Genomic DNA, 57,671 nt, shown 5'->3' on the forward strand with positions numbered 1-57,671 from the left:
CTCAACGACTTCCCAGGGCGCCGCGGCAACGTCAAACGACCGACTGGTTTGCCGCAACCGTTCACCAAAGCTCGATCTGAATTTGCCATTTGCCTCGAGAGCATATTGGGCTCCTTCAATCAGGCCATCAAAACGGACGGCCCCCTCTTGGTCGGTTTGCTTGGTCCGTATGGTCGTCGACATGTTGCTCCCGCGATTTGAGCGCGATGACACCTGAATTTTCAGCGAAGCCGGAACATCCACCAAAGCGTTGCCGTCCGAGTCGATGACAACGCCCTTCAAGCTTCCTTCGGGTGCCAGCACCATATCGAGATGTTTCGCCTCGTTTGGCAAAATCGTCACACGAGACAGTTTTTTAGTCGGATGAATCACATAGACCACCTGATTCCCTCGCGAACCACGAACGACAGCAAACTTTCCGTCGGCATCAGTCAGGATGGGCTTTTGCCGAAAACCCTGAAGGACGATGGCATTCGCAACGGGCTCGCCTGACTCAAGTAACACTCGCCCCTGAATCGGAGCAGACCGGTTCGCAGTGAACGTTTTCATTTGAACCGTCTCGTTCGCCCCAACATGGATTTCCCGCCTATCGTCCTCCGTCGCTTTCCACTGCCCCTGAATATCTTCGATTTTCACCGAGTACTCGCCTTCCGCAACCTCACCCTCGTAGTAGCCATCCTTATCGGTGCGTAGGAGGTGCAGCTGCCGATGATTGCCGCCAAAAGTGACTGTCATTTGTCCAACTCCATCGCCCGTCTCCGTATCAACCACTCGTCCTCGAACCGACCCCGTGCGATGAAGCGAGAACTCCATCGTTGGCTGGCTCGTGCGGTAAAAATACCAGGACCGGCTGACGAGCGTTGGGTGCTTGATCGAGATGTTCGAGTTGGCATCACGCAGTCGTGTCTCAACGATCCCGTCTTCGGGGACATCACAAACGACCATGAATACGCCACCGATCTCATTGACCACCACTTCGATCTTCGCCTGATCGATTTTGTCTGAGTCCGTAGGACTCGTGACGACGAACTTGACCGGATTCCCCTTCTCAATCACGGCGGTCAAAGGTGTTTCCGAAAGAGGAGTTTCCCAAACCGGCGTTTTGGCAAATTCGGGATGCACCAGCTGAACGTCATAAATCCTGGCTTGCGAGATAGAAGGGATCTCCATACGGCCATTTTCGTCTGACGTTGGCACAGGCAAACCAAGTTGCTCCCAGACATCACGGTACAGATACAGACTGGTCAATGTTTCGCCTTTCGACTGCAATTGATTCAGGACAGCCCCAGCCACCGGTTGCCCGTCTTCGTCGACCACATCAACAATTCCGATTGCTTCTGGCTGCAGTTCGAAATCCAGGTCGAGCAAATCAGCGTTCAACGGTGCCGAAAGGGAATTGCGATGAACACGTCGCGCTTGAATTGCATAGCCGCTCGCGTAGGAATAAATGGCCAGTGATTTCAAATCTGGGTTGGTGAGTGGAATGTCAGTGAATTCGAAACGCCCCTCCGCATCCGACGCATCCACCAAGCTCGCCACCTCACGTTGCTCGCTCAGTTGGTAGAAGGCAACCACCTTCGCTCTCTCAATTGGCCGGCCGAACTCATCTTTGACGAATCCCGAAAAGGCCGAAGTTTGCAACGGCTCTTCCACATCCTCGGTCGACTGGGTCGCGACCGATGCCTTGGCGGGAGATTCGCTGGAGCCCGTGACTTGAGGCTCAACCGCCTCAACCGGGATCGCCAATTGGCTCCCCATAGCCAACACCAATAGAACTCCAAGCCCGATTAGCGAACGACCTTTCCAAGTCATTGCTGTTGCCCGGATTCGATTCGCGTTCAGCAGCGATTGGATTCGTTGTTCGAGCTTCCATCGCGAGGTGAACAAGCCAACCGCTCCAAAGGGAACCATCGTTTGACGTTGGCGCTGGGTGATCTGCAATAGCGTCCGGCAATAGCTCGGCGCATCGCAATTCACGAGCACATGGTTGTCGCAAATCTCTTCACGAGCTTCTGCGAGACATCGGTTCAAACGATGAACCAACGGGTTCCACCAATGGATCGCCGATGCGAGGTGCTGAAGAAGCACGATCCACTGGTCGCGGCGTTTCACATGAGCCAGTTCATGAATCAGAACTTGGCTCAAATCCGATGGCGAATCGTCCTGAACCATCTCACGAGGTAATACGACGACCGACTGGATCAACCGAGCGGCGATGGGAATCTCGACTTGATCAGAAACCACCAAACGAACGGAATCGGGTCGGAGCCCAATACGTCCGCAGGCTTCGACGAAGCTTTCACGCACGCGATGGCTGGAGACAGGAGTGGATTTTCTCAGGATTTGACGCAATCGAACCAAGCCGACTAACACGCGAATCAATACGACGAGCGTGCCAAGCAACGACGCCGCGACCAGTGACGGAAACACCGACCGCGCCGCACGCATGATCCGATCTTTAAGTGGGTTTGCTTGGACTGCAGACTCCGCAGACGTTCCGGTCGCGATCGCGGGCTGGATCGCCAGTGAAGTCGCGGGCAAATTGCTTTGCAACGTTATCGCATTTTCCTCCCACGAAACCTCGTCGTTCGGCGACCACTCCGCGTGACGCTCCATCGAATCAGGCACTTCCGTTTTGGCCGGCGTTTCCAACCGCAACGGCAAAAGCATGTTGATTTCGCCGCCCATCATCGTGTCGCGTTCGCTGACCAACAGCCCCGACAACGGGTTGCGAGAAGCGACTTGAGGCGTTCGCAACAGAGCGATCCAGGCTGGGCTGGCAAGGATCACCACCAATGCGGAAAGAAGCATCCCGTGCCGAGCGGTTGCAAACCGATGCATCAATCGATTGACGGTCAAAGCCGCAATCGAAACGAGACTGGCGAATACCACGCAACTGAGACCATAAGATGGAAGGTTCATCTTCACCGACCTCGCTTTTGGGTGGATTTTGACTTGGTCTTCTTCGGAGCACTCTCCTTCGCTTTTCCTGCTGCTTCGTCAATCATCGCCGTGATTCGCGTCGCCTCTTCCTCCGTGAGCCCGCGGTATTCGATCAACGCCGTCACCATGTCCTCCGGTGACCCCGCGAAGAATCGGTCCACCATTTGAGCGACCTTGACGCCCAAAGATCGCGTTTGGGGTTGAGCGGCGGAGTAAACAAACGTCCTTCCGCATTCCCGATGCTTTGCCCAACCCTTGGCCTCCAAACGCACGATTGTTGTTTGGACTGTGTTGCGTGCGACGTGACGCCCGAGACCAGCAAGGTACTCTCGCACTTCACTGACGGTCGCTTCGCCGTGCTTCCAGAATATTTCCATGACCTCCCGCTGGGATTCAGTCAGCGGCGGCGGTGTGGACTTCGTCATTCGTTTCTCCTGGACCGAGGTTCTGCAGAACTTTTCTTCGACGACACCCTGTAGGCAGGGTGCCGACAAGCCGTAGGCAATACAAGCCGTTTTTATCCAGAAGGTCACAGCGTGCTATCTTGGGGGGGAATCAACTCGTCACGGGATTGTCGACGGACGTTCAGACTCAACGAGGAATTTGAAATGACTTCATGGACACTCGCTGCGAAACGCTGGTCGTTCGCTGTTTTTCTGATGCTGGCCGTGGTCAGTTTGGATTCCGTCGGAGCAGACGAAAACGCGAACGAGCCCGGAACCGAAGTGCAGGTGTTCGAACTGCGAGTCGTCGACTTGGATGGCAATGTCGTCACCAACGCCAGCATTGAAATCCGGTGCCGCCCCAGAATGGCAGCCACCGACATCGTCGTGGGTGCGTTTGAAAAGAAGGGCACTTACGGCGTCATGGTCAACGCGGATTCCGCTGGGGTTCTGCGTCTGCAGAGGAAGCAGTTCCCAAAGAACATTTCCTTTTCGATCGTGACGGAGGGTTTCGCTCCATATTGGCTCGAGTTGGATCAAAACAAAAATGCCATGCCCGATTCGGCGACCGCCAAAATTGAGCCTGCTTGGGCGGTGGGTGGAGTGGTGCTCGACCCAGGAGGTCGCCCCATCGAGGGTGCGGAAGTTCATCCGAGTCTGCCGTTTCGCACGCCACCAACAGCGACGAGATCGTTGCATGTTGGCACCTCGATCAAAACAGACGCGAACGGGCGATGGCGGTATGGACATGTCCCCACCTCCAAACGTGACGTGACGGTTGCGATCAACCATCCCCAATTTGGCCCATTGAGAACCAATCTCTCTCGCAGTGAGTTTGAATCGACTGCGGAACAACCATCTGCGGGCAGTGTCACCTTGACCCAAGGGTTGACATTGGCCGGCTTTGTTCGCGATCCGGAAGGCAACCCGATTGAAGATGCGACGGTCCGAACCAAGTTCCTCAATGAGCTCCGCGAGGTGAAGACGGACGAGTTCGGTCGCTATCAACTGACGGGATGTGAAGAGAGGCACTGCCGAGTCGTCGTGTTTGCCAAGGAACGTGCCTTGGAAATGAAAGAGGTGCATGTCCGTCCCGGAATGAAACCGGTCGACTTTGTCTTGCCTCCGGGTGGGCGTGTCAAAGTCCGCGTCGTGGATGCCGATGGAAACGGGTTGCCGAAGACCAGGATCTTCCTGCAACGTTGGCGCGGCCGAGTCGACTACTTTGAATTTGACCACGTCGATTGCTACACCGACGAAAACGGCATCTGGGAGTGGAACGAAGCTCCACTCGATGTTTTCGAAGCGGACATCTGCCCACCAGGAGGCATGCAGTTGGTTCAGCAACCGATCGTTGCCGGTGATGCGGAACACCTGTTTCAACCTCCACCGCTGTTGGTGATCACCGGCCGGGTACTCGACGCAGAATCGGGCGAACCGATCACCGGATTTCGAGTGACTCCGGGGCATCGCAATGACAACCCCAGCATTGGCTTCGACTGGTACAAGCGTGAGGCTTACACATCCAACTCGGCTGACTACCGAGTGGAATTCAATCGATCGGGCAGTGGCTACGTTGTTCGCATGGAAGCGGATGGGTACCGCGTGGCTCAATCACGCGATTTCCAGTTTGACGAAGGCGACGTGACGTTTGACTTTCAAATGCAACCGGCTGAGAGCATCACCGGACAGATTGTTGACGCGAACGGGCAGCCCGCGGCTCATGCCGGCCTGGCAATTTCCAACCATGGAGCACAAATCTCGATCCAAGATGGCATGTTTCGAGATTCTTCCACTTACGCCACCCGATTGGCAGCCGATATCGATGGCCGATTCAGCCTGCCTGTCCGAGATGATCCCTTTCACGTGGTCGTGATTCATGATCAAGGCAACGCGTTCCTGTATTCGGAATCAATCCAAGCAGACGAACCAATTGAATTACGGCCTTGGTCATCCGTGCAAGGCACTTATCGAATCGGTGCAACGCCAGCAGTCAACACGCGACTGACCCTTTCCGGCGGCGAGTTTCGTTCGGATCACCGGAACACGGGTCGAGTCTACGCGACCGCGACCACGGTGACGGATGGACAGGGCCGGTATCGCCACGACCGCCTGTTTGACGGGCGTGGGTCTATCGGTCGCGAAATCATCATGATGGTCGACGACGGAGCCGAGGAAATCACCTCGACTCCACGCGTGCCATTCACCATCGAGGCCGGAGAGAACTTGGAACTGGATTTGGGTGGTTCCGGCCGTTCCGCGATCGGGCAATTGCAGGCTCCCCCAAACCATCGCGAACCGATCATTTGGAGCCTCGCCACGGTCCATGTCAACGTGCGTCTGACGCCACCGACTCCGACCGTCAACCGCGCGAAGTTGCAGCAAAACCCAGCACAATGGGAAGCTTGGTTGCAGACAACACCGGGGTTGGACTATCTCGCCGCAGCGGAAGCGTATAACCGCGAAAGATCGAACGCGACTCGGTTTTTCGCAACGGTCGGCGCAGACGGTCTGTTCCGGATCGACGACATTCCTGCCGGCGAGTATGAACTGAGAGCGGATCTCGGGCAGAACCAAAACGGTTCCATCCGCGGCCATGCATTGTCGATTCCTTTGTCGGGTGAATCAGAATCCAGTGAACTGGTTGATTTAGGAATCATTCAACTCGAGTGAGGGAAGCGATCGCAACTCAGCGCACGCTCGACCAAAGTCTCATCACCTCCCGTCACGCTTCACCGTTCCGCGACCATGAACTTGTTCGACAACGTTCCAACCAATCTGCCATCGGAACTCGTCGAGGTGTTGGCCGAGGGGCAATCGGTTCGCATTGAACGGATCGTCTCCACCGGACACACCACGGAACCGGGCACTTGGTACGACCAAGAACAAGACGAGTGGGTGGTGGTGCTCAAGGGCGAAGCCAAACTCAGCTTCGACGACGGCGAACCCGTCACGATGAAGCCCGGCGATCACCTCCTCATCCCCGCCCACCGACGCCACCGAGTCGAGTGGACCACCAAGAAAGAACCCACCCTCTGGCTCGCCGTCTTCTTCGAAAAGGTGTCAGGTACCTTTTTGGCAGAATAGGTAAGATGCTGATCACCTTGATCGATTTGACAGTCGCCCACTCACGACCGGTCTGCCAGTGACATCGCCGCAAGATCATCAGGAGCTCCGTCGCCTGGACCGGTTCACGAAGTGCGAAGGCCAAAGTTGCGATCGTTTGAACCTGCTCGATGAATTCGTCCAAGATCGCCACGAAACTACCTAAACTACCAAAAAGGTACCTGACACCTTTTTCGGTTAGATTGGCGTGGTACGTGTTGAAACCCTTTGGATGGCAGGATCAGAGATGCAGACGATTCGAATGATGAGAAGTTGTGGGCAGGCTTGGTTGGCCGTGTTGGCCGCGTTGGCCATGTTGATTGGTGTGGCCACGTTGGAAGCTGCGGAACCGGTGCAGGTGCGAGTGCTCTGCTACAACATCCATCACGGTGAAGGGGTGGACGGGAAACTGGATTTGGAACGCATCGCGAAGGTGATTCAATCAGTCCATCCAGATGTGGTGACGCTCCAGGAAGTCGACCAAAACGCGTCTCGCAGCGGCAGCGTCGATCAACCGGCCGAACTATCGCGGCTGACGGGAATGCAGGTCGCGTTTGGCGCCAACATCCCGCTTCAAGGTGGCCATTACGGGAACGCGGTGCTGTCGAAGTATCCGATCGTCGATCATCGCAACCAGCACCTGCCAAATTTTGACAACGGTGAACAGCGCGGCGTGCTTTCGGCGGAACTGGAGATTCCTGGACTCGACGAACCTCTGTTGCTGCTGGCCACTCACTTGGATTCCCGCCGGAAAGACGGCGAACGAATTGCATCGGCCAAGGCCATCAATCAAATCGTCAGCCAAACGCTGTCGCGTCCCGCACTGCTGGCTGGCGACATGAACGATGTCCTCAACAGCCCAACGCTGAACGAGCTCGATGCCAGCTGGACGCGAGCGAACGAGCAGGCTTTGCCAACCATCCCGGTGGCGAATCCCCAGCGTCAGATCGATTTCATCCTGTTTCGCCCCAGCAATCACTGGAAGGTGATCCAAGTCAAAGTCTTGGACGAAGCGGTTGCCTCGGACCACCGACCAATCTTCGCCGTGCTGGAGCTGATCCAGTAGCGTCGACTCCTTCTCGAACCAAGTGAGCGGAAAACCAAACGACCGGGAGGAGAACCGAACAAAACCGCGGCCAAGCACCGAAGTCTATATACCATTGAGACTTACGGTCCGCTGCCGTGCAAACAACCCCGTGGCCGAGACGGGCTGAATGAGTCATATTGCTGGCCCAACATCTCCTTCACCCCACCTGTTTCGAGAGCCTTCCCTTGCTAACGATTGAGAAATACTCCTTCGGCGTCGGTGACCGCTTCGCCCACCAAGCGGCCGCTCAACTGCGTTCCTTCACTCGTTTGGCCGAAAAGGGCATCCAAGTCGCTCCGGTTTGGAACAAATCCAACCGCGAACACACGTTTGTCGGCTCAGAACCGCAAAGTGTTCACGACGCTGCCGCGGCCGCCGTCGAAAAGCTCGGCTTCGATCGTCCTTGGCACGTCGACGCGGACCACATCGGTTTGAAAACCGTGGAACCGTTCCTGCCTTGTTCCGACTTCTTCACGCTCGACGTCGCCGATTCGATCGGCAAACCCGCTGATCCAGCCGACATCGATGCTTTCGTTGCCAAGCACAGCGAACTGATCGGCACGTTGGAACTGGACGGTCTCTCCGCTCCTCTGACGATCACGGAAGAAGACGTTCGCCGCGTTGCTGGACAGTACATGTTGGCAACCAAAGAAGCCGGCGAGATCGATCGGCACATTGCGTCCGTCAAAGGCGAAGGCAACTACATCGCCGAAGTCTCCATGGACGAGACCGATGAACCGCAAACGCCACCGGAATTGCTGATCATCCTGGCCATGCTGGCGGATGAAAACATTCGCGTGCAAACGATCGCACCGAAGTTCACCGGTCGCTTCAACAAAGGCGTCGACTACGTCGGCGATTTGGCTCAATTCGAACGTGAGTTCAATGACGATGTCGCTGTGCTGGCTCACGCCGTCAAAGCGTACGGGCTGCCCGAAGTTTTGAAGCTCAGCGTTCACAGCGGCAGCGACAAGTTCAGCCTGTACCCGATCATTCGCGATTGCCTGAAGCGAACCGGCGCGGGCGTCCACTTGAAAACCGCTGGCACCACTTGGTTGGAAGAAATCATCGGGCTGGCCGAAGCCGGTGGCGATGGATTGGCACTGGCCAAAGAGATCTACGTCTACGCGTTGGAACACGTCGACGAACTGTGTGCTCCTTACGCCAGCGTCATCGACATCGATCGTTCGCAATTGCCCGATTCGGCTGCCGTGGAAAAGCTTGATGGCCCGGCCTTCGCGGAACTGATTCGCCACATCCCTTCGAACCCCAACTTCAACGCCAACGTGCGTCAGTTGTTGCACGTCTCGTTCAAGGTCGCGGCGAAAGCAGGCGCTCGATACACCGACCTGCTGGAATCCAACGAAGAAATCGTCGGACAACAAGTCACCCAGAACATCTACGACCGGCACTTGCTGGCGTTGTTCATCGACGAAGATGGCCAAGCCATTGGGACGGGAGCCTGAGCATGAAAGCCTTGCAACTGAGTGCTCCTAAACAATGGGAGCAGATTGAGATCGACGAACCATCGCCACCGGGGCCGGGCGAAGCCTTGGTTCGGATTCACCGTGTCGGTGTTTGTGGCACGGACTTGGGCGGCTACCTCGGCAAGTTCCCTTTCTTTTCGTACCCTCGAATTCCGGGGCACGAACTGGGCGTGGAAGTCCTCGCGGTAGGCGAAGACGTTGAAAACGTAAAGGTCGGTGATCGCTGCAGCGTGGAACCATACATCAATTGCCAAACGTGTTACTCGTGCCAGCGTGGTTTGACGAACTGCTGCGAGTCACACCAAACACTCGGCGTGATGTGCGACGGGGGCCTGACCGAAAAGATGATCTTGCCCGCCCGCAAGCTGCATCCCGCCAACAACCTCTCGTACGAGCAATCGGCCCTGGTGGAAACGCTGGCGATCGGCTGTCACGCGATTGATCGAGCTCAAGTCACCGACAAAGACACCGTGTTGGTGATTGGCTCGGGACCGATTGGATTGTCCGCAATCGAGTTCGCTCGCGTCGCCGGTGCCAAGGTCATCGTCGCGGACCTCAGCCAAACGCGGCTGGATTTCGTCACAGAGAAGATGGGTGTCACGAACACCATCCGGTTTGATGGTTCCGAAGTTGACATCGAGAAACTGGAAGCGATGACCCAAGGCCGCCGCGCCGATGTGGTCGTCGACGCCACCGGCAATCATCACTCAATGCGACGTGCGATGGAAATGGCCGCGTTTGGCGGACGAGTCGTCTACGTTGGGATCACCCAGCAAGACCTGCAGTTCCCGCACGCACCGTTCTTGCATCGCCGTGAGTTGACGATTCTGGCCAGCCGCAACGCGTTGACACGCGACTTTTCTCGCATCATTGATCTGATCGAAACCGGTGTCATCGACACCGATCCTTGGATCACCCACCATGCGAAATTTGAAGATGTCATTGAGTCGTTCCCCTCGTGGACCGATCCCGAGACAGGTGTCGTCAAAGCGGTGATCCACGTGTCTTGAGCACGTGGAGATGCATCCGCACGGCGGTCTTCCGAGACCGTCGGGAAAAAACGTCGCGCTCGTACGATGGTCTTCCGAGACCGTCGAAGGAAACAAGACGGCCTTGGAGCGCCATCGTACGGAAAAGAAACACGGGCAATTCTTCTCCCCTGCGTGAATTGTGTCGCTGGTCTCCGAGCCTGGATTGCCAGTGCCGCCATCGTTTGACCTTGAAAAACGGGCAAAACATCGCATTTTTGCCATTCACCCAAGATCACCAACGGTTGCACCGGTGAGACGCCCAATCAACCTTGACCCATCTTGCCTGAACTGTATGATTTGCCTCAGTGGCAAGCCAGGGAAGTGCGGTCGCTTGTGACCCTTGCGAGTTCGGCGGATTTTAAGTGCGTTTGTGACTCTAGTGGGTTGAAGTGCTAGTGCATCACCCCCGCGGTTTTGCTAATTGGAGTGACGGAGTGAAGCTGGGTGCTTCGGTGAGAGTTTTCTCTGCCCCCCAACCGGCTTCGCGCTTTCCTCATTTCGGTATTGGGCTACCCCACAGGGAGGACGGTTCCCGCCATGACCACAAAAACGGTATTCACGACTGGCGAAGCAGCCAAGATCTGCAAAGTCAGTCAACAGACGATTATCCGTTGTTTCGACAACGGTTCGCTGAAGGGTTTCCGAGTCCCAGGAAGCAAATTCCGCCGGATCCCTCGCGAGCAATTGTTCTTGTTCATGAAGGACAATGGGATTCCGACCGATGCGTTGGAAAGCGGCAAGAAGAAGCTGTTGATTGTTGACGACGATCAAGATCTGGTCGATTTGATGCAGGACGGCTTCCAACGAGACAATCGCTTCGAAATCCGGACCGCCAACAACGGCTTTGACGCCGGGATGGGCGTGAAAGAATTTCGCCCCGACCTCGTGATCCTCGACGTGATGCTTCCCGATATCAACGGGAAAGAGGTCTGCCAACGAGTCCGCAGTGATCCTTCCATGGACACCGTGAAGATTCTTTGCATCTCGGGGATGGTCGAGCACAGCAAGGTCGACGGTTTGAAAGCCGCCGGCGCCAACGACTTCATGCAGAAGCCGTTCTCGATCGACGATTTGGTTGGCCGCGCCTGCACTTTGCTCGAAATGGATCGCGGTGTCATCGGCTGATTTGTTTGCCGGTTGGCTGCCTCCCATCGTCATCCAGGATGACGATGGAACCGCGAATCCAACGCACGAAGAACGCATTTGGTTGCCAATGCGTTCGAGTTCGTCGGCGACGTTGCTGCACGCGTTGGTCTCTCGCGACACCAGCGCGACGTTTCGTCGAAAGCTCCGCAACACGCTTCATCATGACCCCGCGTTGTGCCTGTTCACCGCTGCCAAGTTGGTACAAGAACATGAGCGTGGGTGGCGCCCGATCGCGGGCCGATGGACCACCAAACAACTGGCCGATTGGTGGATTCGGCATGGCACCGAGGTCTGGGAAGGGGCGGCGTTCCTCTCTTGCCCGGACACGGAAACCGGTGAGCAGCAGCTCCAGCGATTCATGCGACTGGACCAACACTTCCAAACGCTGCCGTTTTCGCGTTGGCTGATGGAATCGGACCTGTGGTGGAAAGCCGCCGGCCTTCATCGCAGGGCCAGCATTTGCCAATCGATGCATTCGATTCGCCTGATCGATTCAGATCGAGCGGACTCGACTTCGGTTCCCAACAAACACCCGTCCAACCAAGATGCTCACGAAGCGTTCGGCAAAGTCACTGGGATGGTGATGGAACGCCAGCGTTTGCAGAGCGAGTTTTCAGATTCGCTCGAAATAGTCCGTCGCGATTTGGCGAAGCAATTGGCCTACGGTTTGTCTCATGAGATCAACAACCCGCTGGCCAACATTGCGACTCGCGCGCAAGGGCTGATCGCCTCGGCGTCGGGCCCTCAGCAAGCGGAATCCTTGCAGCGAATCGTCGATCAGTCCTACCGGGCCCATGCGATGATCGCTGACCTGATGTTCTACGCTCATCCGCCGGAACCACAGATGGTTTCGAGCTTCCCTGCAAAACAGGTGGTGAACGATGTGCTCGACCCCATGCGTTCGACGCTGCAACGCGATGAGATCGTCGTGGACGTCCACATTCCGTCGTCGTTGAAATGCGACGGCGACCCGGACATGTTGAGCGAAGCGATCCGGGCGTTGATTCACAATGCGGTGGAATCGATTGGCGTCGATGGCAAAATCGTTCTCTCGATGGAAGCTGACACGGACGCCAAGCAATGCTTGCTCCGAATCTCGGACAGTGGGCAAGGACTGACGCCGGAAGACGCCGCCCGTGCGTTTGATCCCTACTTCAGTGGCCGGGAAGCTGGACGCGGACTTGGGTTGTCGCTCTGCCGAGTGCACCGGATCGCGGAACTGCACGGGGGCTCAATCCAGTTGCATCCTGCCCTGATTGGCTGCGTCGCCGAATTGACTTGGCCGCTGCACCTCGGCTGAACCAATTGTCTCGCGTGACTAACCAACGGCGATGCTCAGGCGACGCAAAAAGCGGGCTTTTCCACGCCAATCGAATCGTCCGATCGCCTGCGGTGACGCCGGAATCCAGTCGCATTCCAATCTGGCGGCGGATCGCCGATACTGCCGCTTCGCAAACCATTCAAGCTCCTTTCCACGCGACCAAGACGGTTCGTTCATGTTGCATTCGGCCTCGCAAATTTTGAAACAACTCGAGTCGGGCGAAGTCACCGCCGTCGAGGTCATTGAACAATCACTCGCGGCCATTCGAGCCACTCAGCCAACGATCAACGCGTTCGCCCACGTTGCGGAAGAAACCGCAATGCAAGCCGCTGAGACCGTCGACGCGGATCGCAAGGCTGGCAAAACACTCGGTCCATTGGCAGGGCTTCCCGTTGCGATCAAGGACGTTCTGTGCACGTCCGACATGCCGACGACATGCTCGTCCAAGATGCTCAAGGACTTCACCCCGCCCTACGACGCAACCGTGGTCGCTCGGTTGAAACACGCGGGCGCGATCGTTGTTGGCAAAACCAACATGGACGAATTCGCCATGGGTGCCAGCACTGAAACCAGTGCGATGGGTGTGACCGGCAACCCCTGGGACACCACCAAAACCCCCGGTGGCAGCAGCGGTGGAGCGGCCGCCGCAATCGCGGCTGGCGTCGTGCCCCTGAGCATTGGAACTGACACCGGCGGATCGATCCGGCAACCATCGGCGTTTTGCGGCATCACCGGATTGAAACCCACCTACGGCCGAGTCAGCCGGTACGGTTTGGTCGCCTTCGCCAGCAGCCTGGACCAAGCCGGTCCGATGGGATGGTCGGTTGACGACGTGGCGATTGGACTGCAAGCGATGGCGGGTTACGACCCACGCGACAGCACTTCCGTCGACGCCGAGGTCCCTGACTACACGCCAGCCATGGCGGCGGAAGATGTTCGCGGCATGCGAATTGGCGTGCTGCGAGAAGGGCTGGATCAAGAAGGCATTTCTCCCGCCGTCCGTGACGCGCTCGCAACCGCCGAATCAGTGTTTCGCGAACAGGGTGCCGAAATCGTCGAAGTTGAACTGCCACACAGCAAGTACTGGGTGCCGACGTATTACGTGATCGCACCCTGCGAAGCCAGCAGCAATCTTTCGCGGTTCGACGGGGCTCATTACGGGTTCCGCGTCAGCGACGCCGAAATCGCCGCGGCCGACTCCGGACCGCTGGAGGCCATGTATTCCCTCAGCCGTGCTGGAGGATTCGGCAGCGAAGTCAAACGTCGGATCATGGTCGGGACCTACGCGCTCAGCGAGGGATACTACGACGCTTACTACAACCAAGCCCTCAAGGTTCGGCGCCTGATCCGGAATGATTACGACGCCGCGTTCCAGCAAGTTGACTTGATGCTCGGCCCGGTGACGCCTTCACCCGCGTTCGCATTGAACGAGAAAACCGACGACCCGATCGCGATGTACCTGTGTGACTTGTTCACCGTTGGAGCCAACCTGGCGGGAGTGCCCGCGATTTCGTTGCCCGGTGGTTTCGACGCCTCTGGATTGCCGGTTGGCGTGCAGCTTCAGGCCCCGGTGATGGAAGAGACTCGTCTGCTGCGGGCGGGCAATGTGTTCCAAATGGCCAGTGATTTTCACACTCAGCGGCCACCTGCTTATAATGCAAATCATTCGCAATAAGGCCTTGTCTCGACAATCCCGTCGACTTAGATTGGTCACATGACCGATTCAAAACCTTCCCAGGCGACCGATTCCAACTTGGCAGAAATGCCATCGGGTTCGGTGGTGGAGGGAGCTCCGGTCGCGAAACCGGCGGTTGAATCGGTTCCATCGGAAACGACGATGTCGACCGGTGGGATGCCCAAAATCATCCGATTCGAGGCCTTGGCACGTTGCGGTGGTGAAATCTGGATCGAAAACGAAGGCCAGATTTACCGACTTCGCAAGACCCGCCAGGGCAAACTGATTCTGACGAAATGACCTTGGAATTCACCTGTGCACACCAGTGAAACGATTCTCGCAGTGATCCCCGGCGCGACCGAGCATGAACGCTTGGTGGTCGCGACGCGCTTCATTGAAATCGCCGAACGCCTGAAATTGCATTCGGAGGAAAGCGTCGAGCCATCTGAACGAGCCGACGACAGTCGGCCGTTCTGCGAGCAATTGACCAGCGTTCAGTCGCAACCGCTTGTGTTGCGACAAGAATCGTTCAGCGAAGCCGTGGGCTGGTTCACGCAAAGCTGCGTGGAAATGAGCCGCGAGCAGTGGGACATGATGCGTCGCACTCTGGTCCCCGAAACGATGCCGACCGTTCGTCGCCTACGCCATGTTCGGAAACTGAATGTGATGGACGTCGACACACCCTCGGTCATCCCCTTCAAACCCTCTCGAGCCGTCTCGGCTTAGTTCGCCAACGGGCGCCGGATCAAGGGCCGCGAGGCTCAGGGGGGGGATGCCTCGCTGACGCGTTTTGATGTTGCGTTTTATCCGTTGTTGGCCAACGGCCTTTTTCAACATAGCCAGGGGCATCGCCCCTGGAGCAGTAAAACACGGCTCCATTTTGGCCAACGGCCAAATTCAATTCAAAACGTGTGGGTTGATGTTGGCCGTTGGCCAACCAAACCGAATGCAAAAGCGCAACTTCAAAACTGACGCGTCGGGTTACCAGTTGTTGTGAATCGAAGGGCTTGGAAGCCCATCGTACGGGAAGGTGGCTGACACCTTCCCCCGGCTCGACCGAATGACGTGGCGGTACGCGCCCCGCCGATGCCGCGTTCAATCTTCCAGCAACAACGCTTGCAGACGCGTGACCGCTTTTTGAATTTGATGGTTGGTTCGAAGCGGTGGGATTCGCTGCAGAAACTTGGGGCTGACGCCCTTGGATTGCAGGAATCGCTTCAATAGCTTTGGATCGCCATCTCGATACGCTTCCGCGGTGTGATGAACGCGAGGCCCGTAGGTTGCGTCCAGCAAACGTTCGATCACCGTCGACCAATAGGTCAGCCAATCGCTTTTGCGTTTCCCAACCGAGCCTTGAATCGAGTTGGGATCTTGGATCGAATTGGAATTCAGATCGCCTTCCGATGCGGTCGTCTGCTCGAGCTGGCGAATCTGTTGTTCGATCTCACGGGGCAAACACGGATCCAACGTGGTCGCTTCGAAATGAGTTGCCTCCAGAAAACTATCGCGGGGGCAGCGTTGAACGTAGGCATCCAGCAAGGACTGACGCCAGGACCCGGGTTCGATCGGTCGTCCCTCGGTGATCTCCAGCACGATCAGGTTGCCCGTTTCGACATAGACCGCTTCCACGGTGGCTTCGAACATCGCAGCCATCGCAGGTGCCGGACGGGAAGTCAGCAGCGACGTGGCAACCCGTTCGAGCAACCAAATCTTTTGCTCGGGTTCCCACATCTCGTACCAGTGGGGCGGGTCGAATCCGACCATCGGCCCGGAAATTGTGAACTGCGGGTCGCTCTCGACCTTGTGCTCCACTTCGGCCGCCGGGTTCAACTCGTCAACCAACTGATCCACCATCATCGCCACCGTGCCGCGGAACAACTCCGCTTCCGGGCCGACGAGGCATCGATTTCCGTTGGTCAGGGGCCACATAGAAAGTTGCCGGTGGAAGGAAAAAGTTTCTGCAATCGGCCCATGTCATTTTCGGACGCCAACGCGGATCGACGCACGTCATCGATTTCGATGCTGCGACATTCCGATCGGGAGAGGCCGTTCTGATGAATCAACAGGTTAATCTGTTCGGCGAGCAAGTGGCCAATTTGTCCCCAAGCCCGCAGCCGCAAAATGGCAGAAACCGGATCGCGGGCGTGAACCACAGCGAAAACCCGCTGCCCCTGCAGCACGGCGTGCAAACAAACTTCCGCAGAAGTACGATTGTTGAGGTCCGGAATGATGACCACCGAAGGATCCAATTCCTCCGATTCACGCTGCAACGGGTTCCAGCGACACGCCGGTTGACCGTGTGTTTGCGCGGACCACACGCCCCACAATCGTGCCAGGGGACTCTTGTCGAGCGATTTTCGGCCGCAATAGATCGTCAATCCACTTTCCGCGACCAGCTGTCTCTGCCATGCGGATCGCTCGGCATCTTTGAGGTCATACGCGGTCAGATTCATCGGCGAGGCAACGACCACGTTGGGCTGCGACTTCTTTGAGACGGGAGGCGGCTGAGGAGATCGCTCACGAGGAACATTCTCCGCCGCGGAATCGCTGGCCCCCTCGGTTTCGACCACCGGCGGTTGTGGAACGCCATACAATTTTTGGCGTGCACTTCGGACCACGGTGGTGCGAGCGAACAAGGGACGCATTTGCAGTCCACTGAGTCGCCGGACGTCGTCGGCCAGCAACAACGCGGCGGGGGATGCAATCGCGACTTCCAGGCTGTGGTCCTGGACTGCCAACGGCACCATCTCGTGCTGCTCACAAAACTCAGCTGGCAGGCAGCGTTTCAGCCGATGATCCACCGGGATTGTCAAACCGGCGGGCGGTTCAAACAAAGGAAGTAAATAGTGGGAAGCGTACACCGAGGCCAACTTTGACTCGTCAGTCAGACCGCATTGGTCCGCCAACTGTTCCTCGGTTGATTGCTCCTCCCTGGATTGTTCCTCGTGGCTGGAGACTTCCAGTTGCCCCCACATTTCGTCCAACCAACCGACTGTCGGCTGGCTGACATCGACGGAAGTTAAATTCATGGTGCTGTTTCGTGTTGCTGAATGAGTGCCTTATCGAAACAGATAGGTCGATTCGCTCCTCCGGGCTTGACGAATCGCGGGGTTCGCCGGAGAACCTCGCCGTCCCGCTTGGCTGTGAAACCGATTGTTCGGATTCTGCATGCTGTACTGACGTCATCCCCCGTCTGACTCGTTTCTGCTTGACCGCCCGACATGCTGACACCGATCGAATTGCCATCCGGTTTGGACACAACGGAAATTCCGACGGAAATTCACGCGATGGTCCACGGTGCCAAACAACGCATCGAAGCCTTCCAGGATCGCTGGGACCGGCCCCAAATCGAACTGTTCGTGGCCGCCGACTACTTGCACGTTTATCAGACCATGCGGTGGGTCGCTGAATCACAGATGCTGAACAATTCGCGGTTCGTGGAATGGGGCTGTGGCTTTGCGGCCATCACTTGGTTGGCCGCCGCCGTCGGTTGGGATTCCATCGGGATCGAGTCCGAACCGGAATTGATCCGCCAAGGCGAGACGACACTGAGTGATTGGCAAGAAACGTTGGCAGCCATCCCTGGAGCCGGCCCGACCCCCGAATTGGTCCGGGGAAATTTCTTGCCCGAAGGATCCGAAACGCTCGCGGAAGATCCGACACTCCCCAGTCTGGGGCATTCCATCGAATCGGCTTACGCTTCGATCGGGTTGGACGTGGACGACTTTGGCATCATCTACAGTTACCCCTGGCCGGGCGAAGACGATTTCCACGAGTACGTTTTCCATCGCTACGCTGCCTACGGAGCCGTGATGGTGCTCTTCAAAGGCCCCAACGAAATGCGAGTTTGGCGAAAAACCCGCGGCCGAAGCTGAACCGGGTTGCCGGCCTCCGTTCGCCGCGGTTATCACCACAAGGCCAAGTCCTTCCAGCAAACCACGCCAATCGTACGATGGTCTTCCCAGACCGTCGCAGTTAGAGACGACGCCCCTGGAATACCATCGAAGTTACATCGACGGCCTTGGAAGGCCATCGTACGAGCTCCTCCAACCCTGCCACCACCATGCTCCGCCTCGGCGCCGTTTCTTACCTGAACACGAAGCCATTGATCGAAACGTTGCCCGAGCATTTGGGACAGCTCGGTGAATTGCGGTTGGACCTGCCCTCTCGGCTGGCTCGTGATCTGGCGGCCGGTGAATTGGACATCGCCCTGATCCCCAGCGTCGAGTACTTTCGCGGCGGAGACGACTACGAAATCATTTCCGATGCCGCGATTGCTTGCCGTGGCCCGGTATGGAGCGTGCGGGTGCTCAGTCGCGTTCCAATGCAGGACATTCGAACGTTGGCGTTGGACGAAGGCAGCCGGACCAGCGCTGCGATGTCCCAAGTCTTGCTGGCGGAAATGCACGGGCTGCGCCCTCAAACCGTGCCCTTCCCCATCGGATCCTCGCCCGACGACATCGACGCCGACGCGTTGTTGATGATCGGCGACCGAGCCATGCATCCGGCTCCGGCGACGTACCAGGAGATCTGGGACCTCGGCGACCGCTGGTGCCGCTGGACGGAACTGCCATTCGTGTTCGCGATGTGGGTGGCTCGTCGATCCGCGGTTGCCGATCCCAAGATTCGCGAGCAGATCGAAACCGCACTGAACGTGTCGCGAGACGAAGGATTGCAGCGATTCGAGTCCATTGCCAAACGAGAAGCTGGCGGTCACGGGCTGACGATCGAAGACCTGCATCGCTACTTTGCCGAGAACCTGCACTTCCAACTCGGCAAGGGCGAACGACTGGGGCTGGCAGCCTTTCGCGAAAAAGCCGAACATTTGGGGCTGGTCCCCGCATCGATCTAGTGGTCTGTCAGGACTTGTTTTTAGGGGAGTGGACGAGGCCACGAGTCCTGAACTGCCGTAAAATCCAAGGCCTCGTGGCCTCGTCCACTACGATCAACCGTAACTTTTAGCTGTGACAGACCACTCGCTCGGTCGCTCGCTGGATCACACACGCATCGGGTTGGGATTGGTTCCGACTCGAAATTTCAAGACTCTCCTTTCACCTCTGCAAGATTGATGAACGCACCCGCCAACTCATCTGCCGTCCACGACATTCTCGCCAAAGCCGTCGCTGGCGATCGGCTGACAACCGCCGAAGGTCTGACGTTGTTGCAGAGTCACGATTTGGCCGCCCTCGGTGCCGCCGCCGAAAAGGTTTCGCGAGCCAAGCATCCCGAGCCCTATCGCACGTACAACATCGATCGGAACATCAACTACACCAACGTTTGCACCGCGGTGTGTGATTTCTGTGCGTTCTACCGAGGGCCCAAAAGCGATGAAGGGTACGTGCTGTCGCGGGAAGTCTTGCTAAAGAAAATCCAAGAGACCGTTGACCTGGGCGGCAACCAAATCTTGCTGCAAGGCGGCCTGCATCCGAAGTACAAACTCGATTGGTACGAGGAGATGTTGCGGGACATCAAAACTCGCTTTCCCGAAGTCAACGTCCACGGGTTCTCACCGCCCGAACTGCATCACTTCACCAAACTCAACAACCTGCCACTTCGCGATGTCCTGTCACGTCTGAAGGACGCGGGACTGGGAAGTGTGCCTGGTGGCGGGGCCGAGATTCTGACCGATCGCGTTCGCAACGAGATCACGCGGGGCAAAGTCATGACGGACGATTGGTTGAATGTCATGCGTGTCTGGCATGAACTCGGCGGCATCAGTTCCAGCACCATGATGTTCGGGCATGTCGAAACCCTCGCTGAGCGAATCGAACACCTTGATCGCTTGCGAAGCCTCCAAGATGAAACGGGTGGCTTCACCGCGTTCATTTGTTGGACTTTCCAACCTGACAACACCGAGATGTCCGATGTTCGACCGACTGGTTCGTTCGAATATTTAAAAATGTTGGCCGTCTCGCGATTGTTCCTCGACAACATCCCCAACATTCAAAGCAGTTGGGTCACGCAAGGTTTGAAGATTGGGCAAATGGCGTTGATGTTTGGTGCCAATGACATGGGCAGCCTGATGATCGAAGAAAACGTCGTTGCCGAGGCTGGAACGGTGCACTATCTGTCGTTGCAGCAAATTCGCGAAGCGATTGAGGAACTCGGGTTCATCCCTCGCCAGCGTGACGTGCACTACCACTTGGTCGACGAGCAATTGGAAGCCAAAGCCATTGCGGTAAATGGGGCACAATCGGCAAGAGAGTTGGTCCAATTGGCGGTTTGACCGAAGTCCGGTAGTCTTTTCCAAAGTGGTGCGGAAGTTGCCCTGCAACGGTGCAACGTCTGACTGAAACGACCGACTATCGCCAACCAGATCTCACGCATGCGTTTCCCGCGATCCTCCGGCATCCTTTGTCACATCACCAGTTTGCCATCGGAACTGGGCATCGGTGACTTAGGTGCTGCGGCGTACGAGATGGTTGATTTCTTGCATGCGGCTGGCCAATCGATCTGGCAGATTCTGCCGCTCAGTCCGCCTGCTTATGGCAACTCGCCCTACAGTGCGTACTCCGCCTTTGGGGGCAACGCGTTGTTGATCAGCTTGGAAGCGTTGGTCGACGAAGGTTTGTTGGAAGCATCTGACTTGGAAGGTTTCGCTGCCGGCGACCCAACCTTTGTGGACTACGACGCGGCAGGCAAGTTCAAACACCCGCGACTCAAACTGGCGTACGAACGTTTCCTCGCCAATCCGCCCCGCGAGTTAAAAATCGCGTTTGAACTTTTTTTGGACACCAACAATTGGTGGCTCGACGAGTTCTCCCTGTTCGAAGTCCTGTTGAACAAATACCAAGAGTCGCATTGGTCGAAGTGGCCTGATCCGATCAGCCACCGCGAGCCCGATGCGCTTGGACAAGTCCGTCAGGAAATGGCTCGCGAGATCGACTACTCGCGGTTCCAACAATTCTTGTTCGATCGGCAATGGAACCGCTTGAAGGCGTACGCGAACGAGCGACAAGTTCAACTGTGTGGCGACATGCCTATCTTCGTCGCTTACGAGAGCGCCGACGTCTGGGGCAACCAAGACATGTTCGCACTCAACGATGACGGCACCCCCAAATTCGTCGCGGGTGTGCCACCGGATTACTTCAGCGAAACCGGACAACTGTGGGGCAACCCACAATACGACTGGGATGCACTCGAGAAGACCAACTACGCGTGGTGGACCGCTCGCTTCCGTCGCGCGTTGGAACAATTCGATCTCTTACGCGTCGACCACTTCCGCGGCTTTGAAGCGTACTGGGAAATTCCCCACGGGGCGGCAACCGCGATCGAAGGTCAGTGGCGAACGGGTCCCGGTGCCAAACCGTTTCACGCCGCCGCCAAAGAACTGGGTGAACTCCCCTTCATCGCGGAAGACTTGGGGATGATCACCGAGGCGGTTCATGAACTGCGGAAGGAACTCGGTTTTCCCGGCATGCGAGTTTTGCAGTTCGGATTCGCCAGCATGGAAGATGACTTCCATCGACCATCGACCTACCCCGAATCATGCGTGGCCTACACAGGCACCCATGACAACGACACCGTGATGGGCTGGTATCACTTGCGGAAACCACCAGAAAACGGCCCCGACCCGCTCGACGAAGTCGTGACCAGCGACGTCGACGTGAACTGGCAATTGATCGACGCCGTGATCTCGTCCGACGCTGAAATCGCGATCGTTCCGATCCAAGACGTCTTGGGCTTGGGCAACGAAGCCCGCATGAACATGCCGGGTGTGGCCAGCGGCAATTGGGCGTGGCGATTGTCCCCGCAAGCCCTGACGCAAGCTCATGCCGATCGTCTCGCATCGCTGTGTCACGAACGAGGCCGGCTGACCCACGACATCGTTGGGTAGCCAAGCAAGCTTGCGAAAACAGTCGCGAAGCGACGCCATTCAAAAGCCTTTGGTTTCAACCCAAGGTTGGGATGGTAGACATGCAGCGCCAAGTCGCGAGGGACGTCGAATTGATTGCCGACGTTTTTGGACGCGTCCTTCGTCGAGCGTGTGAACCGTAGTGGACGAGGCAACGAGTCCTTCCCCACGCAAGGGACTCGTTGCCTCGTCCACTACCAAATGCGGCACTGATTCAAGCGCCGCCCCGAGCGACAACAGTTGTTTTCTAGCGAAATTCACATTTTTCGCGCGCCGTGTGGGCTTCAGCCCCCACTGTCTTCCTGAACACGCGATGATCAGGAGTGGCGAAATCCGCTTCCCAGCGTGTTCGCCGCGGCACCTCGGCTCACCCTGAGACGCCGCTGCCTTGCTTCTCAGTCGGAAAGGAACGGGATCACGATGCCCAGCGGGAACTCCACCATTGAAGCAGCGGAACCACTGCCTCCGCCAATCGAACCCGATGTCCGACCGGTTCATTCATGCGATCGTCCCGCGGACAATGCCACCGCAGCCCGTTGGGATGACCTCCATCCGACCGACGCGGATCTGCTCGACGCCTGGGTCACGGACGATTGCCTGGAAGCGCTCGACACCTTGGTCCGGCGTTACGCCCAAATGGTTCTCAGCGTTTGCATCCGACGCTGCCACGATCGGACCGACGCCGACGACGCCATGCAAACCACATTCTTGTACCTCGCCCAATCCGCGAAAAAGATCCGACACCCCGAGCGGTTGGCCGGATGGCTGCACCGAGTCGCCCAACGTGCCAGCATCGCGACCATGATGTCACCCGAACGCGCTCATCAGGATTTGTCTGACGTTCCCTCGACGCCCATCGACCCGCTGGAACGACTGACACTTCGTCACCAAGCCATCGTGTTGGACGAAGAACTCTCGGAACTGCCTGAAAAGTACCGCTCCGCGATTGTGCTGCACCTTCAGCAAGGTGTCTCGGTCACTGATACCGCCAAGCGAATGGGCACGACGGAAGGTTCCGTGCGTGGCTGGATCGCGCGCGGCAAGCAACGCCTCGCCCGACAGCTTCGACTGCGAGGCGTCGTCCCGATGGCCGCATGGGCCGCGGCGCAAGCCTGGAGCGTTTCCGAGACGATGGCCGCGCAGTCCGCGTTCGAACTGACTCGTCCGCCCACCACGGGATCCTCCTGCAATTCTGACTCGCCCCCCGGCGCAGACGTTGGCAATTCCAATTGGACCGGATCCACCTCGACTTCCAACTTCTCGGCTCTTGAATCTCATCTGACACAAGGAATCGCCACCATGCCTGTCGTCACCATTCTTGGATCCACCGCCGCCGTCGGATTGGCTTTGCTGGTCGCGTTCGCGGTCCCCGCAGGCGATGACGAAACGGGACGCACCGCCAGCGTCCTGACCTTCGCTACCGCGGACGAAGACTCGCCGCCGGTGCTCGCACAATTCGCGCAGGGCACCGTCGCCGGCAACCCAAATCCCCCTGTTCCAAACGCACCTCCTCAAGGATCGGCACCATCCGGCATTCCCGCGCAACTTCCAGTTGTTTCCCCTGCACCCGCCACTCCATATCCCCCAGCCACTCCACCAACGCCACCTGAACCGCCAAAGGCAGCCAGCCAAGTTGCGAAGCGAGTGGCAGAAACGTTGGATCAGCCAACGACACTGTCATTGGAATCGAACATTCGCTCGCTTCCTGAAACCTTGCAAAGGTCGATTCACATTCCCGTCCTGCTCGACAGTCAGGGAATGACACTCGGGGAAGTCGACATGGACAGCGTGCACGTCCAATTTGATTCCCAAGGCGATCAACCGCTTCGCACCTTGCTGCGGAAAGCGTTGGAACCTGCGGGATTGAAAGCGGTTGTTGATGACGATGGCCTGTTGATCACCACCGACATGACCATGTTGGCTCGGAGAGGAATTTCGACGGACCGCTGGTTGGATGTGACGCCCGAACAAGCCAAGACAATCGATGAAGTCATGGGCAAAGAAGTTTCCTACAACTTTCTGGAGACACCGCTGGAGGATGCTGTTCGAGTGATTTCCGAAGACCTCAATTTCCCCATCCTGATTGACAAGCTCACCCTGGAAGAAATCGGTCTCACAAACGACACCCCGGTAAATCTTTCGGTCCAGTCCATTTCTTGCCGTTCTTTTCTACGCTTGATGCTTCACCCCATGGGGCTCACCTATCAATACAAGGATGAGGTCTTGCAGATCACCACCCAGGAAGCGGGCGGCGAGAGACTTCGACAGCGGTTGTACTTCCTCGAAGGCACCGGTCTGCCACGCGGAGGCGACCCTGGAACGATTGAGATGATCACCTCGACCATCCAGCCCGATGCTTGGGAAGCACTCGGAGGCTACTCCACCATCAGCTCCGTCAACCATTCGCGAGAAGGCCGTCCCGCTTTGCTTGTCAGTACAACCGACGATCTCCACAAAGAGATCGAAGACCTGATGCTTGCGCTTCGCGAAACGCACACCGGTGAGGACCCCCGTCTATCCGACGAAGAATTTGAGCAGCAACAGAAGAATAGAATCCAAGCAATCGGCGGTGGAATGGGCGGAGGAGGAGGCGGCGGAATGTTCTGAGCAACGCAAACGCTGTCGACACATCAACAGAAGCACCTGCACGAGTGCAGAACGATCGTCCTCCTTTGTTCCGTCGACCAGTTCCCATCACCATCGCCAGACACGGTCACGACGCACTGCATTTTCTAACCACCCCGCCGACAACGATCCCCCTGTTCGACTGAGGTCGTGCAGTTTATCGAGGCCGCATTTTGGCGGGTTTCGGCATTTGAGAACCTCTCCCGAAACGAAGTTTGGGGGGAGGTCGAGCGACGCCGTTCAGGCGTACGCGAGGGAGGGGGCCGAGCATGGGAAGCGGCGCGCACTGCCCTCCCCCGGAAATCTCGCTGAACGCTCGCTTTCCGACCCCTCCCGCTGCACGGGCGGGGTTCTCAAGGCAGTGCAAGCACAGCACTATAAAACTGCGCGACCTCGACTCTCTCAGGCAGACCATCCCTCACCACCGGAAGCGCGAGCGAGGGACACCCCCAACTCCTACAACGGTTTCACTCAACGCATCAATCCGCAACCGGCAACTCGCCGGCTTCGTTGGTTTGCATCAGAAATTCGAGCAGGTCCGCGACCTCCTGCGGAGTCATTGCAGATAGCAATCCGGCCGGCATCAAGGATTGTTGGTTGGGCTTTCTGACTTCGATGTCCTCGGAGTGCAGCGTCGTTTGAGTTCCATCGGCTTGCTGGACAACGACGACGTCATTGTCTTCACGAAGGATTCGGCCGGCGACCAAATCGCCGTCGACGGTCAACAACGTGTGACTCTGCCATTCAGGTTCGATCTTCGCACTCGGGTCAATGATTCCTCGCAAGATTTCAGCGCGCGTTCGACGCTTGCTGATTCCCGCCAGCGACGGCCCGAGCTCTTTGCCAAGACCGCCGATGCGGTGGCATTGCCGACACTGGGACGCAGCGGATTCATAGAACCACTGCAAACCTCGTTGAGCGTTTCCCTCCAATGCCAACAACGCGTCCGCGTCAGGTGAATCGCCCACCAACAACGTTCGTTGGCTGGGATCGATCCAAGGTTGCAGCAGTCCTAGCACCACCGGCGAATGAGAAAACGCTGCCTGGTTCAACACGTCTGCGACAACGTCCTTCGCCTTCTCGGGTGACACCCGCGAAAGCTTCTGCCACAACAACATTGCCTGCAATGTCTGGTTGGTCTCTTCATCTGAAACGGCAACTGCTTTCACCTCCTGATGGGGCGACATCGATTCCACCCAATCCCACAGCAACTTTGCACCTTCCAAGTCCACCGCGGAGCATCCCACGCGAGGCATCTTGCCCGGACCACCGGTTGCAACCCGGTAAACCAAGGCCGATCGTTCGGGGTGCCCAGGATCAACCACAAGCGTGTCGGCTCCCAAACCAAAATCACCCTGGACCGCAGGCACATTGATCAAGGCAGTTTGCTTCAACGGTTTGATGTGTCTCAGATCCATTTTCGATGTCGCGCCGCCGGCGGGGCGATGGCAATGCGCGCAGTTGGAATGCAGATACGAGCGAGCCCGTTGTTCAAGTGACTGGTCTTCGTCAGCCGGATCCACCATCTCGTGGCCCGCTTTCACTTTGGCAGCAACCAAGTGACCTGCTTCGGCGAGCTCCGACCAAGATCCTGGACCGGTCGCGTCCCGCAAATTCTCCGGCACCAGCGACGCGGCCCCCGGGTTGGCGACGTTGTGACAGGTGATGCAAACATCGCGAGGATAGAAGCGGTGTTCCCAATCACGCGGTCCCCAGATCGGGTCGTCCACGCGAAACTTCTTCGTGGCTCCCATCGCAGGAACCAACGTCGCGTCGGTTTGTGCTTCGTTCCAGGCAAACGTGGTTGGGTTCCAGTTCAAACCATCATACGACAGGACTTGGGTTTCCAAGCGAATCGTCTTCGGAGTGCCCTTCGAATCCAAAACGTCGCGGACCAACGTGTTCGCAAACACGGTCCCGGGCAGGTAGCGGTTTCGGACCGGATTGATCGGCTCTTGGCTGGGGACACCGAAAACTCGAAGCGTCCGAATGCCATCGCGAAACATGGTTGCGACCGGTTGGTAGGCAACCACACCTGGGTTTGGAACCAAGCTGGTTGTGTCAGCAAACAACCCGGTTTCGCTGAGATGTTGTGGGAAGGCCAGGGAATCATCCACTGATTCATTGACAACCAACCGATACAACCCACCGGCGTAGTCCACCAGCAGCACTTCCGGGATCGGCCCCTGCTCGCTGACAAAGAAATCAATGATTTTCAAACCGGTGCTGGCAATCTTTCGCGGCACCGGTGGCTGGCCGGTCTTGGATTTCGACTGCGTGTCGATCGACCACACGTTGCCGTTCATGAAGCACCCGCAGAGGTACTGTTCCGACAGCGCCAAGTTATCGCTTGAATCAAAGGCGGCCGGCGGAACAAACACGCCTCCCGTGATCGACTGCGATTCACTGCGAGGGAACACGACCTCGGGCAGGATCACGGTTCCGGGGCCCGGGGTTTGTTCCAGATCCACCGGATGGGGACCTTCGTACAGACTCCAACCATGATTTCCACCCGGGACAATCCGGTGCACCATCTCGCATTTTTCCCAGCCCACATCGGCCACCCACAGATCATCGGTCGCAGGATCAAACGCGGCGCGGAAACCATTGCGCAATCCGATCGCGTAGATCTCCCTGCGTGCTCCCTCGACATCGACGAACGGGTTGTCATCAGGGATGCGATAGGGCAACTTCGTTCCGTCCGCTGCTTGGCTGGTTTGATTCACATCAATCCGCAGCACACTGCCGCGAAGGTCGCCGATGTTCTGTGCCGTTTTATTGACATCCGGGGGAAACGGCAGAGAACCGTCGCCGGTGGTGATGTAGAGAAACCCGTCGGGTCCAAAGTTCAACGACGCCCCAATGTGATCTCCCGAGGGATAGGACAACAAATCCAATCGCGAATCCGGATCGATCCGCGGTAGAGCAAGATCTGGTGAGTCGCTGCTCCCTGCATTTGCGATCTCTCGTTTGCTTGGCAACTCCATTTGGAATCGCGAGACGCGGGTGCCGCCTTCCACGTCATGCGGGCGGATTGACCACACGACATACAGGTAGCCGTTGCTTTCAAAATTGGGATGCAGCGTCAGGTCTCGGGCAGCGGCGAACAGTTCGTCGGGGTTCTTCGTCTGGTTGACTTCGTTGATGTCCAATGCCAGGTCCATGGCCTCGACATCGTCTCGATTGTCGAATGTGGACACATGCCCGTTCACTTGCAGCACCAACCGCCGCTCGGTGCCCGGCAAATCCATTGCGGTGATTGGCGATTGAAGGCTCAGTTTTGGGTGAACGCGTTCGACCTTCATCGGCAGCGGCGGCTCGGGGGTGCCCTGCAGTCGGGAATCCGTCCATTCAGGGCGATCCGCCCTGGCGTTTGCTGCGAAGGCCAACAGAAGCAGAAGAACGACCGGGAACGGCCGCAGGTGAGCGTTCGGCAGAGACATGGGGATGACGAACCGTGAGATAAGAAGAGGGGGATGCGGCCCATCTTAACCGAAGCGGTGCACGAACCATGGCCTCGATGGACTTCCCCGGGTGGTGGATTTCATCGCATTGCGACACAATTCCAGGGGCCGCCTTGTTTTCGACGCGGTCCCGTTTTGTTCCCCACACGCTCCATTCCCAAACGTGCATTGATCGATGGCTTTCTGGCGATCCAAAAAGAACGACTCGAGCGACGACTCCTCCACCTCTTTTTCGCCATCGGCCGGTGAAGAAGCCTCCGGCGGCCTGTTTGGCAAGATGAAAAACGGCCTGCAGAAAACTCGCCGGGTCCTGGGAACCGACATCCGTGACCTCTTCAAAGCAGAGGGCCGTCTGGTCGACGAAGAATTCCTGGGTGAGCTGTTCGCACGGTTGGTTCGCACGGACATGGGGGCGGGTCCCGCCGGCCGAATTCGCGATCGCGTCGCGAAAGATTTCCGAGGCCGTGTGGTGCACTTGGAAGAAGTCGTCGAGACCATCACCGAAGACATTCGCGAACAACTCAAGCAAGATCACGGTGACCTTGCCAAAGCCGACTCGCCCCCGACCGTGATCTTGGTCGTCGGCGTGAACGGAAGTGGCAAAACGACATCGATCGGCAAACTCTCGCATCACCTTGTCTCGCAAGGCCACAAGATTGTCCTGGGTGCAGGCGACACCTTCCGTGCTGCCGCGGTCGAACAGCTGACCATTTGGGCGGAGCGAATCGGTTGCGAAATTGTGACCGGCCCCAGCGGTGTCGACCCCGCCAGCGTCGCGTATCAAACGACCGAAAAAGCAATCGAGATCGGTGCGGACTACGCAATCATCGACACGGCTGGCCGCTTGCAAACGCAAGGCAAGTTGATGCTGGAACTGGAAAAGATCCGTCGCGTCATCGACAAAAAACTGCCGGGTGCACCTCACGAAGTCCTGTTGGTTCTGGACGCGACCGCCGGTCAAAACGCGATCAGTCAGGCAAAGGGATTCAGCAACGCGGCCGGTTGCACGGGGATCATCCTGTCCAAACTGGACGGGTCCGCCAAAGGTGGCGTTGTCCTGCCGATTCGCGAACAGTTCGAATTGCCAGTCAAGTTCGTGGGGCTGGGCGAAGGCATCGAGGACATGACCAAGTTCGACCCGGACACGTTTGCCGCGGCGTTGTTGGAGGCATAATCGCAATGCTTCATTTGCAATCTGAATCAACGAAGCGTTGGCTCGAACAAGTCGACAATCATCTCGACGAGTTGTTGCTCGATCATGCGCACTGCGAACGCAAAGCCGCGTCGACCGCGATGAACCTGATGAACGCCTACACCGAGAACCTCGACATCTGCCGCGAGATGGCAACGATCGTGGAAGAGGAACTCGAACACTTCTTCATGGTCGTCGACATTCTGAAACAACGTGACATCCCGTTCCGGCGAATCGGTCCCGGTCCCTATGGTCGAAAATTGAACGGGTTGATCCGCCAGAACGATCCCAACCGGGCGGTCGATCGACTGCTGGTCGCCTCGTTGATCGAAGCTCGCAGTTGTGAGCGGTTCCGCTTGCTGGCCGAACATGTCGCCGAGCGAGACCCCGAATTGTCCGCGTTTTACGCAGGGTTGTTTGAAAGCGAAGCCCGCCACCACACGACTTACGTGAAGCTCGCCGAACACTTCGCGGACCGCGAATCGGTTCGCGATCGTCTCACGGAACTGTCCAAGTTGGAAAGTGAGATCATCGCCGAGGGCAGTGACCTGCCCCGCATGCATTCCTGACCGGATTGTTTCACGGCTTCCCGTTCGCAAACCTGCCGTGCTGCATGTGCAACGAAAACCGGCTGGCAAGTTTCACACTCAAGGTCTGCGTTCGCCTGAAAAATGGCGATCATTCTGGCATCGAGTTTGCGTTGCTTGCCCATCGCGGGAACGATGAAACACTCTCCTTGCTGCCGAGAGTCAGCCCGCATCCATGATGGAACGGAATTGAGTCGGATGACCCGACTGACACCGTCAATCAATTGTCTGGTCGCGGAGACACAGTGATGAACTTCTTACAAACTCGAGTCACGTCTTACACGGTTGCGTTCGCTCTGGCTTGGTTGGCCACCGACATCGCCGCAGAGGAAAACGCTCAAGCCCTCTCGTTCGATTTGCCACCGACCGCGGTCGCCCGCCCAGTCGACCTTTCGAATCGCATGACCCCAACCGCTCAAGCCGGCGAGTCCATGCAAATCGAATTGCATTTGTCGTCCATGGTTTCAGGCACCAAGCTTCCAACGATTGACCGCTGGATGGTTCAAGTCGTTCCTCGTGCCGCGTCCTGGCGAGTGCTGGACTATTCACCACGCACCGAAACGGGAACCGACTACGCCACGCCCATCCAAGTCAAACGTTCTGATGAATCCACTCGTTCCATCGGGATCGCCGCGGATGGTGGCTACGGTCACTTGGCCTCCGCTCACTTGGGTGCCGACAACGGCGACAAGCAATCCGAAGCGATCCAGTTTGACAAACACGCTCCGTTGCATGCCGTCTCCGCCGCCGGAACCATCGAACGTGGCCGAGGTGTTTACTACAAACTCCGCTGGACGTCGCAACAGATCTTGGAAGGTGAAAAGTCCTTCCAAGTCGCCTTTGATGTGCCGCCTGGGTTCCGTGCTGGAATGCTCGATGTCGTCGTGATGGCCTACGGCAAACCCGCGAAAACCAATCCGATCAGTGGCGTGTGGGCTGAGATGCCCCTGTTGGAAACCAGTTCCTCCTCCACGATGCTTGGCAAAGCCCACTTCACCGTTGCCGTTCACCGCGAAGGCGACGACGCGGCCTGGAGCTTGGCTCGCCAGTTGGCTTCCGCTGAAGTTCGGCTGCGACAGGCTGCTTCCGGGTATCGCGCCGACACGCCGATTCGTTCGCTTCCAACCTTGATTCGGCACATGGCCGCGAAAATCGATGTGGACTCGGTCGACATCCATGGCGACTGGGCTGATCGATTGATCGCCGGCCAAGCGGACCCCTACATCGATCCCGTGATCCGAAAATTGCCCACCGACTTGCGAGTCGTCGCCCTGGACTACAACGACAGTCGCCGAGCGTTGCTGGCACTCAGTGAAAAACGATAGCGAGTAGGCCGGATCAAGCCGCTGCGGCGCCGCTCCGGCAGACTCAGCTAGTCTTTCTGGGCCTTCTTCAACTTGCGATCCAGTGTGCTGCGTTCGATTCCTAAGATCATCGAAGCGCGACTCTTGTTCCCGCCGGTCGATTCCAACACCCGGCGGATGTGACGCATTTCCAGCTCCGCCAAGGAAAGCTCCAGGTCATCGGAGTCATCCGCCTCCGACACCTTCCCTGAACTTGCCTTCGAGGCGTTCCCTTTCGATGGCCCGGCGACCAAAGTGATCAACAGATCGTCGGCGTCCAGTTCGATCACGTTGCCGTCGCCGCCAGCATCCATCGGCGACATCACAACGGCTCGCTCAATCACGTTTCGGAGTTCACGCACATTGCCGGGCCAGCGATGGCGTTGCAACTTTTTCTCAGCCAGCGACGTGAACTTCAATCGCCCGCGAGCCATCGACTCAGCGAACGAATGCAAAAAGTGATTCGCCAGCAAAATCACATCGCGGCCACGTTCTCGGAGTGGCGGCACCAAGATTTCGACCACGTTGAGCCGGTAAAACAGATCCTCTCGAAAGGTCTTCTGCTCGACCATCGCGCGCAGATCACGATGCGTCGCTGCCACCACGCGCACATCGGTTTGAATCGGTGACTGCCCACCGACACGTTCAAAGGGATGACCTTCGAGGACGCGAAGCAGTTTGGCTTGCAGGTCCAAGCTCATCTCGCCGATTTCGTCCAGCATCAAGGTGCCGCCAGAGGCGACTTCGAACTTGCCTCGCTTTTGTTGGGTCGCGCCCGTGAAGGCACCTTCTTCGTGGCCGAACAATTCCGACTCCAACAGATCCTTGGACAACGCCGCGCAGTTCAAACACACCAGCGGCCCATCGCGACGTGGACCGGCGTGATGAATCGCCGACGCCACCAACTCCTTGCCCACCCCGGATTCGCCTCGCACCAAAACAACTGATGGCGTCGGGGCGACCTGGGCAATCTGTTGTTGAACGAGCCGAATCGGCTCACTGTTTCCCAAGATCTGAATTCGCCCGGCCAACTGCCGACGCAAGCGACTGATCACCGCCTCGGACTTCTTCAGCGAACGCGTCAACGATGCCTCTCGGTGAATCGAGCGGATCGCCTGGCAGAAGATTTCTCCCGCCGCGACCACGTTTCGCAACTGGTTCGCGGTCAAGGCGGGCTTCCCCGCTGGAGTGGTCACATGGACCAAACCGACCGGCAGCGATTTCTCACGAAGCAAAGCGTTTCGTTCCGCCGGGGCCTCGTCACCTCTTTCAGAAACCACAGGCCGAAGTGGCGCTAAAATGATCGATTCGACATCGATCTCGCCTGCTGTGTTTTCGGTTGCCAATCGGCGGTCGCCCAGAACGTTGCGAGCCAAAATCGCAGCGGACTGAGGTTGCAAGATAGGTTGAATCAGCGGCGTTGGCGGACGGCGGTAACGTGTGCCAGCCGGTTGACGAACCAAACGTGGAGGAGCCAGCCCAGCCCCCTCAAGCAAAGCCGCTTTTTGTTCGGCGTCGAACAGGTACAACCCAATCGTCGAACCCGGCATCAAATCTTCGAGCGTTTGCATCAATGTTTCGCCACACTCCTCGATCGATTCCGCTCGCCCCAGCGCGAACGCCATCGCCAGCAACGGATCCACCGCGTCTGAATCGGACGAATTTTCGACTCGCGTCGGATTCGGTTCACGATTGATTCGGCCGGCCAAACCGCTGGACATGATCTGGGAGACAACATCGACCTCACTCTCGCCGTTGTCACCGTCATCATCGGAACAATCGCTCTGCCAATCGCCGCCCAGGTTGTCCTGCGTTGCCCCGTCGTCGACCGCCCCGGAGCCGTTGGGGGACGCCGCACCGGGGACGGAGGGCAGCCGAACGGGGGGACGCGTCAGCGTGGCAGGGTTGCGAGTGAAGGTCAGTTCGAAGCCTGCAATCTGGAGCTGGTCAGCTTCCTTCAGCACCGTTGGGGCCTTGATTCGCCGGGAATTGACCTGCACCCCGTTTCGCGAATTCAGGTCCACAATCGCCCAAACAGGGCCATCCGGAGTGATTGCCGGTCGAATCTCTGCGTGCTGCCGGCTGGATTGCGCACTGCGAAGCACGATGGGATTGGACGAAGAGCGGCCGATTGTCCAACGCATATCGCCCGACAACCGAATCACATCCGTCCAGCGCATGCCGCGGTGAACCACCAAATAGGCGTCTGGGGGCGATTTCGCTGGAGCAGCGTCGGGTTCAGTTGTGTTAGATTTGCTTGTCACTGGTAGAGCCTGCAATTATTCTAATCATAGACTGCGGGTTCCCCCCACCGCCGGTCGACTTTCACCATCCCTTCTCTCCGCCAGCCGGATACACGTCTCGATGTGCTCTTCTCTTCTTGGTCGCCCTGTTTCCGGTCGACCCATCCAACGCGGCTTTGGGTCTTGGGTTCGTGCCATGCAATTGCCAGCGTTGGTGTTGCCCGCAGCCATGTTGACAGCTCTCTGTGTGGCCATGACGGCTTCCACGGCAGACGCCGGCATTGGGCTGGGGAATCAACAGACGGTCGGTGGAGTGATGATCGCTCCGGATGGCAGCGTCCGCGCCGCCACCATCGAAGAACAGAAGGAAATGGCCCAAGTCGTCCGCAACGCCATGCAGGTCCCCGCGGGCGAGTTGGCGGAAGCCACCGATCGCCGGGTCATTTCGCTAAACGGTTTGCAAGCTGCCCTCCAAGAAGCTCACGAATCCGGCAAACACCTCGACACCGAAACCATGTTCCTCGCTGGCATGCAGCGGATTGAATATGTGATCGTTGACGAAGAGAACAACGACATTCTGCTGGCCGGTCCCGCCGAGCCTTGGATGGTTCGTCCCGATGGACACGTTGTGGGAACGAAGACCGGCGGATCCGTGCTCCGGTTGGATGACCTGGTCACCGCTTTCAGCAGCGTTGAAACCGCTCGCAACGACGGCGGCATCCGTTGCTCGATCGAGCCCACCGCCGAAGGTCGCGTGCGTCTGCAAAACTTCTTGAAGAATGTCAAACTTCGTCCCGGACAAAACCCCGCCTACCTTGAAGCCGGTATGCGACAAGCCTTCGGCCCACAGCAGATCTTCTTGGCCGGAGTGCCCACCGACAGCCGTTTCGCTCGAACCTTGGTCGCCGCTGACTTCGAAATGAAACGCATCGCGATGGGACTGACCCAGTCACCTGTTGCTGGCTTGCCCAGCTACCTTGAGATCGCCAAGAACCAAGCCCAGTCCAGTGTCAGCAGCCCTCGTTGGTGGATGGCATGCGACTACGATCCGATCGCTCATGACGCCGATGGACGCGTCTGGAAGATCAGTGGTCAAGGCGTGAAAACGCTGACAGAAGACGACACGTTCGACAAAGAAGGCAAGGTCCGCTCGACCGGTCGCCAGAATCCACTGGCAACCAAATGGGCCGACATGATGACCGAGCAATTCGAAGACCTTTCTCGCGAACGCCCTGTCTTTCGTGACCTTCGCAACGCCATGGACCTGGCCGTCGTCGCGACCCTTGTCACCCAGCAACAACTCGACCAAAAATCGGGCATCGACCTGAGCGTCCTTCGTGGCAAAGATTCGCAAGTCGAATTGGCCAGCTATGACATGCCCAAGACCCTTGAGCCTCAGTGCAGCTTCATCAAAGGCCGTGCTGGCTGGACCGTGACCGCCTCCGGTGGCGTCAACGTCAACGCGTTCGCCGTCTCTGAAAACGCCGTGATCGACGAAACACTGGGCAGTGTTGCTGTTGCCAGCGACTCGGCCTCACGTTGGTGGTGGAACAGCAAGTAACGAGTCGTATTGCTAACGAGTGTTTCGGGTTGCAGATTCCTTGTTCCCAGGCTCTGCCTGGGAACACACTGTCTTGGAGGCTCCGCCTCCCAATGATGTCTCAGCAGGCCGAGCCTGCAGTGCATTGCGTTCCCAGGCAGATCCAGGGAACGAGAAAAAGCCTCCTTCCTTCAAGTCGACATCCCTCGCAGTGCCCCCTGGCAACTCTCTGAAATCCTTTCAGATTCGCAGTCCAATTTGCGGAAGCAAACCAGGCAGGCGAAATGTCTCGCCAAAGCCAACACTGCGTTCGATTCAGTCGCGTGCCACAACCGTGGGGCAAGTCTGGACCACGCAATGTTTGATGTTGACGGCCCGATAGCGGATGCAGCTTTTCTTCCAGCTTGCTGTCTTCCTTCAGCCCGGCAGGGATGTCAGATGGTAGCCGGGGGTTCCTGCGTAGCAGCTTACGCCCGGAAAACGCGCGTCCCCCACAATACTCTCCATCCCGCCGTGGCCATGGGATGTCGATTGATGAAGGGCAGCATTGGGTAGTGGACGAGGCAACGAGTCCCTTGCGTGGGGAAGGACTCGTCGCCTCGTCCACGACGGTTCAGGTCCCGGGCGAAGGACGCCTCGAAGAACGTCAGTCATAAAATCGATGTCCCTCGGCCACGCCGGGATGGAGAGTGGCGACGCGGGCTACAGGTCCGTCGGTGGCGCGATCGCTTACCGGCGGCTACCATCTGAAATCCCTACCGGGATAAAAACTGGCTCAACCACAGTGCGTCACAACGCCAAACATTCAGCAGTCCAGGGCACGCTTGAACGGCTCATGGGGCTTGTTCCCCAATCATTTCAGCCAACCTGCTTAGAACGCCCTTCGAGAGCATGACGTCCGAGAACGCACATACTCAGCGTCCCGGACGATCGACACCCCGGTACAGCCTTGCGAATCGCGAGGGCGCGACGACGCCTTCGTCCGCCAAGTAAGCTTCCAAGTCCGACTCTTGATCAACGGAATCAAGCCACTTCAGTTCGTCGTTCGCGGCCAGCACGTACGGTGTCAGTTGAAGTTCCTTCGCTTTCGCAGCAGCGGAAGTCAGCAGTTGCCGAGCATGGTTGTCCATCCCGGAGACGGAGCTGCGAGCCATGTGAATGCCTTGGTAGAAATTGGCTTTCATGTTGGCAAATTCCGATTTCTCACGCCGTAGCTTTTGCAGAGCATTTCGCAACGCATTCTCGGCCGTTTTCACTTGGCAACTCAAAGCCTGGAGTGAAAGCAGGCAAACGAACTCCGTGAAGTTGATCCGAATCATTTGCACGCGATTCAAATCGTAAGAACGCATCTGGCGTGGCAACAAATCCAACTTGGAAGCCCCGTTGGTCACGTCCGCTGAATAGAGGTCGCGAAGCACGTCTTTGAACTGCTGGACGAACAAAAAGGACGTTGCTCCGACGTGCTTCATGCATTCTCGCACACGATCCGAGGCCAAGTCCATTCGCGCCATGTCATTGTCGGAAAAGAACGCCACGGACGCATACCCCAGCGTCCCCATGATGGTGACGAACTGATCATTTGTTGTCCGGCCCTCTGCCTGCATATCGGCCACGGTCCGTCGCATTTCCAAGATTTTGCCACACTGAAAAAACGAGGCCAATTCGACATACGACGTGTGCGCTATCTCAAAGCTTTTGGCGTGTTCACTCAAACCATAAAATTGCTTCGCCTTCGTACATGGCTCCAACGCGTCGGCATAGCGACCGTCCATGGCGGCGTTCCACGCCAAGCCCGCATTGACATCGCCGTGCCAAGAAGGGTCGTCTTCCGGGCGCAACGCGCCCAGCATTCGCTGCAGACTCTGACTGGCCCGTTGGCGAGATCTCCCTGGGTTGTAAGAGGAAAAGACTGTTTCGCCGACTCCCAATTGCAAGCGTTCTCCGGCCGTCCCCAGCAACCGAACTTGTCGGGCAGCAAAGAGTGCCCATTCCATCGCAATGTTGTTGTTGATGATGCTGAGCGGACGAATCAAGCGAACACAGGCCTCGATTTGGCAGCCTTGTTTCCACGTGCGTGCTGGAGTGGGTTGGTCAAGAACCACCGAGAGATCACGTTGCATGGGCAACAGACGAATGATCCGCCACATGACCGACAGATTGAACGCCCATTTGGACTTCAACCGCGGCAATCCCAGTTGATCGATCAATGGTTCCACCAACCGGCTCGCGTCGCTGAATTCGCCCGAGCGAATCAAACACTCCACACGGTGCATCTGATGTTCGACCGAGGCATGCCCCGGCAACAACTTCGCCAGTGCCTCGTGTGCTTCCGCGGCTCGGTTCAGCCGGCCACTGCGATGCCAGGCGAACGACGCTTCCTTCAAGTACTGAATCTGCTGCTCGCCGCTGGAATTGTCAGCTGCGACCTGATACCACGATGCGACTTCCCCATGAGCGTACATTTGCTGGGCTTGTTCGGCCGCCAGTTTCGCCCAGATCCCAAGCGATTCATGGAGCCCGGCACGTTGGTAGTGAGAGGCAATCACGCTGGCAACGTCCGGCCGGACATGCGACAACGTCTCAGCCCAATCCGCGTGCAGTTGACGGATCTCTGCTTCCGACATTTGAGCGAGAATTTTCTCACCCAATCGGGAATGCCAAATTTGCACGGTGGGACCCGAGGATTCACCGGGAACAATCAATCGATGGCGCTGCAACTCGTCCAGTTGATCGTTGAGGTCATCGGTGTCCTCCTTCCAACCGCGGAGTTCCTCGATTGGCACCTGGCGTCCCGCCGCTGCGATTCGTCGCAGCCACTGCATCGCGCCGGGACGGAGCCGTTCGGAGCGGTTCTGCCAGAGGGATTCCATCGATGGCACGGCAACACCTTCACCACCCGATTCTGCTTTTTGAATCGCATCGGACAACCAACCTCCCGGTCGAAGTTCTTCGAGACAGGCATCCAGACGGTAAGGCATCCCGTCAATTTGCTGAGCCAATGTCGTCAGGTGCTCTTCCGGAATTTGCAATTCAAACTTCGACGCTTCCGCCACCAACATTTCGATGGCGGTCTCATCGGGCAACGGACCAAGCTCGAGGGTCTCATCCGGCGGTGTGACCTGCCGATCGCCACTCGTTCGCGAAACGGTGATCAACCCGAACCCCTGCAATTCAGGGGCTTTGGGCCGGTTCAGGCTGGCAGATTGCAAGTAATCCAGCACGGAAATCGTATCGCGATCGGCCCACTGAACATCGTCGATCACGAAGAAGACCGGCCCATATTCACGCAGCCGCTCGCAGACCTTGAGCGCCGCTTCCAAACCACCGGGACGAGTGGGCGACGTTTGCAACAGCGGCTGCGAGCGGTCCACTTCCAAGACCTCTGCCAGCCCTGGCAGGATGCTGGTCAGCAAGCTGACGGTGACCGAATCCACCTGCAACGGCTCCCGATCCATGCCCCGAAATCGCATCGTGATTTCGTCTGAAATCTGGCTGAATGCCTGCAGCGGTTTCTGATCCCGTTGCTGGCAACGTGCCACAAACACTTGGGCCCAAGACAAGGAACGCAACTGCGACAGGGCGACATCCAACAGCGTTGACTTGCCGATCCCTGAATCACCACTGAGATGCAACCGTTGAGTCTGCCCTCCCAGAACCAGGTGACTCCACCGATGAATCCGGGCCAGTTCATCGTGGCGAATGTGCTGAGTCGCCTCGCGAAGACGACTGGAACTGACATCGGTGATCCGAGTCATTTGCATCGCTTCGAGGGGGCGTCCGATCCGCGCCAACGTCATCGCCATCGGCCGATCGGCCTCATTGGGCGCCAGCATCTCGTCCAGCGTATCGATCAGATCCGCCGGGATATCAGGGTGCAATCCACGAACCGCCTTGGTGATCAACATCCGATCTTGTTCTTCATTCGACTTGTCGCGCTGGATCCCCAACGATTCATCGCTGCCATCAGTTGGAAGAGAAGCATTGTCCGGGTACTCATCCCGGTGAATTTCGTCCTGATGAGTCTCTTCTCGGCGGTGTTCTTCCCGGCGATACTGAGCGGCCGTGAAAACTCGCAACGCCTCCAGAACCACCATCCCTAAACTGAAAACGTCGCTCGATGGACTGTGCCGCTGCCGGACCAAGACCTCTGGCGCCACATACATCGGGGTCCAGATCAGATAAGCACGCATGGATTCCGCGTCGTGCTCTTGAAACTTGCCTGCAGAGTCATAATCGATCACGACGAAACGTTGGCAATCGTTCGTCACCATGATGTTGCTGGGTTTCAGATCGCGGTGCACCAACTCGCGGGCGTGCATCCAACCGATCGCGGAACCAACCTGACGAACCATCTCGATCACATTCTCGCAAGCCTGCTGCAACGGCAAGTCCCGCCAACAACGAATGGCGGCGGTGAGATTGCTGCCATCGATTCGCTCCATGCTGAACGCGACGCACTTCTCGTGCTGGTGAATCCCATGAAGTTGCATGAGATTGCGATGGTTCAACTTCGCCATCCGACGAAAACCGGTTTTGGCAAGCGTCGTGCCCGGCTCATCCTCGAGGGCTAGAATCTTCAGCGCGACCGGTTTGTTAGTGGCCTGTTCTCGCGCGGCAAACACCCACCCATGCGTTCCAGACCCAAGCCATTCCTCCAAGATGAAATCACCCCAGGTATCGCCCGTCTGAAACGGCGGTGGTTGCAACCTCGGACGCGGTTTGATGCCCTGAGTCTCACGGTCAAGAAGGTGCTTGGTCCGCGTGTCCTGGCTCGCCAGAGGACGCATCCATTCATCACCTGTGTAGTCTTCCCACTTTGACATTTCACATGAGCCATCGTTCAAGGGACATTGTCAGACTGACCTTCACGCCATCGTACCATTACCGCCACGGCGCTTCAAAAGATTCCTTCCCGGCTCCACGCACACTGGTCCTGCCAGGGGGTTCGTCGCCACACCAGTGAATCAATGTTTAGTTTAGAAGCCAATACTTCGAAACGAAAAGGCAAAATGGTTGGGCAGTTCTAATTTTGCCGACAAAGCGTCCTGATTCTCTGCCAGAACTGGGAATCAGAGTGTCGCTACGGGATTGACCCCACGAGATCACATCGATAAATTCCCTGCTCCAACACGGTGGTTGTAGTTCAGTTGGTTAGAACGTCGGATTGTGATTCCGAAGGTCGCGGGTTCGAGTCCCGTCATCCACCCTCCGTGATGCAACGGGTTTGACAGGCAAATGCCTGGTCTGCCGCCGAAAAATCGATGCGAGCCCGTTTGGCCCCAGAGCGGTTGCCGCCAGCGGCAAATTGTATTCTCCAGCAAGCATTGGTTTGCTTTTGCATGCGTCGTTCGCGTCCCGAGCATCCTTTGCGAGCGATCGGAATCTCACCGTTCGAGCACGCGAGATTTCTCTTCCGACGTTCACGCCTCTGCCCCAAAAGACGGCGCGCGAGCCTTCTGTCTGGTTTCCTTTGGACACGGGTTGTTGAGGTGAAAGATGTGCAATCGTTTCAACATCAAAACCAATCTTGCCCATCTGGCTCGATCGCTCGACGCCGCCCCACCCCGGCAAATGGAATTCACCGAGGAAATCTTCCCAGGCAAACCAGCGCCCACGGTGGCGGTCAATCGTTCGGGTGCCAACGAAATCCTTCCGATGGCATTCGGTTTGGTTCCGTTTGGCAAGACGCCTGAATCTCAGCGTCGGCCGCTGACAAACGCTCGCGTCGAAAACCTCGAAAAGTGGCCGTGGAAATCCGCGATCAAGTCTCACCGCTGCGCGGTTCCCATGACCGGTTTTCGTGAGCCTTGTTACTGGGGCGAAACCGCGGGCACGGAAGTCGACTTCACCTCAGACCAGGACTCCCCTCTGTTCGCCGCGGCCATTTTCACTTGGTTCCGCTCGGAACCGAATGAACAGTCGCAAGAAGAATCACCGGCTCACTTCACCATGTCATTGATCATGCGTCCGGCATTGCCAACCGTCATGGAACACGGTCATCATCGGTCGCCGTTCTTCTTGAAGGTTGATGGCATTCAAAAGTGGATCGCCCGAGATCCGCGACCGCTCGAGGATTCCTTGGCGGTGTTGAAACAGCACGCTTTCGAACCCGATCTGTCGGTCACCGTCGCCAGACAGATGGCCCCGACATGGACCAAGCGTCAATCCAGCAACCTCGCCAAACGTGACGAACAATTGGCTGAGATCGAAAAGACCGGACCACTTGGAATTCCCGACTTGCCTGCTTCCCCGTCCGCCAAAGACGATTGCAAGGCATGATCTTGCACGTCGACATGGATGCCTTTTACGCATCCATCGAACAACGCGATCGCCCGGAACTTCGTGGTCGCCCGGTGGTGGTCGGCGGCGTCGAAGGTCGCGGCGTGGTGACCGCAGCGTCCTACGAGGCTCGCGAGTACGGCATTCATTCTGCGATGCCGGGCAGCCGCGCGATCAAGCTTTGCCCGCACGCCGATTTCATTCGAGGACGCTTGGATCATTACGCGTCCGTTGGGCGTGCGGTCCGAGAGATCTTCCATCGCTTCACACCAGTCGTTCAGCCCTTGTCCCTCGACGAAGCCTTCTTGGACGTTTCGGGAACGATTCGATTGCACGGCTCGCCCCGCGAAATCGGCATCCACATTCGAGAGACGATCCGGCAGGAATTGGACTTGCCCGCCAGCGTCGGGATCGCGCCGCTGAAGTTCGTCGCGAAGATTGCCAGTGACATCGGAAAACCCAACGGGTTCGTCGAGGTTCCCGCGGATGGCGTTCGCGAATTCCTCGATCCGCTGCCGGTCTCACGATTGTGGGGCGTGGGCAAAGTGGGTCAAACCAAATTGCAACGTCTGGGATATCGCACCATCGCGGACCTCCGCGTCAAAGACCCCGACGCACTGAAGTCACAATTGGGGCGTTGGGGCGAACACCTTTGGAATCTTGCCAATGGCATCGACGGCCGACAAGTTGTGGTGGATCACTTGGCAAAGGGAATCGGTCACGAACGCACTTTCGCGGAAGACCTGTCCAACATGGAATCGCTCAACGCGGTCGTCAGCTACCTGTCCGAGCAAACCGCACGTCGACTACGCCGAGCCCGCCGGTTGGCATCGACGATCACGTTGAAATACCGCCGCGAAGATTTCCAAACCTTCAGCCGTGCTCGCAAGCTTTCCACGCCCACCGATAGCACGCTCGAGATCCTGCAAGTTTCCGAAGCGTTGCTGTTGGAAATGCGGTCGCGCGAACCACGCAGTGTCCGTCTGCTGGGAATTTCGCTCGGTGGTTTGACAGACGCCGACGCGCCCAAGCAATTGAATCTCTTCGGCGAAGAAACCGGCGAAATCGCTTCGTCCAAAGTGGATGCGTTGAGCGACCAAATCGCATCGAAACTTGGCAAGCACAGCCTGTATCGCGCGTCGAGTCATCAATGGGTTGACCGAAAGAACGCCAAACCCAAAGGGTAGAACAGTCTTGGAATTGAGGTTTGAGGGAGGGGGAAATTGCGAGAGGCAATGCCGTGAGCGTCCACCCCAAAATGGAAACCCGACGCTTCAGCGAGGATCCCCCACAATCTCACGACGGCCCCGTCCGTGGCGATGGGCGGTAAACGGAGCGATGTTCTCGGAGAGTTAAGCAGCTACGCAGGTGTCATCGGGTATGTGAGCCGCTGGCGTTAGCCACGGTTTTCACGCACAACCGGGGCTAACGCTGGGCTGATAAAAATGAAATCAACCAGGCGGTTTGGGCGGTTTCCAATGAAGGGTATTGATACGGCGTTTGTCGTTATTGAAAAAGTGAAAGTGTAAATTGACAATTGTAAAATGCCGGAATGCGTGGATAAAATCGCATCAATTTGCATTTTTCAATTGTCAATTTAACTTTTTCAATGAGTTGCATTCGGTTCGCACACTTGCCACCCTGCCAACATTTTTATCAGCCCAGGCTAACGCCCAAACGGCTCACATGGTTGTGCTTGATCACTCCTGCCGACCTGCTTAGAAGGTTGCCTCCGTGCTCGTGTGCACTTTCACTCGTTCGCACAATGCTGCTCGACCAACTCACCCCAGCACGCAAACATTTGGGGACAAATGTTCTACTCTTTCGCACGTCCCGTGCGATGAGCTTCCACCCAAATTGGAAACCCGACGTGTCAGCGAGGAACGCCCCGAGCTATGCACGGCGGCCCCATCCGGGGCGACGGTCGGTAAACGGAGCGATGATCTCGGAGTGTTAGAACGTTGCTCTCCGTGCTCGTGTGCACTTTCATGCGTTCGCACAATGCTGCTCGACCAACTCACCCCAGCACGCAAACATTTGGGGACAAATGTTCTACTCTTTCGCACGTCCCGTGCGATGAGCTTCCACCCAAATTGGAAACCCGACGTGTCAGCGAGGAACGCCCCGAGCTATGCACGGCGGCCCCATCCGGGGCGACGGTCGGTAAACGGAGCGATGATCTCGGAGTGTTAGAACGTTGCTCTCCGTGCTCGTGTGCACTTTCATGCGTTCGCACAATGCTGCTCGACCAACTCACCCCAGCACGCAAACATTTGGGGACAAATGTTCTACTCTTTCGCACGTCCCGTGCGATGAGCTTCCACCCAAATTGGAAACCCGACGCGTTAGCGAGGATCCCCCACAACCCCACGCCGCCGCCGGCCCTGCTTCACTCCAGATCCATTGCCAGTCGGATCCCGCAGAACTGCCAGCGCATCGAGGGAGGGAAGAAGTTGCGGTAACTCAATCGCTCGTGTCCGGATGGTGTGGCGACGGAACTGCCACGAAGCACTTTCTGGCCGCACATGAACTTGCCGTTGTATTCGCCGATCGCTCCCTCGGGAGCCGTGTACTTCGGGTACGGAGCGTAGTCCGATGCCGTCCATTGCCAACGCGAACCAAACGCATCAACGATCGATTCACCCGAATCGCGAACCGCAACCTCCCATTCGAACTCCGTCGGCAAGCGACACCCCGACCACCTCGCGAACGCATCGGCTTCAAAATAGCTCAGGTGGCATACCGGTGCGTTCTCTTCCACCGGTCTCAAACCCGCAAGAGTGAACTGGTACCAGCCCTCTTCGCCAAGATGCCAGTACATCGGCGCTCGCCAAGCCTCCGATTGCACCGTCGCCCATCCGGCCGACAACCAATACGAAGGATCGTCGTAGCCACCGTCTTCGACGAAATCAAGGTACTCGCCATTGGTCACCAATCGATTCGCGATCGCATGCGGTGACAGCAAAACTCGGTGGCGAGGCAACTCATTGTCGAAGCAAAACTTGCCGTCCTTTGTTTCTTCAAATCCAATCGTTTCAATCCGTTCGGCCGGAGATTCGATCCACCGAACCTCGTCGACCGGATCACAATCCCTCACCGCGCTGGCACTGTAAACCGGATGAAGCGGGTTGCAGGAGAACACGTGCAACAGATCCGTCAGCATCAACTCCTGATGCTGTTGTTCATGGTTCAATCCCGTCCGCAGCACCTCATCAGAGACAATGGACTCGCGATCCGGGCGAGCCAAGAGATCGATCATCGCTTCATCGACCTGATCCCGATAGCGCCAAACCTCGGCCACCGTTGGACGAGAGAGCAATCCGCGGCGTTCGCGAGGGAACTGCTCACCGACTGCGTTGTAATAAGAATTGAACAACACCTCAAACGCAGGCTGCTCGGGTTGGTAGTCCGGCAAATTCTTCAAGCAAAATGTTTCGAAGAACCAAGTCGTGTGGGCCAGATGCCAGCGAGTCGGCGAAACATCCGGCATCGACTGAATCACGTAGTCCTCCGTTTCCAACGGAGCACAAATGGATCTCGAATGTCCGCGAACTTGGCGGTAGGCATCCAGCATCGAATCACTCACGAGCGGAACATTCCTACTGCAAAGTACTCGTTCGCATCCGTCCAAATTTGCTCTCGCTGCCAACCGCTCGCCGCCGCCATCTCGGTGAAACCGTCGATCGTGTATTTGTGCGAAAGCTCGGTCAAAATGCGGTGAGATTTTGAAAGCGTCCGCGTGTGTCCGGCCAGCGTGACGGTTTGCTCGCGACAACTTTCGAGATACATCTCAATCCGATGGTCGCGATCGTTGTAGAGTGCGACGTGTCGGTAAGAGTCCAGATCGAAGTCTCCGCCGGCGACCCGGTTGAGATGCCTTAGCAAGTTCAGGTTGAACAACGCGGTGATCCCGCGACGATCATCGTAGGCAGCTTCCAACACGGCAGAGTCCTTTTGCAGATCAAACCCGATCAACAACCCGCCGCCCGTTCCAACCTGGTTCCGCATTTGCGAAAGCAAGGTCGCCGCGAACGACGGCCGAAAATTCCCAATCGTCGACCCTGGAAAATAGACCACGTCGCGAGCCCGACCCGCCCCCGAACTTGGAAGTTGAAACGGACGGGTGAAGTCCGCCGCGATCGGAGCGATTCGACGACGAGGGAACTCAAGCCGAAGCCCTTCCGCGACTTCGGTCAGATAGTCGCTTGAGATGTCGACGGGCACGTAAGTCACGTCGGCGTGCACGTGTTCGAGCAGCAACCGTGTTTTCAGACTGCTGCCGCTTCCATATTCGATCAATCGACCGGCTGGTCCAATCGCATCCACCATGGCATCGACCGAAGCTCCCATGATCGATGCTTCGGTCCGGGTCGGGTAGTACTCGTCCAACTCGCAAATCTCGTCGAACAGGACCGAACCAGCTTGGTCGTAGAAGTACTTCGAGGGAAGCGACGGTGGATCGCTGAAGAATCCACGTCGAAGCTCAATGACGGAGTCGCGATCGATTGAATGAAGTTCAAGTACTTCCGCACGCTCAGCGTTTTCGGCGGAGGCCAGTTCAGTGGAATAGGTCACCATGCGAATCCATCAATGAGTATCTGTTGCCAAGGTCCGAGGTAGGTTACCAGCACGTCCAGTGCCAATTGCCAATCGGCGGCCTCATCCGACGGTCCGTCATGCCAACAAAACTGAAAAAGCCCACTTCAACACCGCTTCCAGCGTTGAGTGGGCCTTCGATTCTCAAAAAGGCAATCTGCTGCCGATCAGTCGATGAACACAAACTCATTGGCGTTGAACAACACCAAACACATGTCCGCGATCGCTCGCGTTTTCGCATCGACTTCCCAAGGCTTCAAATCGCTCTGGTAGTCCTCAAAAGATGGCAGCCATTCGGTGTATTCAAACGGACGCCCCGAGAACTCTTCGACCAGCGAACGCGTGATCTCGGTTGGGTATGTCCGCGGCTTCGGCTTGATCTGCGAGTGATACTCAGTCATGTCTTTGATATAGCGTGTCATCCGCTGCAACTGCCCCTGAGTCGGCAGACGCCCCAGCGTCAATTCAAACGCCCGATTGATCTGATCGGTCAATGGATCGGCTTCGCGTTGAAGTCGTACCGACATGGCGATTGATCGATCGGTCATCACGTCGCTATTGAGCAACGTGAACGCTTGCGGCGAAACGGACGCTGCATCGCGAAGGTCCGCTGAATCATTCGGGTTGGGCTTGTTCAAGACCTCCAGGAATGGGTCCGCTTGTCCACGTACCCGGTACGAATAGATCGATCGGCGATTTCGTTCTTCCGGCGTTCGTGAAGGTTGGTACGCCGGTGCGATTGAAAATTGAATCATTCGCGGCTCCAGTGCAACTTCCATGTTGATCTCCGGTCGTGCAGGCAAACCACCGACGACGGGATTCAACTCACCTGTCACTGCCAGCAAGCTGTCGCGAACTTCTTCCGCGGTCATTCGTCGTGGTGAATAACGAGCGAACCAGGTGTTGTCTGGATCTTCCTCCATCGACGGATGTTCGGTGCTCCGACGGTATGCATCCGATCGCAGAATCAAGCGATGCATGGCCTTGATCGACCAACCATTCTTCACAAACGTGTCTGCCATCCAGTCAAGCAATTCGGGATGCGTGGGCGCGGCACCTTTGACGCCGAAGTTGTTGGGGGTCGCCACGATGCCTCGGCCAAAGTGATGCTGCCAAATCCGGTTGACGATCGAGCGAGTGCTCATCGGATTTTCCGGATGAGCAATCCATTTCGCGAGTGCCAGACGGCGTCCATTCAGTGTATCCGGCAAAGCATAGGGATCGGTTTCGGGAGCACCTTCGACGGGAAGATTGCATCCGCTCAGCACACCCGGTGTCACGCGATCACCTGCCGCCGCCAACGAACCACCGTTGAAAATGAACGAATCCGGACGCCAATCCTCGTTGATCTTTTCCGGTGCCCGCAGTTTGCGAGCGTTCATCCAGGTGTCTTGAGCGTTGACAACCGTTTGGACCATCGGCTGATAACGTTCCAAGCGACGGTTCCAAATCCAAACGTCTTGCTCGCGGACTTTCAATCGTCCCTGTTCCATCTCGCTCAGTCCAACGGCACGAGGTGGCTTCTCGTCATCGGAATCGTCCTTGCGAGCGTTCAGGCTTTTGTATTCTTTGTCATGTTCTGCGTACCACTCACGGGCCGCCTCTTCACGCTGGCGAGTCAAACGATCCGCACGGGTTTTCGCATATTCGTACAAGGCTTGCGTTTGTTGCTTGCCTTCCTCGAATCCGGCCAAGTTCTCTTCGGCCAAGAAGGGTGCTTCCGCCTCCACGGGCTGAGCCGTCGAAACAGCCGAGTACATTCGGTAGTAATCCTGCGTCGGCACGGGATCAAACTTGTGATCGTGACACTTGCAACAACGCATCGGCATCGACAGGAACGACTGTCCAATGCTGTGCACCATGTCGTCTCGCATGATCTGGCGGGCTTCCTCGAGAGGCACCATGGCGGTGTCCCACGGTCCCATTCGCAAGAAACCGGTGGCGATCAAAGCTTCCACGCGATCCGGATCATCAACCGGTTGATCGGCGTGCAATTCATCGCCCGCAATCTGTTCAATGATGAATTCGTTGTAGGGCTTGTCGTCGTTCAAACTGCGAATGACATAATCGCGATATCGCCACGCGTTGGAGCGTTCATAGTCGTTTGAGAAACCGCCCGTGTCCGCGTATCGAACGACGTCCAACCAATGCTGGCCCCAGCGTTCACCATAGTGAGGGCTGGCAAGCAGGTCTTCGATCAAATTGTTCCAAGCCGCTTCCGAGTCTTTTTCCCACGCTGACAAAAACTCCCGCTTTTGTGTGGGAGTGGGCGGCAGGCCCAACATGTCGAAGTAGACGCGGCGAATCAACGTACTCGGATCAGCTTCCGGAGCGGGGACCAATCCATTCTCTTCCAGCTTCGCATCGACGAACGCATCGACACTATCGTATTCGAATTCAGTTTGGCGGGGCAAAAACGCCCACACTTCGTCCTTGTTGTAGCGGCGATAGGTCCACTCGTCTCCTTGACCGCCACTGGTCGCCATCAGCACACCGTCTTCGTTCTCGGCGACCATGGATTCTTCCTGGCGAATCTCCTTTTGCCGTTCTTCGGTTGGCCATGGTGCACCCGCATTGATCCACATCCGAACGATTTCGATCTGGGCGTCATTCAGCCGGTCGTTCTCCTTGGGTGGCATTTCCAAGCCGTCCCAATTGACCGCCCAAAAGAAGGGGCTGTCTTCGGCGTTGCCAGGAAGGATGGCCGGTTCTTCCGATTCCCCACCACGCAGCAACGCATCCCGGGTGCGAACGTCATAGTCGCCCTTGATGTCGTCGGAATCGGTGCCGTGGCATCCCAAGCACTTTTCGGTCAGCAATGGCATGACTTTCAGCGTGAACAAACGTTCGATGTCTTCCGCCGAATGGTTCGCATCGCCAGCCACTGGGGCTGCATCCTCGGCATGCACGATCGCGGCGCTGTGCGACAGAATCAGACTGCCCCCGATCAAGAGTGCAGTCATTGATGCAGTGAAAACTTGCATCCGTGAATCACGGTTTTCCATGTTCAACCATTTCCTTGATTTCAGTGGGGGAAAGAGCAGCGGCGAAAATTGCCAACTCGTCCAAGCTGCCGTTCAAATTTCGAATGGCGTAGTGTTCGTCGGGTTCCAAAGGCGTGGACCAGTTCCCGATCGACGCCATTCCAATTCGAGTGGTGCGAACGAGTTGATGGTCGGGAATGTTGTCCACGCTGAGAACATCCCCGTTCAGATAATGAGTCGTTGTGCTGGCATCCACGTCGTAGACCACTGCCAAATGCAACCATTGGCCACTGAGCGACGGATTCCAGAATGACGGCGACAGCGCGACATGGTGCGGTGGCCCGACGCTGGGTTCATTTTCATCGCCAGCCGTGGAAGCCCGAACCGAAAAGTGCAACTGCCCCGTGTCAAGAATCTGCCAATGCGGCTCGCCAAGCTGATAGCTGTCCGTCAAGAACAGCGAGTTGTACCAACGGTCCAAGCTGTCGATTCGAACCCAAGTCGCCATCGTCAACGATCCAAACTCACCAGGAACGTTCACTCGCACTCGGTCACCAGGACGTTTGAATTGCAGTCCCGGTTTGGCGTCCCAACGGCCTCTCGTCACGGTGGCACCCACGATCGCGCCGTCCAAATCTGGGTTTCGAGGAACACTGTCGTTCGACAAGAAACGCTGACCCTTCAAAGGGGAATCCATGGCGTAATAGGCAATCAATCGTGGGTCGTTGCGTTGGCGTTCGCTGGCCTCACGCCACAGCTGGTACCGTTCATTCTGTTGAGTCTCTGCGAGACGTTGCAGTCCCGCGGCATCGACAAATCGATCGGGCGTCAGGGGAGAGTCGATCAAACCGACGTTTGCCCCGGTCTGTCGTTGCAAGGACTTCCCTGCTCCGACCAATTGCGGCCGGTCTTCCTCCACCTGCAATTCGACTTCACCGTCGAAGACTTGAACATTCGAACCTTCGGGGGAAACCTCCAATCCGAATTCCGTTCCGAGATCGACCACCTTCATGTCATGGGTCCGCACCACAAACCCTCGTGCCGCGGGTGGCACCTCCGCTCGGATGCGGCCGCGATGCATGATCGCTTCGGCAGCAGACACCAATTCCATTTCCGCAGGGCCGTGCAAGACAACTGTCGCACCGTTCAGAAATTCGATCTGCGCCCACCCCGATTCCAACCGAACCGAGCCAGGATTTAGCGCCGAATTGATGCTGAGCGATTTCGAAGAGGCCCCGGAGGCATCCTGAATCATCGCGTCAGTCGCATTGACCAACTGAGTGACCACGGCGATGCCCGACGAAGTGGGTTCGTCCGTCGAGATCCGAACTCTCGCGACTGAGGTATTAACGACGGGAGCGGAACGCCTGGTTTCAAGCTGCACCCAACGGAACGTCACCGCAATCAACAGCGCCGCGGCCGACGCGATCACCCAGCGGTAAATTTGCCGCTCGGACCAAACCGCTCGATTCGTCTCCGCTGCAACAACATTGGATTCGATTTTCAAGGGCGTCGGTGTTCCGTCCTGCAACGCAATGGTCGTCATCTGCCAGCGCGCGAATTTGGCTCGCGACTCGGGGTCATGGCGCAGCAACTCGTTCAGTTGCTCGCGATCAACGGAATCAAGCGTTCCCGCTTCGCTGGCCAGCAGCAACTCTTCGAGTGATTTGGATGAACTCAAGAGGCACCTCCGGTTGCCAAGCGACGTTCAATGCATTCGGCCAACTGACGGCGGACTCGCATCAACGTCACGCGAACGTTCGAGCTTCCCTGACTCATTGAATTTGCGATTTGATCGATCGTTTGGGATTCGAAGTATCGGTCTTGGATCAATTGCCGCCGTTTCTCGGGCAACGAACTCAGGCACTCCGATAGAGCGGACTGGATCTCGTGCAAACGCTCGGCCTCCGTTTCCACTTCCGCCGAAACCAATTCGGCTACGTCGGCGTCGAGCAAAGACGGGGCACGACGTTTGTCTCGTAAGTTGGAGAGCACCTGCAAACGAGCGATCCCGAACGCCCATGGCAGAAACGGTTTTCCAACTTGATAGTCCGCTTTGCGTCGCCAGAGCACCAAATTGGTTTCCTGCAGCACGTCCGCCGCCCGATTCGCATCGCCCAACAATGACTGGATGTACGCGCCAATCCGAGGCTGATGCTCGGTCACCAACTGCACAAAGTGCTCCTCCGCTGATTCAGCGGTCAGGCGTTTCGCGGCGGGACGGGGACGATCGGTCATGGACAGATTTTAATGGCGTGCATTTCGGTCTCACTCGCAATTGTGGCGAGATTCCGGTTCGTTACAAAATTCCGGCTATTTTTGTGCAGTTATCACCAAAATGACGCATTTCCTGGAAATTCGGCCGAACTTTCACGTCAAATCCATTCTCTCAGCCAACAATCCGAGCAAGCTTGCCTCCGGTCAACAAAACGCCCGCGGCTGGTAAACTGCTCGAATGAGAAACACTGCCCCGCTCGTCTACCCATCCGCCGTCGATCGATGGCTGCTCGTTCTGCTGCTCGCCCCGATCTTCCTCGCCATCGCCTTCGCCGCCTACTTGTTGAACGAAGGCCGCGCGGATGAAGCCAGCACGATGATCCTGATGGCCGCAGCGATCGCAGGCGTGACAGGGGTGTTCACGATCCCGTGCCGCTACACATTGCTGGACGATGCACTGTCGATTCGGTGCGGGCTGATCTGTTACCAAGTCGCCTACACCGACATCACCGAGGCCGTTCCTTCTTCGACTTGGACCAGCGGCCCCGCGATGTCACTGAAAAGAGTGATTGTTCGCACCGCCAAACGCGAGCACATTCTTTCTCCCGAAGAACGAGAACGCTTCATCGAAGAATTGATGGACCGAGTCGCCCGATCGATCGAACAACGTGAATCAGAAACCAAGTAGCCCGCTGAAGCCGCACAGTCCCTCGCTGCCCAGCGACGCCGAACTCCCGCCTGTTGATCTCCCATCGACGGCAAAGGGTTCGAGCGTATCTGATCAGGCGAGTTCGGATCCGCGCCCGGCCGATCCGCCGATCAAAATCGAATACCCGCCCGAGTTGCCGATCACGGCACATCGCGACGAGATCGTGGACCTGCTTGCCGAGCATCAAGTCCTGGTCGTTTGCGGCGAAACGGGCAGCGGCAAAAGCACGCAGCTTCCCAAGATGCTGCTCGATGCGGGCTTGGGCGAACACGGCATGATCGGTCACACCCAACCCAGACGTTTGGCCGCTCGCAGCATCGCGACTCGTTTGGCGGAGGAGACTGAAACCAAGCTCGGCGGCGCGATCGGTTACCAAGTTCGCTTTGGAGATCAAACCAGCGATCGCACCAAGATCAAACTGATGACCGACGGGATTCTGCTGGCGGAAACCCGGAGCGACCGAGAGCTTCGCAACTACAGCGCGATCATCATCGATGAAGCCCATGAGCGTTCGCTCAACATTGATTTCTTGATGGGTTACCTGCGACAGCTCATCGATCGCCGCCCCGAATTGAAAGTCATCATCACGTCGGCCACCATCGATGCCGAACGTTTTGCGGAACACTTTGGCACATTCACCGAAGAAGCCGCCAGCGATCCTGACAACGAATCGAACGTCATCCCGGCTCCGATTCTGCAAGTCGAAGGCCGCGGTTACCCAGTCGAACTGCGATACCTTCCATGGGAAGACATCGCCGGTGAAGACGCTGAAGTCGACGGCCGGCACTACGATCTTTCGCGGCACGTGATTGGCGGGCTCGATTCACTTTCGCGAGACGGCAGCGGCGACACGCTGGTGTTCTTGCCCACCGAACGCGATATCCGCGAAGTCAGCCACCGCGTCGCTGGTCATTACAAACGCATGGGCCTGACCAACCGAGTCGAGCTGTTGCCACTGTACGCGCGACTGCCTCAATCGCAACAGCAAGCGATCTTTCACCCCAGCGGCAACAAACGCCGGATCATTTTTGCCACGAACGTGGCGGAGTCCTCTCTGACGGTCCCCGGTATCCGCTACGTGATCGATTCGGGAACCGCTCGGATCAGTCGCTACAGCGCTCGAACCAAAGTCCAACGACTACCCGTCGAGGCGATCAGTCGTGCCAGTGCCAACCAGCGTTCCGGTCGTTGCGGACGCGTCGGACCGGGCATCTGCGTGCGTCTCTACAGTATCGAAGACTTCGAAACCCGGGACGCTTTCACGACGCCGGAAATTCGCCGAACGAACTTGGCCAGCGTCGTCCTGCAGAGCAAAACGCTGCGACTTGGGCGTCTGGAAGATTTCCCGCTGATCGATCCGCCTCGCGCCGAAGCCATCCGCGAAGGGATGCGAACACTGCACGAACTCGGTGCCATCGACGAGGACAAAGAGCTGACCGAAATCGGATGGCAACTCGGACACTTGCCCGTCGACCCTCGCGTTGGACGCATTCTGATCGCAGCGAAGGAGATGGGCGTGCTGCCCGAAGTCTTGCCCATCGCCGCGGCCATGGAAAACCCCGACCCTCGTGATCGTCCGCCTGAGAAACGGGCCGCTGCCGACGAGGCTCATTCGGCGTTCAAGGATCCCGAGAGTGACTTCCTCTCACTACTGAGATTGTGGCGGTTCTACGACACGATGCGGAGCGAACACAGCCGTGGAAAGCTCACACGCATCCTACGTAAAAACTTTTTGTCGCCCACTCGAATGCGAGAATGGTCGGACGTCTATCGCCAACTCAAAGAGATGTCAGCCTCAATCGGCGAAGGCAAACGTCGCCGCTCGAAAAGCAAATCATCCACGCCGCGAGGATCCGTTGGCAAAATCCGTTACGCCGACTTGGATCCCGCCAAAGCCGATCACGAACAACCGGTCGTCGACACGGACAAGTATGCCCTGGTCCACCAAGCCTTGATGACCGGTTTGCTATCAGGCATTGCGATGGCGGGCGACAAAAACGAGTACACCGGTGCGGGCGGTTTGAAGTTGTTCCTGTGGCCCGGCAGCGGAATCTTCGAAGCGAAACCCAAGTGGATCGTCGCCGCTGAATTGGTCGAAACCGCCAAGCAGTACGCTCGAACCTGTGCGAGAATCCAGCCCGGATGGATCGAGGCCGTTGCCCCGCATCTTTTGAAAGCGTCCTACAGCGATCCGCACTGGAGCCGCAAAAGCGGGGGAGCGTTCTGCTACCAACGACAGTCTTTGTTCGGATTGCCCGTCGTCGTTCGCCGTCGAGTCCCTCTGGCGCCGATCGATCCAGCAACCTCGCGTGATTTGTTGATTCGTCATGGCTTGGTTGAGAACGAGCTGCCGACGACCGCGAAATTTGTTCGGCACAACCGACGCTTGATCGAATCGATCGAGAAGCTGGCTGCGAAAACTCGTCGCCGCGATTTGGTGGTCGACGACTATTCGTTGCTGTCGTTCTACGCTTCACGTTTGTCCGAAGACGTTTGCGATCGGCCACGGCTGGAAAAGTTTGACCGTCAAAGTCCGGCGCCGGCTTGGGCGTCCAAACTGAACGATGACGTGGCACTGGCCGCCTGGCTAGCCGATCCACCTCCGACGGATCACGACGACGAGGATTCCGAAACGACACCCTATCTGCGTCCGCAAGACATCGTGTCGGTCGACTCAGTCGCGATCGCGGCGGACTCGTACCCCGATGAATTGGCCGCGGGTTCGTCTCGTCTGCCGTTGCAATATCATTTCCGTCCAGGAGCTGACGACGACGGGGTTCACTTGACCATCCACGAAGCCGCGCTCCCGCAAGTCAGCGACGATGCACTCGGCTGGCTCGTCCCAGGTCTGCTAGAACCCAAGGTCATCGCGATGATCAAATCGTTGCCCAAACGACTGCGTCGCAACTTGGTTCCCGCCGCCGATGTCGCTGCCCGAGTGGTCACGGAAATATCCGACAAACGCGGCACGGTACCCTTCATGCCAACGTTGTGCGAAGCATTGACCCGCCACGCGGAAGTCCGGGTCGTTGCGTCCGATTTCCAAGACGAAAAGCTTGAACCTCACTTGCAGTTCCTCGTCAATGTGGTCGACGACACCGGCAACGTCATCGAGAAAACGCGGGGCGTGGACGCGGTCAAAGCCAAACTTGGCTCGCGGGTGATCGACGATGCAGACGTTGCCGCCGCGGCCAGTGGCCCGGAAGCGGATTGGTCGCGCGACAAGATGACCACGTTCGAACTCGACGCGTTGCCCCGCGAAGTCGTTCGCAAACGCGGCGGAGTTCAGGTCGCTCAGTATCCCGGTCTGGTCGATCAAGGCGACTCGGTCTCGACCAAGTTGTTCTCCGACGAATCAACCGCGGAAGATGCTACTCGTCTGGGCATGATGCGACTTTTCTCGATTGCCTGCCGAAAAGACTTGCGATCCCAAGTCCGACATCTGCCGGCGCTGTCCGAAGCCAAGATCAAATTGGCGCCAATCATCTCTTCCACGGTCATCGAAGCTGCACTGGCCGACCTGATCGTTCGCGTCGCGTTGGTCGAAAGCCAACCGGGGCGGAAGCTGCCGGTGGTACGAAAACGATCGGAATTCGACGAACGCATCCAAATGGCGCCCCAACGAATCGGAGAAGCCACGCAAGACATCGCGGTGTGGCTGGGCAAACTGACAGATGCGTATCATTCGATGCGTTGCCAATGGGAGGAATCCAGCTCCTCCAAAATGAACGACGTTCGCGCCGACGTGATGCAACAAATTGAGTGGCTGGTGGCGGACCAATTTGTCCAGTGGACACCGTGGCAACACCTTCAGCACCTGCCACGCTATCTGAACGCCGTCGCCTATCGCCTGGACAAAGCCAGTCACGCAGCTTCCCGGGACGCCGACAGCCGAGAATTGATTGATCGTTTGTGGCAGCGGTGGATGAATGGTTTGCCGGAAGACCGCCGCGACCCCAAGTCACAATGCACCAGCGAATTTCGATGGTTGATCGAAGAACTCCGCGTCAGCCAATTTGCTCAACCGCTCGGCACCGCCGTGAAGGTGTCCGAAAAACGCTGCGAAAAGCTGTTGGGCTGATCGCATGAATGATCGCGACCGCCTTGATGAGCCAGCGACAGGAAAACCAAAGCCGCTTTGGAAACGCGTCTTCCGGGTGGCGTTGCCGATTGTGTTGCTGGTCGGATGCTGGTTCGCATTTCAAACAAGTGGCGATGATCTGCGAGCGACGCATCAGCGTCTGGGCTGGATTGCACCGATCGTCACGGTTCCCCTGCACGCGGTGATCGCAGCCGCGCCGGTTCCCTCGGATGTGATCGTGATCGCCAACGGCGGCCTGTACTCCTATCCCTTCGCCGTTTTCCTCGGCTGGCTTGGTTGGTTTCTCGGTTCGACGCTCGAGTTTCTCACCATCCGTCTGTTGATCGGAGTGGAATCTGCAGCAGACGCTCGGCAGAAGATGCCAACATGGTTATCACGCTTTCCAGCCGGCAGCCCGTGGTTTTTGGTCCTGGGCCGGCAGATCCCGGGCGTGGGTGCTCATTTGACCGCCGGTGTCGCCGCAGCAGGCGGGGTCTCCTTCCAACGCTATCTGTTCTGGACCGCCCTTGCGATCGTGCCGGGCGCAGTTCTGCTCTCCGCCATCGGGGCTCACCTGCTCGGTAGCGCTTAGGCGCCGGAATTGGCCGGTTTCCTTCCATCGAGCCAGCCGATGTCGCGAAACGTCTCGACATTGGATCCCCAGATCGCACGAGGCCCGAAGCTCTCGGTGCGTCGATCCACCCATCTTCGCCACCTCACTCAAGTTTGTTTTCAGTTTCAAATTTTGGGTACACCGGTTGCATCCGTCATTGTCCCAAGGAAGACACAAACGGGGCATCCCCCCAGGGCATGTCGACTGCATCAAGCACGTCACTGCCCATGCCCCATCACCCCACACGAAAGAGAAACAACATGAGAAACCTATTCAACTCAGCAGCGTTCCTGGGCTTCGTCGCAACCGGAACCATGGCAAGTGCCCAAGGTGTCTTGAATGACACGGCAAACCAAGTTGGAAATGCGGTTGGACGGGCCGCCGGTCAAGTGCAGAACGCCACCCGAGGAACCGTCAACGAGTTCCGCAATCGGGTCGATGATGCAGCAGCGAGTTCCAGCCCGCAATCGCATGGTGCCGCCGCCAACCGAATGGACCACCATGGAAACCTGGATGTCGGCACCGTCGCACCACGTCATGTTCATCACGACTCAAGCGTTGGGTCCGTTCCTCACGGGCAGATGACATACACACCACACGGAATGCTGCAACCTCACCACTCCTCCACAACACCCCACGGCACTGTCGGCCACCATCACAGACACGGTGTCGCTCATCAAGGACATCCTGCTCAGGCCGTTTACACGCTGCGTCATGACAGCAACGGGCGTGAATTCATCTGCGTCAGCGGTCAGCGTGTGTACTTCGACAACGCCATGACCGGCGACTCGGCCAGCCAAGAAGAACGCTATGAAGTTGGCTACGGGAACTTGGATCAAGACGATGCGACTCGTTCATCGGAACCCTCCTCGACGTCGCGAGATGACGCAAATATTTCGGATGACTCCGGTGCATCGGATGATTCGGATCCGGTCGATGGTGCTTCGAGGGACGCGTCCGGTGACACGAATGCGAACCGGTCGTCTGAAACGGACGTGAACGCGGGGCTGAACTCCGACGAGAACCAGGCAGCCAATGTGAACGACCGTGACGAAAGCCAATCGGAGGCCAACGTTGGAAGCGACGTCAGTGCTGACTCGGAAAC

38 protein-coding genes and 1 tRNA gene (2 of these 39 cut by a window edge) are annotated in these 57,671 nt (G+C 57.5%); 26 read left to right on the plus strand and 13 right to left on the minus strand.

What is annotated here, in order from left to right:
• Together RISK_RS15005 and RISK_RS15010 are read right to left on the minus strand one after the other, a co-directional pair.
• A protein-coding gene (locus tag RISK_RS15005; protein WP_047815125.1) for a M56 family metallopeptidase crosses the window boundary here: on the minus strand, positions 1 to 2,922 show its 5' portion. 462 nt of this gene lie to the left of the window's left edge; 2,922 of the gene's 3,384 nt are visible here — the first part of the coding sequence; its start codon is at positions 2,920 to 2,922; the stop codon falls past the left edge of the window.
• A 2-nt stretch (positions 2,923 to 2,924) separates the two neighbouring features.
• Positions 2,925 to 3,368 (minus strand): BlaI/MecI/CopY family transcriptional regulator, encoded by a 444-nt coding sequence (locus RISK_RS15010; RefSeq protein WP_083434992.1) that lies wholly within the window; start codon positions 3,366 to 3,368, stop codon positions 2,925 to 2,927.
• A 183-nt stretch (positions 3,369 to 3,551) separates the two neighbouring features.
• On the opposite strand from RISK_RS15010, the gene RISK_RS15015 reads away from it, so the two are divergent.
• From RISK_RS15015 to RISK_RS15065, 10 genes are all read left to right on the plus strand, one after another.
• Positions 3,552 to 6,059, plus strand: a complete 2,508-nt coding sequence (locus tag RISK_RS15015) for a carboxypeptidase-like regulatory domain-containing protein (RefSeq protein WP_047815127.1) — start codon at positions 3,552 to 3,554, stop codon at positions 6,057 to 6,059.
• Between the two features lie 75 nt (positions 6,060 to 6,134).
• The gene (locus RISK_RS15020; protein WP_047815128.1) at positions 6,135 to 6,473 is read left to right on the plus strand and encodes a cupin domain-containing protein; all 339 of its coding nucleotides are present in this window, start codon (positions 6,135 to 6,137) and stop codon (positions 6,471 to 6,473) included.
• Between the two features lie 280 nt (positions 6,474 to 6,753).
• Positions 6,754 to 7,557, plus strand: a complete 804-nt coding sequence (locus RISK_RS15025) for an endonuclease/exonuclease/phosphatase family protein (RefSeq protein ID WP_236696339.1) — start codon at positions 6,754 to 6,756, stop codon at positions 7,555 to 7,557.
• A 206-nt stretch (positions 7,558 to 7,763) separates the two neighbouring features.
• Entirely contained in the window at positions 7,764 to 9,044 is a 1,281-nt protein-coding gene (locus tag RISK_RS15030; protein WP_047815130.1) for a tagaturonate epimerase family protein, read from the plus strand.
• A gap of 2 nt (positions 9,045 to 9,046) precedes the next feature.
• Positions 9,047 to 10,075, plus strand: coding sequence for a zinc-binding alcohol dehydrogenase family protein (locus RISK_RS15035; protein WP_047815131.1), 1,029 nt, complete (start codon positions 9,047 to 9,049; stop codon positions 10,073 to 10,075).
• 558 nt (positions 10,076 to 10,633) lie between these two features.
• On the plus strand, positions 10,634 to 11,221 hold the full coding sequence (locus tag RISK_RS15040; RefSeq protein WP_047815132.1) for a response regulator: 588 nt from the start codon (positions 10,634 to 10,636) through the stop codon (positions 11,219 to 11,221).
• Positions 11,208 to 12,542 carry a sensor histidine kinase gene (locus RISK_RS15045; protein ID WP_047815133.1) on the plus strand — a complete coding sequence of 445 codons (1,335 nt, stop codon included), beginning with the start codon at positions 11,208 to 11,210 and terminating at the stop codon, positions 12,540 to 12,542. Before RISK_RS15040 ends, RISK_RS15045 begins: the two co-directional genes overlap by 14 nt.
• 196 nt (positions 12,543 to 12,738) lie before the next feature.
• Positions 12,739 to 14,238, plus strand: a complete 1,500-nt coding sequence (gene gatA / locus RISK_RS15055) for an Asp-tRNA(Asn)/Glu-tRNA(Gln) amidotransferase subunit GatA (protein WP_047815135.1) — start codon at positions 12,739 to 12,741, stop codon at positions 14,236 to 14,238.
• A 39-nt stretch (positions 14,239 to 14,277) separates the two neighbouring features.
• Complete coding sequence (hemP, locus tag RISK_RS33085; protein ID WP_047815136.1) at positions 14,278 to 14,538, plus strand: hemin uptake protein HemP; 261 nt, start codon at positions 14,278 to 14,280, stop codon at positions 14,536 to 14,538.
• A 15-nt stretch (positions 14,539 to 14,553) separates the two neighbouring features.
• Positions 14,554 to 14,964, plus strand: a complete 411-nt coding sequence (locus tag RISK_RS15065) for a hypothetical protein (RefSeq protein ID WP_047815137.1) — start codon at positions 14,554 to 14,556, stop codon at positions 14,962 to 14,964.
• A gap of 369 nt (positions 14,965 to 15,333) precedes the next feature.
• Here RISK_RS15065 and RISK_RS15070 read toward each other — a convergent pair whose 3' ends face one another.
• Positions 15,334 to 16,167: a hypothetical protein gene (locus RISK_RS15070; protein WP_047815138.1), complete on the minus strand. Its 834-nt coding sequence runs from the start codon at positions 16,165 to 16,167 to the stop codon at positions 15,334 to 15,336.
• Positions 16,155 to 17,267, minus strand: a complete 1,113-nt coding sequence (locus tag RISK_RS15075) for an ATPase, T2SS/T4P/T4SS family (protein WP_047815139.1) — start codon at positions 17,265 to 17,267, stop codon at positions 16,155 to 16,157. The genes RISK_RS15070 and RISK_RS15075 overlap by 13 nt, the downstream gene beginning before the upstream one ends.
• A 192-nt stretch (positions 17,268 to 17,459) precedes the next feature.
• On the opposite strand from RISK_RS15075, the gene RISK_RS15080 reads away from it, so the two are divergent.
• The 5 genes from RISK_RS15080 to RISK_RS15100 all read left to right on the plus strand — a co-directional run bounded on the left by RISK_RS15080 (position 17,460) and on the right by RISK_RS15100 (position 24,700).
• Positions 17,460 to 18,113: a hypothetical protein gene (locus RISK_RS15080; protein ID WP_047815140.1), complete on the plus strand. Its 654-nt coding sequence runs from the start codon at positions 17,460 to 17,462 to the stop codon at positions 18,111 to 18,113.
• Positions 18,114 to 18,301: 188 nt separating this feature from the next.
• A complete protein-coding gene (locus RISK_RS15085) occupies positions 18,302 to 19,090 on the plus strand; it encodes a menaquinone biosynthetic enzyme MqnA/MqnD family protein (RefSeq protein WP_173442678.1) in 789 nt (262 codons plus the stop codon).
• 216 nt (positions 19,091 to 19,306) lie between these two features.
• A complete protein-coding gene (gene mqnC, locus RISK_RS15090; protein WP_047815142.1) occupies positions 19,307 to 20,464 on the plus strand; it encodes a cyclic dehypoxanthinyl futalosine synthase in 1,158 nt (385 codons plus the stop codon).
• A 99-nt stretch (positions 20,465 to 20,563) separates the two neighbouring features.
• The gene (malQ, locus tag RISK_RS15095) at positions 20,564 to 22,075 is read left to right on the plus strand and encodes a 4-alpha-glucanotransferase (protein WP_047815143.1); all 1,512 of its coding nucleotides are present in this window, start codon (positions 20,564 to 20,566) and stop codon (positions 22,073 to 22,075) included.
• Between the two features lie 438 nt (positions 22,076 to 22,513).
• The gene (locus RISK_RS15100) at positions 22,514 to 24,700 is read left to right on the plus strand and encodes an RNA polymerase sigma factor (RefSeq protein WP_047815144.1); all 2,187 of its coding nucleotides are present in this window, start codon (positions 22,514 to 22,516) and stop codon (positions 24,698 to 24,700) included.
• 497 nt (positions 24,701 to 25,197) lie between these two features.
• On the opposite strand, the gene RISK_RS15105 is transcribed toward RISK_RS15100, so the two are convergent.
• Complete coding sequence (locus RISK_RS15105; RefSeq protein ID WP_047815145.1) at positions 25,198 to 28,161, minus strand: PQQ-dependent sugar dehydrogenase; 2,964 nt, start codon at positions 28,159 to 28,161, stop codon at positions 25,198 to 25,200.
• 196 nt (positions 28,162 to 28,357) lie between these two features.
• Here RISK_RS15105 and ftsY point away from each other — a divergent pair, with 196 nt between their 5' ends.
• From ftsY to RISK_RS15120, 3 genes are all read left to right on the plus strand, one after another.
• On the plus strand, positions 28,358 to 29,356 hold the full coding sequence (gene ftsY / locus RISK_RS15110; RefSeq protein ID WP_047815146.1) for a signal recognition particle-docking protein FtsY: 999 nt from the start codon (positions 28,358 to 28,360) through the stop codon (positions 29,354 to 29,356).
• Positions 29,357 to 29,361: 5 nt separating this feature from the next.
• Positions 29,362 to 29,943, plus strand: a complete 582-nt coding sequence (miaE, locus tag RISK_RS15115; protein ID WP_047815147.1) for a tRNA-(ms[2]io[6]A)-hydroxylase — start codon at positions 29,362 to 29,364, stop codon at positions 29,941 to 29,943.
• A gap of 266 nt (positions 29,944 to 30,209) precedes the next feature.
• Complete coding sequence (locus RISK_RS15120; RefSeq protein ID WP_047815148.1) at positions 30,210 to 31,286, plus strand: hypothetical protein; 1,077 nt, start codon at positions 30,210 to 30,212, stop codon at positions 31,284 to 31,286.
• A gap of 47 nt (positions 31,287 to 31,333) precedes the next feature.
• Here the strand turns inward: RISK_RS15120 and RISK_RS15125 are convergent, their stop codons facing one another.
• Positions 31,334 to 33,568 carry a sigma-54-dependent Fis family transcriptional regulator gene (locus RISK_RS15125; protein ID WP_047815149.1) on the minus strand — a complete coding sequence of 745 codons (2,235 nt, stop codon included), beginning with the start codon at positions 33,566 to 33,568 and terminating at the stop codon, positions 31,334 to 31,336.
• A gap of 190 nt (positions 33,569 to 33,758) precedes the next feature.
• On the opposite strand from RISK_RS15125, the gene RISK_RS15130 reads away from it, so the two are divergent.
• Positions 33,759 to 35,108, plus strand: coding sequence for a DUF1598 domain-containing protein (locus tag RISK_RS15130; RefSeq protein WP_047815255.1), 1,350 nt, complete (start codon positions 33,759 to 33,761; stop codon positions 35,106 to 35,108).
• 893 nt (positions 35,109 to 36,001) lie between these two features.
• Here the strand turns inward: RISK_RS15130 and RISK_RS15135 are convergent.
• On the minus strand, positions 36,002 to 39,910 hold the full coding sequence (locus tag RISK_RS15135) for a serine/threonine-protein kinase (protein WP_047815150.1): 3,909 nt from the start codon (positions 39,908 to 39,910) through the stop codon (positions 36,002 to 36,004).
• A 309-nt stretch (positions 39,911 to 40,219) separates the two neighbouring features.
• Between RISK_RS15135 and RISK_RS15140 the strand changes: the two genes are divergently transcribed.
• The 3 genes from RISK_RS15140 (at position 40,220) to dinB (ending at position 42,553) form a co-directional block, all read left to right on the plus strand.
• Positions 40,220 to 40,293: transfer RNA gene (locus RISK_RS15140), tRNA-His, on the plus strand.
• A 290-nt stretch (positions 40,294 to 40,583) separates the two neighbouring features.
• Entirely contained in the window at positions 40,584 to 41,366 is a 783-nt protein-coding gene (locus RISK_RS15150) for an SOS response-associated peptidase (protein ID WP_047815152.1), read from the plus strand.
• Positions 41,363 to 42,553 (plus strand): DNA polymerase IV, encoded by a 1,191-nt coding sequence (gene dinB / locus RISK_RS15155; protein WP_047815153.1) that lies wholly within the window; start codon positions 41,363 to 41,365, stop codon positions 42,551 to 42,553. The genes RISK_RS15150 and dinB overlap by 4 nt, the downstream gene beginning before the upstream one ends.
• Before the next feature lie 1,202 nt (positions 42,554 to 43,755).
• Here the strand turns inward: dinB and egtB are convergent.
• From egtB to RISK_RS15180, 5 genes are all read right to left on the minus strand, one after another.
• The gene (gene egtB, locus RISK_RS15160; RefSeq protein ID WP_047815154.1) at positions 43,756 to 44,952 is read right to left on the minus strand and encodes an ergothioneine biosynthesis protein EgtB; all 1,197 of its coding nucleotides are present in this window, start codon (positions 44,950 to 44,952) and stop codon (positions 43,756 to 43,758) included.
• Complete coding sequence (gene egtD, locus RISK_RS15165) at positions 44,949 to 45,944, minus strand: L-histidine N(alpha)-methyltransferase (RefSeq protein WP_047815155.1); 996 nt, start codon at positions 45,942 to 45,944, stop codon at positions 44,949 to 44,951. Before egtD ends, egtB begins: the two co-directional genes overlap by 4 nt.
• A 185-nt stretch (positions 45,945 to 46,129) precedes the next feature.
• Entirely contained in the window at positions 46,130 to 48,967 is a 2,838-nt protein-coding gene (locus RISK_RS15170; protein ID WP_047815156.1) for a PSD1 and planctomycete cytochrome C domain-containing protein, read from the minus strand.
• Complete coding sequence (locus RISK_RS15175) at positions 48,954 to 50,627, minus strand: LamG-like jellyroll fold domain-containing protein (protein ID WP_047815157.1); 1,674 nt, start codon at positions 50,625 to 50,627, stop codon at positions 48,954 to 48,956. The genes RISK_RS15170 and RISK_RS15175 overlap by 14 nt, the downstream gene beginning before the upstream one ends.
• Positions 50,624 to 51,184 (minus strand): sigma-70 family RNA polymerase sigma factor, encoded by a 561-nt coding sequence (locus RISK_RS15180; RefSeq protein WP_047815158.1) that lies wholly within the window; start codon positions 51,182 to 51,184, stop codon positions 50,624 to 50,626. The genes RISK_RS15175 and RISK_RS15180 overlap by 4 nt, the downstream gene beginning before the upstream one ends.
• Before the next feature lie 217 nt (positions 51,185 to 51,401).
• Here RISK_RS15180 and RISK_RS15185 point away from each other — a divergent pair, with 217 nt between their 5' ends.
• From RISK_RS15185 to RISK_RS15195, 3 genes are read left to right on the plus strand one after another with little or no spacing between them, the layout of a single operon-like run.
• Positions 51,402 to 51,851, plus strand: coding sequence for a PH domain-containing protein (locus RISK_RS15185; RefSeq protein WP_047815159.1), 450 nt, complete (start codon positions 51,402 to 51,404; stop codon positions 51,849 to 51,851).
• Positions 51,832 to 55,953, plus strand: coding sequence for an ATP-dependent RNA helicase HrpA (hrpA, locus tag RISK_RS15190; protein WP_047815160.1), 4,122 nt, complete (start codon positions 51,832 to 51,834; stop codon positions 55,951 to 55,953). The genes RISK_RS15185 and hrpA overlap by 20 nt, the downstream gene beginning before the upstream one ends.
• A 4-nt stretch (positions 55,954 to 55,957) precedes the next feature.
• Complete coding sequence (locus tag RISK_RS15195; RefSeq protein ID WP_047815161.1) at positions 55,958 to 56,545, plus strand: TVP38/TMEM64 family protein; 588 nt, start codon at positions 55,958 to 55,960, stop codon at positions 56,543 to 56,545.
• A gap of 299 nt (positions 56,546 to 56,844) precedes the next feature.
• Here RISK_RS15195 and RISK_RS28185 read toward each other — a convergent pair whose 3' ends face one another.
• Complete coding sequence (locus tag RISK_RS28185; protein WP_053061189.1) at positions 56,845 to 57,111, minus strand: hypothetical protein; 267 nt, start codon at positions 57,109 to 57,111, stop codon at positions 56,845 to 56,847.
• 36 nt (positions 57,112 to 57,147) lie between these two features.
• On the opposite strand from RISK_RS28185, the gene RISK_RS28190 reads away from it, so the two are divergent.
• Positions 57,148 to 57,671 carry the 5' portion of a hypothetical protein gene (locus RISK_RS28190; RefSeq protein ID WP_150122592.1) on the plus strand. It continues 103 nt past the right edge of the window, so only the first 524 of its 627 coding nucleotides appear in the window; the start codon lies at positions 57,148 to 57,150; its stop codon lies beyond the right edge, outside the window.

Source organism: Rhodopirellula islandica (assembly GCF_001027925.1).
Lineage (GTDB): Bacteria > Planctomycetota > Planctomycetia > Pirellulales > Pirellulaceae > Rhodopirellula > Rhodopirellula islandica.

Coding starts and splice junctions, on each gene's coding strand:
- RISK_RS15010 (WP_083434992.1), bottom strand. CDS start 3,368: ATGACGAAGTCCACACCGCCGCCGCTGACTGAATCCCAGCGGGAGGTC.
- RISK_RS15015 (WP_047815127.1), top strand. CDS start 3,552: ATGACTTCATGGACACTCGCTGCGAAACGCTGGTCGTTCGCTGTTTTT.
- RISK_RS15020 (WP_047815128.1), top strand. CDS start 6,135: ATGAACTTGTTCGACAACGTTCCAACCAATCTGCCATCGGAACTCGTC.
- RISK_RS15025 (WP_236696339.1), top strand. CDS start 6,754: ATGATGAGAAGTTGTGGGCAGGCTTGGTTGGCCGTGTTGGCCGCGTTG.
- RISK_RS15035 (WP_047815131.1), top strand. CDS start 9,047: ATGAAAGCCTTGCAACTGAGTGCTCCTAAACAATGGGAGCAGATTGAG.
- RISK_RS15040 (WP_047815132.1), top strand. CDS start 10,634: ATGACCACAAAAACGGTATTCACGACTGGCGAAGCAGCCAAGATCTGC.
- gatA (WP_047815135.1), top strand. CDS start 12,739: ATGTTGCATTCGGCCTCGCAAATTTTGAAACAACTCGAGTCGGGCGAA.
- hemP (WP_047815136.1), top strand. CDS start 14,278: ATGACCGATTCAAAACCTTCCCAGGCGACCGATTCCAACTTGGCAGAA.
- RISK_RS15070 (WP_047815138.1), bottom strand. CDS start 16,167: ATGTGGCCCCTGACCAACGGAAATCGATGCCTCGTCGGCCCGGAAGCG.
- RISK_RS15075 (WP_047815139.1), bottom strand. CDS start 17,267: ATGAATTTAACTTCCGTCGATGTCAGCCAGCCGACAGTCGGTTGGTTG.
- RISK_RS15080 (WP_047815140.1), top strand. CDS start 17,460: ATGCTGACACCGATCGAATTGCCATCCGGTTTGGACACAACGGAAATT.
- RISK_RS15085 (WP_173442678.1), top strand. CDS start 18,302: ATGCTCCGCCTCGGCGCCGTTTCTTACCTGAACACGAAGCCATTGATC.
- mqnC (WP_047815142.1), top strand. CDS start 19,307: ATGAACGCACCCGCCAACTCATCTGCCGTCCACGACATTCTCGCCAAA.
- malQ (WP_047815143.1), top strand. CDS start 20,564: ATGCGTTTCCCGCGATCCTCCGGCATCCTTTGTCACATCACCAGTTTG.
- RISK_RS15100 (WP_047815144.1), top strand. CDS start 22,514: ATGCCCAGCGGGAACTCCACCATTGAAGCAGCGGAACCACTGCCTCCG.
- RISK_RS15105 (WP_047815145.1), bottom strand. CDS start 28,161: ATGTCTCTGCCGAACGCTCACCTGCGGCCGTTCCCGGTCGTTCTTCTG.
- ftsY (WP_047815146.1), top strand. CDS start 28,358: ATGGCTTTCTGGCGATCCAAAAAGAACGACTCGAGCGACGACTCCTCC.
- miaE (WP_047815147.1), top strand. CDS start 29,362: ATGCTTCATTTGCAATCTGAATCAACGAAGCGTTGGCTCGAACAAGTC.
- RISK_RS15120 (WP_047815148.1), top strand. CDS start 30,210: ATGAACTTCTTACAAACTCGAGTCACGTCTTACACGGTTGCGTTCGCT.
- RISK_RS15135 (WP_047815150.1), bottom strand. CDS start 39,910: ATGTCAAAGTGGGAAGACTACACAGGTGATGAATGGATGCGTCCTCTG.
- RISK_RS15150 (WP_047815152.1), top strand. CDS start 40,584: ATGTGCAATCGTTTCAACATCAAAACCAATCTTGCCCATCTGGCTCGA.
- dinB (WP_047815153.1), top strand. CDS start 41,363: ATGATCTTGCACGTCGACATGGATGCCTTTTACGCATCCATCGAACAA.
- egtD (WP_047815155.1), bottom strand. CDS start 45,944: ATGGTGACCTATTCCACTGAACTGGCCTCCGCCGAAAACGCTGAGCGT.
- RISK_RS15170 (WP_047815156.1), bottom strand. CDS start 48,967: ATGGAAAACCGTGATTCACGGATGCAAGTTTTCACTGCATCAATGACT.
- RISK_RS15180 (WP_047815158.1), bottom strand. CDS start 51,184: ATGACCGATCGTCCCCGTCCCGCCGCGAAACGCCTGACCGCTGAATCA.
- RISK_RS15185 (WP_047815159.1), top strand. CDS start 51,402: ATGAGAAACACTGCCCCGCTCGTCTACCCATCCGCCGTCGATCGATGG.
- RISK_RS15195 (WP_047815161.1), top strand. CDS start 55,958: ATGAATGATCGCGACCGCCTTGATGAGCCAGCGACAGGAAAACCAAAG.
- RISK_RS28185 (WP_053061189.1), bottom strand. CDS start 57,111: ATGAACATGACGTGGTGCGACGGTGCCGACATCCAGGTTTCCATGGTG.